The organism is Pseudomonas sp. F1_0610 (genome assembly GCF_047470865.1).
Lineage (GTDB): Bacteria > Pseudomonadota > Gammaproteobacteria > Pseudomonadales > Pseudomonadaceae > JAZDRH01.
The window spans coordinates 1-57,671 of record NZ_JAZDRH010000018.1 but is presented as its reverse complement, the minus strand read 5'-3'; the positions used below and the strand labels follow the sequence as shown (position 1 = coordinate 57,671).

At 43.8% G+C, this 57,671-nt stretch carries 53 protein-coding genes and 6 pseudogenes (1 of these 59 running past the window's edge); 43 read left to right on the top strand and 16 right to left on the bottom strand.

The genetic code is table 11. The features are described 5' to 3' along the window. Nucleotides 1-357: the 5' end (the start) of an adenosylmethionine decarboxylase gene (gene speD, locus VQ643_RS11005; RefSeq protein ID WP_414199834.1), read on the bottom strand. 438 nt of this gene lie to the left of the window's left edge; 357 of the gene's 795 nt are visible here — the first part of the coding sequence; its start codon is at nt 355-357; its stop codon lies off the left edge, out of view. 209 nt (nt 358-566) lie between these two features. Beyond that, the gene (locus tag VQ643_RS11000) at nt 567-995 is read right to left on the bottom strand and encodes an OsmC family protein (protein WP_414199822.1); all 429 of its coding nucleotides are present in this window, start codon (nt 993-995) and stop codon (nt 567-569) included. Between the two features lie 191 nt (nt 996-1,186). Here VQ643_RS11000 and crp point away from each other — a divergent pair, with 191 nt between their 5' ends. Next, complete coding sequence (gene crp, locus VQ643_RS10995; protein WP_414199821.1) at nt 1,187-1,831, top strand: cAMP-activated global transcriptional regulator CRP; 645 nt, start codon at nt 1,187-1,189, stop codon at nt 1,829-1,831. A gap of 20 nt (nt 1,832-1,851) precedes the next feature. Here the strand turns inward: crp and VQ643_RS10990 are convergent, their stop codons facing one another. Together VQ643_RS10990 and VQ643_RS10985 are read right to left on the bottom strand one after the other, a co-directional pair. Beyond that, a complete protein-coding gene (locus tag VQ643_RS10990) occupies nt 1,852-2,412 on the bottom strand; it encodes a response regulator transcription factor (RefSeq protein ID WP_414199820.1) in 561 nt (186 codons plus the stop codon). A gap of 10 nt (nt 2,413-2,422) precedes the next feature. Continuing rightward, a complete protein-coding gene (locus VQ643_RS10985) occupies nt 2,423-3,694 on the bottom strand; it encodes an ATP-binding protein (RefSeq protein ID WP_414199819.1) in 1,272 nt (423 codons plus the stop codon). A 153-nt stretch (nt 3,695-3,847) separates the two neighbouring features. Here VQ643_RS10985 and VQ643_RS10980 point away from each other — a divergent pair, with 153 nt between their 5' ends. The 15 genes and pseudogenes from VQ643_RS10980 to VQ643_RS10910 all read left to right on the top strand — a co-directional run bounded on the left by VQ643_RS10980 (nt 3,848) and on the right by VQ643_RS10910 (nt 21,586). Next, a complete protein-coding gene (locus VQ643_RS10980; protein ID WP_414199818.1) occupies nt 3,848-4,561 on the top strand; it encodes an SIMPL domain-containing protein in 714 nt (237 codons plus the stop codon). Nucleotides 4,562-4,648: 87 nt separating this feature from the next. Beyond that, on the top strand, nt 4,649-6,778 hold the full coding sequence (locus VQ643_RS10975; protein WP_414199817.1) for a TonB-dependent receptor domain-containing protein: 2,130 nt from the start codon (nt 4,649-4,651) through the stop codon (nt 6,776-6,778). A gap of 159 nt (nt 6,779-6,937) precedes the next feature. Beyond that, nucleotides 6,938-7,525: a PepSY-associated TM helix domain-containing protein gene (locus VQ643_RS10970; protein WP_414199816.1), complete on the top strand. Its 588-nt coding sequence runs from the start codon at nt 6,938-6,940 to the stop codon at nt 7,523-7,525. Between the two features lie 13 nt (nt 7,526-7,538). Then, nucleotides 7,539-8,054, top strand: a complete 516-nt coding sequence (locus VQ643_RS10965) for a DUF2271 domain-containing protein (RefSeq protein WP_414199815.1) — start codon at nt 7,539-7,541, stop codon at nt 8,052-8,054. Between the two features lie 8 nt (nt 8,055-8,062). Next, nucleotides 8,063-8,956, top strand: a complete 894-nt coding sequence (locus tag VQ643_RS10960; RefSeq protein ID WP_414199814.1) for a DUF4198 domain-containing protein — start codon at nt 8,063-8,065, stop codon at nt 8,954-8,956. A 1-nt stretch (nt 8,957) separates the two neighbouring features. Next, complete coding sequence (locus VQ643_RS10955) at nt 8,958-10,274, top strand: NADPH cytochrome P450 oxidoreductase family protein (RefSeq protein ID WP_414199812.1); 1,317 nt, start codon at nt 8,958-8,960, stop codon at nt 10,272-10,274. A gap of 663 nt (nt 10,275-10,937) precedes the next feature. Then, nucleotides 10,938-11,249, top strand: a complete 312-nt coding sequence (locus VQ643_RS10950) for a helix-turn-helix domain-containing protein (RefSeq protein WP_414199810.1) — start codon at nt 10,938-10,940, stop codon at nt 11,247-11,249. Beyond that, nucleotides 11,242-12,456, top strand: coding sequence for a type II toxin-antitoxin system HipA family toxin (locus VQ643_RS10945; RefSeq protein WP_414199809.1), 1,215 nt, complete (start codon nt 11,242-11,244; stop codon nt 12,454-12,456). Before VQ643_RS10950 ends, VQ643_RS10945 begins: the two co-directional genes overlap by 8 nt. A gap of 88 nt (nt 12,457-12,544) precedes the next feature. Continuing rightward, a pseudogene (locus VQ643_RS10940) lies at nt 12,545-12,715 on the top strand (DNA polymerase III subunit epsilon); the annotation flags it as partial. Nucleotides 12,716-12,914: 199 nt separating this feature from the next. Beyond that, nucleotides 12,915-13,214, top strand: a complete 300-nt coding sequence (locus tag VQ643_RS10935; protein ID WP_414199808.1) for a hypothetical protein — start codon at nt 12,915-12,917, stop codon at nt 13,212-13,214. 317 nt (nt 13,215-13,531) lie between these two features. Continuing rightward, nucleotides 13,532-14,455 (top strand): WYL domain-containing protein, encoded by a 924-nt coding sequence (locus VQ643_RS10930; protein WP_414199807.1) that lies wholly within the window; start codon nt 13,532-13,534, stop codon nt 14,453-14,455. A 71-nt stretch (nt 14,456-14,526) separates the two neighbouring features. Further along, on the top strand, nt 14,527-16,086 hold the full coding sequence (locus VQ643_RS10925) for a type I restriction-modification system subunit M (protein ID WP_414199806.1): 1,560 nt from the start codon (nt 14,527-14,529) through the stop codon (nt 16,084-16,086). Next, nucleotides 16,083-17,315: a restriction endonuclease subunit S gene (locus tag VQ643_RS10920; protein ID WP_414199805.1), complete on the top strand. Its 1,233-nt coding sequence runs from the start codon at nt 16,083-16,085 to the stop codon at nt 17,313-17,315. The genes VQ643_RS10925 and VQ643_RS10920 overlap by 4 nt, the downstream gene beginning before the upstream one ends. 118 nt (nt 17,316-17,433) lie before the next feature. Continuing rightward, entirely contained in the window at nt 17,434-18,465 is a 1,032-nt protein-coding gene (locus VQ643_RS10915; RefSeq protein WP_414199804.1) for a virulence RhuM family protein, read from the top strand. 4 nt (nt 18,466-18,469) lie between these two features. Beyond that, nucleotides 18,470-21,586 (top strand): HsdR family type I site-specific deoxyribonuclease, encoded by a 3,117-nt coding sequence (locus tag VQ643_RS10910; protein ID WP_414199803.1) that lies wholly within the window; start codon nt 18,470-18,472, stop codon nt 21,584-21,586. 597 nt (nt 21,587-22,183) lie between these two features. Here VQ643_RS10910 and VQ643_RS10905 read toward each other — a convergent pair. Then, a pseudogene (locus VQ643_RS10905) lies at nt 22,184-23,337 on the bottom strand (IS3 family transposase). A gap of 62 nt (nt 23,338-23,399) precedes the next feature. On the opposite strand from VQ643_RS10905, the pseudogene VQ643_RS10900 reads away from it, so the two are divergent. Then, nucleotides 23,400-23,816 (top strand): annotated as a pseudogene (locus tag VQ643_RS10900) (DUF4400 domain-containing protein); the annotation flags it as partial. Nucleotides 23,817-23,841: 25 nt separating this feature from the next. Here the strand turns inward: VQ643_RS10900 and VQ643_RS10895 are convergent. Then, nucleotides 23,842-24,120 carry a helix-turn-helix domain-containing protein gene (locus VQ643_RS10895; protein WP_000058216.1) on the bottom strand — a complete coding sequence of 93 codons (279 nt, stop codon included), beginning with the start codon at nt 24,118-24,120 and terminating at the stop codon, nt 23,842-23,844. Then, nucleotides 24,117-24,440 (bottom strand): type II toxin-antitoxin system RelE/ParE family toxin, encoded by a 324-nt coding sequence (locus tag VQ643_RS10890; protein WP_414199802.1) that lies wholly within the window; start codon nt 24,438-24,440, stop codon nt 24,117-24,119. The genes VQ643_RS10895 and VQ643_RS10890 overlap by 4 nt, the downstream gene beginning before the upstream one ends. A 174-nt stretch (nt 24,441-24,614) precedes the next feature. Between VQ643_RS10890 and VQ643_RS10885 the strand changes: the two genes are divergently transcribed. From VQ643_RS10885 to VQ643_RS10845, 9 genes and pseudogenes are all read left to right on the top strand, one after another. Further along, nucleotides 24,615-24,845: a type IV conjugative transfer system protein TraL gene (locus tag VQ643_RS10885; RefSeq protein WP_414199801.1), complete on the top strand. Its 231-nt coding sequence runs from the start codon at nt 24,615-24,617 to the stop codon at nt 24,843-24,845. Continuing rightward, on the top strand, nt 24,842-25,468 hold the full coding sequence (locus VQ643_RS10880) for a TraE/TraK family type IV conjugative transfer system protein (RefSeq protein WP_414199800.1): 627 nt from the start codon (nt 24,842-24,844) through the stop codon (nt 25,466-25,468). Before VQ643_RS10885 ends, VQ643_RS10880 begins: the two co-directional genes overlap by 4 nt. Then, nucleotides 25,449-26,348: pseudogene (locus VQ643_RS10875) on the top strand (type-F conjugative transfer system secretin TraK). The gene VQ643_RS10880 and the pseudogene VQ643_RS10875 overlap by 20 nt, the downstream one beginning before the upstream one ends. A 2-nt stretch (nt 26,349-26,350) precedes the next feature. Then, a pseudogene (locus tag VQ643_RS10870) lies at nt 26,351-27,656 on the top strand (TraB/VirB10 family protein). A gap of 74 nt (nt 27,657-27,730) precedes the next feature. Next, nucleotides 27,731-28,303, top strand: a complete 573-nt coding sequence (locus tag VQ643_RS10865; RefSeq protein WP_414199798.1) for a TraV family lipoprotein — start codon at nt 27,731-27,733, stop codon at nt 28,301-28,303. After that, nucleotides 28,300-28,686, top strand: coding sequence for a TraA family conjugative transfer protein (gene traA, locus VQ643_RS10860; protein WP_414199797.1), 387 nt, complete (start codon nt 28,300-28,302; stop codon nt 28,684-28,686). Before VQ643_RS10865 ends, traA begins: the two co-directional genes overlap by 4 nt. A gap of 219 nt (nt 28,687-28,905) precedes the next feature. Next, complete coding sequence (locus tag VQ643_RS10855; RefSeq protein ID WP_414199796.1) at nt 28,906-29,697, top strand: type IV toxin-antitoxin system AbiEi family antitoxin; 792 nt, start codon at nt 28,906-28,908, stop codon at nt 29,695-29,697. Next, complete coding sequence (locus VQ643_RS10850) at nt 29,690-30,628, top strand: nucleotidyl transferase AbiEii/AbiGii toxin family protein (RefSeq protein ID WP_414199795.1); 939 nt, start codon at nt 29,690-29,692, stop codon at nt 30,626-30,628. Before VQ643_RS10855 ends, VQ643_RS10850 begins: the two co-directional genes overlap by 8 nt. Nucleotides 30,629-30,744: 116 nt before the next feature. Continuing rightward, nucleotides 30,745-31,437, top strand: a complete 693-nt coding sequence (locus VQ643_RS10845; protein WP_414199794.1) for a DsbC family protein — start codon at nt 30,745-30,747, stop codon at nt 31,435-31,437. A 434-nt stretch (nt 31,438-31,871) separates the two neighbouring features. On the opposite strand, the pseudogene VQ643_RS10840 reads toward VQ643_RS10845, so the two are convergent. Beyond that, nucleotides 31,872-32,474, bottom strand: a pseudogene (locus VQ643_RS10840) (hypothetical protein). A gap of 517 nt (nt 32,475-32,991) precedes the next feature. On the opposite strand from VQ643_RS10840, the gene VQ643_RS10835 reads away from it, so the two are divergent. The 4 genes from VQ643_RS10835 to VQ643_RS10820 all read left to right on the top strand — a co-directional run bounded on the left by VQ643_RS10835 (nt 32,992) and on the right by VQ643_RS10820 (nt 40,150). Then, a complete protein-coding gene (locus tag VQ643_RS10835) occupies nt 32,992-34,581 on the top strand; it encodes a peptide chain release factor 3 (RefSeq protein WP_414199793.1) in 1,590 nt (529 codons plus the stop codon). 61 nt (nt 34,582-34,642) lie between these two features. Then, a complete protein-coding gene (locus VQ643_RS10830; RefSeq protein ID WP_414199792.1) occupies nt 34,643-35,431 on the top strand; it encodes a TatD family hydrolase in 789 nt (262 codons plus the stop codon). A 63-nt stretch (nt 35,432-35,494) separates the two neighbouring features. Beyond that, on the top strand, nt 35,495-37,855 hold the full coding sequence (locus VQ643_RS10825) for a penicillin acylase family protein (RefSeq protein ID WP_414199791.1): 2,361 nt from the start codon (nt 35,495-35,497) through the stop codon (nt 37,853-37,855). Nucleotides 37,856-38,104: 249 nt separating this feature from the next. After that, nucleotides 38,105-40,150, top strand: a complete 2,046-nt coding sequence (locus VQ643_RS10820) for an LTA synthase family protein (RefSeq protein WP_414199790.1) — start codon at nt 38,105-38,107, stop codon at nt 40,148-40,150. 42 nt (nt 40,151-40,192) lie between these two features. Here VQ643_RS10820 and praA read toward each other — a convergent pair whose 3' ends face one another. After that, nucleotides 40,193-40,681 carry an alkane oxidation protein activator PraA gene (gene praA, locus VQ643_RS10815; protein WP_414199788.1) on the bottom strand — a complete coding sequence of 163 codons (489 nt, stop codon included), beginning with the start codon at nt 40,679-40,681 and terminating at the stop codon, nt 40,193-40,195. A gap of 283 nt (nt 40,682-40,964) precedes the next feature. Between praA and moaA the strand changes: the two genes are divergently transcribed. The 4 genes from moaA to VQ643_RS10795 all read left to right on the top strand — a co-directional run bounded on the left by moaA (nt 40,965) and on the right by VQ643_RS10795 (nt 44,120). Next, nucleotides 40,965-41,954, top strand: a complete 990-nt coding sequence (gene moaA / locus VQ643_RS10810) for a GTP 3',8-cyclase MoaA (protein WP_414199787.1) — start codon at nt 40,965-40,967, stop codon at nt 41,952-41,954. 69 nt (nt 41,955-42,023) lie between these two features. Next, on the top strand, nt 42,024-42,776 hold the full coding sequence (gene modA / locus VQ643_RS10805) for a molybdate ABC transporter substrate-binding protein (protein ID WP_414199786.1): 753 nt from the start codon (nt 42,024-42,026) through the stop codon (nt 42,774-42,776). Beyond that, nucleotides 42,776-43,450: a molybdate ABC transporter permease subunit gene (gene modB, locus VQ643_RS10800; RefSeq protein ID WP_414199785.1), complete on the top strand. Its 675-nt coding sequence runs from the start codon at nt 42,776-42,778 to the stop codon at nt 43,448-43,450. The genes modA and modB overlap by 1 nt, the downstream gene beginning before the upstream one ends. A gap of 4 nt (nt 43,451-43,454) precedes the next feature. Continuing rightward, a complete protein-coding gene (locus VQ643_RS10795) occupies nt 43,455-44,120 on the top strand; it encodes a sulfate/molybdate ABC transporter ATP-binding protein (protein ID WP_414199784.1) in 666 nt (221 codons plus the stop codon). Here the strand turns inward: VQ643_RS10795 and glp (VQ643_RS10790) are convergent. After that, nucleotides 44,113-45,309, bottom strand: coding sequence for a gephyrin-like molybdotransferase Glp (gene glp / locus VQ643_RS10790; RefSeq protein ID WP_414199783.1), 1,197 nt, complete (start codon nt 45,307-45,309; stop codon nt 44,113-44,115). The genes VQ643_RS10795 and glp (VQ643_RS10790) overlap by 8 nt on opposite strands. Before the next feature lies 1 nt (nt 45,310). Then, complete coding sequence (gene moaB, locus VQ643_RS10785) at nt 45,311-45,844, bottom strand: molybdenum cofactor biosynthesis protein B (RefSeq protein ID WP_414199782.1); 534 nt, start codon at nt 45,842-45,844, stop codon at nt 45,311-45,313. 58 nt (nt 45,845-45,902) lie between these two features. Here moaB and mobA point away from each other — a divergent pair, with 58 nt between their 5' ends. From mobA to glp (VQ643_RS10760), 5 genes are read left to right on the top strand one after another with little or no spacing between them, the layout of a single operon-like run. Beyond that, nucleotides 45,903-46,484, top strand: a complete 582-nt coding sequence (gene mobA, locus VQ643_RS10780) for a molybdenum cofactor guanylyltransferase MobA (RefSeq protein ID WP_414199781.1) — start codon at nt 45,903-45,905, stop codon at nt 46,482-46,484. A 9-nt stretch (nt 46,485-46,493) separates the two neighbouring features. Continuing rightward, the gene (moaC, locus tag VQ643_RS10775) at nt 46,494-46,976 is read left to right on the top strand and encodes a cyclic pyranopterin monophosphate synthase MoaC (RefSeq protein WP_414199780.1); all 483 of its coding nucleotides are present in this window, start codon (nt 46,494-46,496) and stop codon (nt 46,974-46,976) included. Further along, a complete protein-coding gene (locus tag VQ643_RS10770; RefSeq protein ID WP_414199779.1) occupies nt 46,976-47,224 on the top strand; it encodes a MoaD/ThiS family protein in 249 nt (82 codons plus the stop codon). Before moaC ends, VQ643_RS10770 begins: the two co-directional genes overlap by 1 nt. After that, nucleotides 47,225-47,686, top strand: a complete 462-nt coding sequence (moaE, locus tag VQ643_RS10765) for a molybdopterin synthase catalytic subunit MoaE (protein ID WP_414199778.1) — start codon at nt 47,225-47,227, stop codon at nt 47,684-47,686. Nucleotides 47,687-47,689: 3 nt separating this feature from the next. Further along, complete coding sequence (gene glp / locus VQ643_RS10760) at nt 47,690-48,922, top strand: gephyrin-like molybdotransferase Glp (protein ID WP_414199777.1); 1,233 nt, start codon at nt 47,690-47,692, stop codon at nt 48,920-48,922. Here glp (VQ643_RS10760) and VQ643_RS10755 read toward each other — a convergent pair. Next, entirely contained in the window at nt 48,919-49,728 is an 810-nt protein-coding gene (locus VQ643_RS10755; protein WP_414199776.1) for a TOBE domain-containing protein, read from the bottom strand. The two genes, glp (VQ643_RS10760) and VQ643_RS10755, sit on opposite strands and share 4 nt — an antisense overlap. A 169-nt stretch (nt 49,729-49,897) precedes the next feature. On the opposite strand from VQ643_RS10755, the gene VQ643_RS10750 reads away from it, so the two are divergent. Further along, the gene (locus tag VQ643_RS10750) at nt 49,898-50,515 is read left to right on the top strand and encodes a CHAP domain-containing protein (protein WP_414199775.1); all 618 of its coding nucleotides are present in this window, start codon (nt 49,898-49,900) and stop codon (nt 50,513-50,515) included. 28 nt (nt 50,516-50,543) lie between these two features. On the opposite strand, the gene VQ643_RS10745 is transcribed toward VQ643_RS10750, so the two are convergent. From VQ643_RS10745 to VQ643_RS10735, 3 genes are all read right to left on the bottom strand, one after another. Beyond that, nucleotides 50,544-52,037: a tripartite tricarboxylate transporter permease gene (locus VQ643_RS10745; RefSeq protein ID WP_414199774.1), complete on the bottom strand. Its 1,494-nt coding sequence runs from the start codon at nt 52,035-52,037 to the stop codon at nt 50,544-50,546. Nucleotides 52,038-52,049: 12 nt separating this feature from the next. Beyond that, on the bottom strand, nt 52,050-52,484 hold the full coding sequence (locus VQ643_RS10740) for a tripartite tricarboxylate transporter TctB family protein (protein WP_414199773.1): 435 nt from the start codon (nt 52,482-52,484) through the stop codon (nt 52,050-52,052). 65 nt (nt 52,485-52,549) lie between these two features. Then, nucleotides 52,550-53,521, bottom strand: a complete 972-nt coding sequence (locus VQ643_RS10735) for a tripartite tricarboxylate transporter substrate binding protein (RefSeq protein ID WP_414199772.1) — start codon at nt 53,519-53,521, stop codon at nt 52,550-52,552. 149 nt (nt 53,522-53,670) lie between these two features. Here VQ643_RS10735 and VQ643_RS10730 point away from each other — a divergent pair, with 149 nt between their 5' ends. Both VQ643_RS10730 and VQ643_RS10725 read left to right on the top strand, forming a co-directional pair. Next, nucleotides 53,671-54,348 carry a response regulator gene (locus VQ643_RS10730; RefSeq protein WP_414199771.1) on the top strand — a complete coding sequence of 226 codons (678 nt, stop codon included), beginning with the start codon at nt 53,671-53,673 and terminating at the stop codon, nt 54,346-54,348. After that, a complete protein-coding gene (locus tag VQ643_RS10725; protein ID WP_414199770.1) occupies nt 54,335-55,741 on the top strand; it encodes a sensor histidine kinase in 1,407 nt (468 codons plus the stop codon). The genes VQ643_RS10730 and VQ643_RS10725 overlap by 14 nt, the downstream gene beginning before the upstream one ends. On the opposite strand, the gene VQ643_RS10720 is transcribed toward VQ643_RS10725, so the two are convergent. Continuing rightward, entirely contained in the window at nt 55,683-56,708 is a 1,026-nt protein-coding gene (locus VQ643_RS10720) for an AbrB family transcriptional regulator (protein WP_414199769.1), read from the bottom strand. The two genes, VQ643_RS10725 and VQ643_RS10720, sit on opposite strands and share 59 nt — an antisense overlap. Before the next feature lie 156 nt (nt 56,709-56,864). On the opposite strand from VQ643_RS10720, the gene trxA reads away from it, so the two are divergent. After that, a complete protein-coding gene (trxA, locus tag VQ643_RS10715) occupies nt 56,865-57,176 on the top strand; it encodes a thioredoxin (RefSeq protein ID WP_414199768.1) in 312 nt (103 codons plus the stop codon). Nucleotides 57,177-57,671 lie beyond the last annotated feature (495 nt).

Below are 57,671 nucleotides of genomic sequence, written 5' to 3'. Positions count from 1 at the left end.
AGTATGAACAGTGATATGGCTTTTATCTAAGTGCGCCAACACGGTTTCAGGTAAAGGGCCTGGCGATTCCTCTATCTGGCTAGCCGTAGGTTCGACTGGTTGCTCAGAAATTAAAATAGTGACACTGGCGCCTTGGGGCTCATAGTCTTGGCGAGCAATATTTAAAATATTAGCACCAATGATATCAACAACGTCGGTTAAGATTTGCGTTAAGCGCTCTGCATCATACTCACGGTTGATGTATTCAATATAGGCTTGCTGATCTGCATTAGATTGAGCATAACAAATATCATAGATATTGAAACTTAACGTCTTAGTTAGGTTATTAAAACCATGTAGCTTGAGTTTGCTTGGCACGGCTACAATCTCTTCATTAATGCGGATATACCGCGTGTTTATTGTGCACGCCTGTCGATTAAGCAAATTAGACTTAATCGCGTAGGGCATTATTCACCTCTGCGCTATGCGACTGTGGCTATAAAGTATGTGAAACATACGCCTAAAAGGCTGCGCCATTATGCAGATGAGCAGCCTTCTAAGCTAGAGTTACAAGCCGTTTTTTAGTCTTAGTTAGTATTAAGCTCAACTATTTCAAAACTGTGACGAATTTCAACTCCTGCTCGACCCAGCATAATTGAAGCAGAACAGTACTTCTCCATTGATAAATCGATGGCTCGCTGCACCACAGATTCTTTTAAATTACGACCGGTCACGGTAAATCTTAGGTGAATCTTAGTGAATACCTTTGGTTCGGTCTCAGCGCGCTCTGACTCAATCGCCACATCACAACCAAAAATGTCTTGCCGTGATTTTTTCAAAATGCTAACCACGTCAAAATTACTGCAACTTCCTAATCCCATTAGAATCATTTCCATTGGGCGTGGTCCAATGTTTCGTCCGCCATGTTCGGGCGGTCCGTCAACAACTAGTGCATGACCTGAACCAGATTCTGCGACAAACTTCACATTTTCAACCCATTGCACGCGAGCTTTCATTGCTTTTCCTCTTTAATATCCAGATGGAGCGACTTATAAAAACTTTTAACCTATACTTTAGTATCAAGTAATTATCTATTCATTTATAAGATGCATTATTTCTAAATATAAATTATATATACATATAAACCATTTTAATATTCGGTCAGCGCCTTTGCCTGAAAGGCAATCATTAACACACGGAGTGAATCATGCTGCCACTAGTCACCTCACCTCAAGCAAAATTATTAGACATTTTACTGCCGCACTCGCGTCGCAAACATTACTCTAATAAGAGTACTATCATTTTTGCAGGCGATCCTAGTGATTCGCTGCTTTATATCATTCGCGGGACTGTCACAATTCTAATTGAGGATGATGATGGCCGTGAAATGATTATTGCCTATTTAAACAAAGGTGACTTTATTGGGGAGCTCGCATTATTCAATGAGAATAACGAGTTTGATGAGCGCAGCGCTTGGGTGCGCGCACGTTCAGACTGTGAAATTGCGGAAATTAGCTATGCTAAGTTCAAAGAACTCAGCCAACAGCACCCTGAGCTTATGCACACCATTGGCCGTCAAATGGCTCAGCGCATTAAAGACACAACACGTAAAGTTGGGGACTTAGCCTTTTTAGACGTAACTGGCCGCGTGGCGCATACATTGCTTGAGCTTTGCAAGCAGCCAGATGCTATGACGCACCCTGATGGCATGCAAATTAAAATTACTCGCCAAGAAATTAGCCGTATTGTTGGCTGCTCACGTGAGATGGTCGGACGTGTGTTAAAAAACTTGGAAGACCAACATCTTGTCCAAGTGAAAGGAAAAACCATGGTTGTTTATGGCACCCGCTAAGGTGCCATTTTTACTCATTTTTAGCGATGCACAGGGCGTTTTTGTAGCTTACGCTGCAGCGTCCTGCGATGCATACCTAGCGCCCTAGCCGTGGCTGATATATTACCATCATGCTCTGATAATACCCGCTGAATATGCTCCCACTGTAAGCGATCAACTGACATGGGATTATCTGGGACTAGGCTGTCTAAATCAGCATGCTCGGACAACAATGCCGCTAGCACGTCATCCGCATCTGCTGGCTTACATAAATAATTACAAGCACCGCGTTTAATAGCTTCTACAGCAGTTGCAATACTCGAGTAGCCTGTCAAGATTAAAACCCGCATATCAGCGTCAATCTCAAGTAATTTAGGCAATAACACCAAGCCTGAATCACCTTCCATTTTCAAATCAAGTACAGCCAAATTTGGAATATTTTTTTTCGCTAACGCTAATCCTTCGTCCGCTGAACTCGCCACGTCAACCGTCAAGCCTCGGCGTGTCATTGCTCGAGCCATCACTCTTGTAAAGGTTGGATCATCATCTACAAGCAGTAAATGTGGACATTCTTCTCCTTCAAACAATGTTTCTTCACTCATTTTTAACTCCTTAACTTAAGACAGCATTTTGGCGAGGCAGCCGTAATTCCGTAAGCGTTCCACCGCCTTCATCGTTATATAGCTTTACGGTGCCGCCTGCTCGCGTAACGCTAGCTTGACTTAGAAAAAGCCCTAACCCAAAGCCTTTACCTTTAGTGGTAAAAAAAGGTTTTCCTAGCTGTTCTGCAATAGCTAGTGGCACGCCTGCTCCTTGATCATGTATGCGCACACTGATCCACTGTACATCCCAATTTAGAGCAATACGTAAATCATCAGCACAAGCATCGGCTGCATTGTTTAACAAATTTAAGACCGATTGCGTAAGATCCGCTGGTGGCATAATCATAGGAGTATCTCCCTTTCCACCATAGCTATACTGAAAGGTAACTTCAGGGCGCATCAAATGCCAACGATCAACAGCAGCTTGCATCCAAACAGTAATAGGCTGCTCAACCGCGGCTAATTGTCGATCAGCTTCAGATGCACGTACCAACTGCTGCAAAGTACTTTTGCATAATGACACTTGATCACGTAACAGCGCTAAATCCTCAAGCAGATCTGGGTTTTGTCTATATTCATTGGTAAGTTCACTTAACAAGACACTCATGGTCGATAAGGGCGTACCTAGCTCATGAGCTGCCCCCGCTGCTTGAGTGGCTACAGCTAGCAACTGTTCATCCCGCATGCTTTCTTCTCGACGTAAGGCTTGCAATTGATCTTGTAAACGGACAGCTCCTGACATTTTCACCACAAAAAACGTTATAAAGGCAGCTGATAGCGCAAAGTTTAACCACATGCCAAAAAGATGCAGTTTAATTAATAAGGCATCTTGCGCGCTGCTAGTAAAGTGCAACGGCTGGTACCAAATTAATAAAACCGTATATCCCGTTAAAGCAAAGCCAGTCAAACTTAGCGAATACACCCAAGATAGCGTTGCAGCAGCAATGGTTAGTGGTACCAAATAGTAAGCAACAAAGGGGTTGGTTGAACCGCCTAAGTAATACAACAAGCCACTATGAATTAATAAATCAAAGCCCAGCTGCACAGCAAACTCTAACTCAGTGACTGGCCAATCCTTACGTAAACGCAATAAGGTAAAAATACAGCCATTAAAGGCAAGTGCCAATAAAACAAGAATGGGTGGCCAGTCTAATGGCAGCATTTCAGTAACATAGACGAAAGCCAAGGTGCCAACCTGCGCCATCAGCACTAACATGCGAATAATAACTAAACGGCCTAAATTCTGGCGACTAGCTGATAATAAGTGGGCAGGTGCAAGCATGAATCTCTCCTGAATAGCTATTGAGTATAGCAAGTGATTTTTCAGAAAACCTTTGTGCGTCATCACACCGCAGTCTGTAAATACTTGTCATATTGATGAACTAACCGCAAAACCGCTAATCTCATCTAAATAAACCTTATTAAGGATAGAACTATGTCCGATAGTCATTCTCCAAAAATTCTAGCGGCTGCCCTAGCAGCTGCTTTAGCTACCGTTATGCCAGCCCATGCTTCTGAAAAAAGCTATAACCAAGTTTCTTTACGTGCTGAAGCTAGTCAAGAAGTGAACAATGATTTAATGCGTGTGACTTTCTATATTGAAGCGCGTGATAACGATCCAGCTAAGCTCGCTAACCAAATAACCCAAACGCTCAATAAAGCCTTAGATACTGCCAAGAAAGTAGCCAATGTTAAAGTGAGCATGGGATCACGTTCAAGCTACCCACTTACTTCTGAAAGCAGCCTAAAGCAAAGTGCTACAGAAATTACAGCTTGGAATGAGCGCGGTGAAATTATTGTGGAAAGCCAAGATTTTTCAGCACTCTCCCAATTAACTGGTGAGTTATTAAAAAGCTTACAAATGGGTTCTATGCAATTTAGCATTGCGCCAGCGACTCGTGAAAAGACAGAAGATCAGCTGATTTCCGAAGCCATTACAGCATTTAAAAAGCGTGCTGAAATTGCGACCAAAGCTATGGGCGGGAAAGAATATAAAATTGTTAACCTAAACCTTAACAGTAACGGTTTTGGTGGCGGTGTACCTATTATGTATCGCGCTAAATCGGCTAGCTTTGACAGCGCACCTAATGTTGCTGGTGGTACAGGCACCGTTACCATGTCAGCCGATGGCGTTATCGAAATTAATTAATATTTAACTCATATTTAATTTAATTAGATTTCTTAAATTTAACGATAATCATTAGCATTCGTACTCTTATTCAAAAGGAGATTACGAATGCTTACCTTTTTCCAACGTTCAGTGTTAGCTACTGCAGTATTAGGACTCAGTGCTGCATCTCAGGCCAATACTGGCTCTAAAGACCCGCTTCAGTTAAATAATGTTGTTGTTAGCGCGGCAGGCTTTGAACAAAAAATAACCGATGCGCCTGCTAGCATTTCCGTTATTAGCCAAGAACAACTTCAACGCAAACGTGTTACCAGCATTGCTGATGCGCTTTCAGATATTGAAGGGGTAGATGTTAATGATAACGCTGGAAAAACAGGCGGTCTTAACATCAGCATTCGTGGCATGGATCCAAAATACACACTTATCCTAATTGATGGCCGACGCCAAAACGTAGCAGGTAATGTGACGCCTAACGGCTTTGGTGAAACATCCACGAGCTTTATTCCTCCTGTTTCCCAAATTGAGCGTATCGAAGTTATCCGTGGTCCTATGTCAACCCTTTATGGTTCTGACGCCATGGGTGGTGTGGTTAATATCATCACAAAGAAAATCAATAATGAATGGGGCGGTGCCGTTACGGCCGAAACCACATTACAGGAAAAAAGAGAGTTTGGTGATAGTCGCCAAATTAATGCGTATTTATCAGGCCCACTTATTGAAGACAAATTAGGGCTAACATTGTCTGGTAATTACTTTGAGCGCGATAAATCTGAAATTGAATATCGTAAGGTCAATGGCGAAATAGTACAGCCTGCCATGGGGCGTAATCCCGTTAAGTCCGATAAATACAATATTGGTTCAAAATTAGTATTTACACCTTCCGATGATCAGATGCTTGGCTTGGAGATAAGGCAAGATCGCCAGACCTACGATAACCATAAAGGTCAGCTCGGTACCTTAGGCGATGGTGGCTATACAAAAGAACAACGCTATGAACGTGATCAGTATACAGTGTTTTATGAAGGCAACTTTAACATTGGCCTTCTAGAAGCCAGTTTAATGCAAAACAACACAGAAACCTTTGGTCGTACTAACCCAGCATTAATTAAAACCCCAGGCATTATACCTTTAGGCAAACGTAAACTAAGGGAAGAAGATACTATTTTTAATATCAAGCTTCTCAGCCAGCTTGGTGATCATAACTTAACGCATGGAGCTCAAATTCATAAAGCGAAGATGGAAGATGGTGTGGTCTCCTCACCTTTCCGCCACAGAATTTACTCGGCCTTTATTGAAGATGAATGGCGCTTTATACCTAGCATGGCTTTAACGCTTGGAGGACGCGTTGACCATCATGACAAATTCGGTACTGAAATTAGCCCACGCGCTTATCTAGTGTGGAACCTTAACGATCAGTGGACCTTAAAAGGCGGTGCGAGTAAAGGTTTTAAAGCACCTGAACTACAGCAGCTATCTGATGGTATTAACGGCTTTGGACGTCAAGGTAGACTACCTTTGGTGGGAAATCCTGACTTAAAACCAGAAACCACAATAAGCTCTGAAATAGGCGTCTATTTTGATAACCTATCTAACTTTAATGCAAATGCCACTGTATTCCATAATTCATTTGAAGACAAAATTGGCGAAACTATTGTAAATAACTGCCGCGTTATTAATAGTGCCAATTGTATTGATATTGGCCCAGGTTATAACAAAGTTGCGCCAACATTTTTCAAAGAAGTTAATATAGATAAAGCAACAACAAAGGGTATTGAGCTAGCTGGTCGTTACCAATTTGCCCCTAACTGGAGCTTATTAGCAAACTATACCTACACTAAAACTGAACAGAAAAGTGGCGCTGACAAAGGGTGGCCTCTCTCAAGAACACCTAAACATATGCTAAACACTTCTTTAAACTGGCAAACTACAGATAAGCTAGCCACATGGTTAAAAGCAGAATATCGTAGTAAGCGCTTCCGTCGCACAGCCGCCTCGCATAACTATGCTTATGAGGCCCTTGGCGATTATAAAGCCTATACCCTATTCCATTTAGGAGGCAGCTACCAAGCTACCGATAATCTGGCTATCAATGCAACTATCTACAACCTTTTAGATAAAAACTTTATTAAATACAAGTCATACACTTCAAATGCAGATGGAGCTATTGCTTACGACAATCAGTACAACAATAGCCAAGAGCGCCGTCGTTTATGGTTATCTGCTACTTATACGTTTTAAGCCCTAACAAACAGAGGGAATATCTTCCCTCTGTTTATCTTTTTGCATAATACTCTGTAAATCTTGAGTAAATTAGTCAAATAGACTTTACTTAATATTTGATAATAATTAGCATTTGCAACACTTTAGAGTGCTATCAAATATTACATAAGGCCTTTCATGTCTTTTGCTTCTCTTCGTCAATGGCATTGGATTAGCTCAGCACTATGCCTAGCTGGCATGCTGCTATTTGCCATTACAGGCATCACCTTAAACCATGCCACCGATATTAAAACGCAAGCCCGTGTGGTCAGTATAGAAGCTGTATTCCCTCCAGATTTATTAAAGAACCTACAACAAGCTCCACCTAAGCATGGCTTACCTACAGACTTAAATCAGTGGATTCAAACTGAAATAGGTATTACTGCCAATTCAAGTTCTGCTCAATGGACAGAAGATGAACTTTATATCGCCATGCCCAAACCAGGTGGCGATGCCTGGTTAAGTTTGGACCTACAAACAGGCGATGTCTTATACGAATCGACAGATCGTGGCTGGATTGCTTATTTTAATGACCTGCATAAAGGCCGTAACACAGGCATTTGGTGGTTTTGGTTTATTGATGTCTTTGCTGCTATTTGTGTGATTTTTAGCATTACTGGCTTTTGGTTATTAGTTCGTCAAGCTAATACGCGCCTAAGTACATGGCCTCTCACCCTACTGGGTTTTCTGCTTCCCCTCTTAATTATGTTGTTATTTATTCACTAAATTGGACATTACCATGTTAAAGAAATCCTTTGCTTTATGTTTCGCCAGTTTGTGTTTACCTATGGTTGCCCAAGCGGCTCAACTTAATGTGGAAATTGAAATTCCACGTTTAGATGTAGCCGAATATCATCGCCCTTATGTGGCGCTTTGGATTGAGCAAGGCAACCAGCATGTGGCTGATTTAGCCGTTTGGTATGACCTAAAAATGAAGAATAATGAAGGCGAGAAGTGGCTTAAAGACATGCGCCAATGGTGGCGCCGTAGTGGGCGCACGCTCAGCTTTCCTATTGACGGTGTCAGCAGTGCCACTCGAGCAGTAGGCAAACATCAACTGAGCTTTGATTCGCAAAACCCTGTATTAAGCAAGTTGCCCGCAGGCGACTACCAGCTACTTGTGGAAGCCGCTCGCGAAGTGGGCGGCCGTGAGCTGATCAAAATTCCATTTACTTGGCCGCCTCAGGCTGAGCATACCGAAACGGCGCAAGGTTCAACTGAACTCGGTGCCATTGTCCTGCAAGTTAAACCATAAGGATGTTTATGAAAGCTAAATCATTAAAATGGGCAGCACTTGCCTTAGCAATGACGCTCCCCTTAAGCGCACAAGCACACCGCGTTTGGATGCTACCTTCAGCCACTGTACTATCGGGCGATGATGCTTGGGTAACAGTAGATGCTGCCGTTGCCAATGAGCTTTTCTATTTCGACCACTTCCCGCTACAGCTTGAAGGTATTGGTGAGCCATTAGTTATTCCTAATAAAGATGGCAAATTACCAGAGGCCAAAGCACCAGCCCGCAAACGTGCCGAACTGCAAATTTTCACGCCAGATAACCAAACAGCCAAAGCTTGGTATGGCAATACAGGGCGCTATCGCACCACCTTTGATGTGCAGTTAAATCAAAAAGGCACCTGGAAAATTGGCATTTCCGGCAACAGCCTATTCGCTAGTTTTGAAGAAAACGGCGAAAAAAAACGCTGGAGTGGCAGCTTAGAAGAATTTAAAACCGCTATTCCAAAAGGTGTCTCTAAGCTACAAGTAACCCAGTACAACGGCCGTACAGAAACCTATGTTACTGCTGGCAACCCGACTGACAAGGTATTTACGCCAAGCAAACAAGGACTAGAGCTAGTACCTGTTACCCACCCTAATGATCTAGTAGCCAACGAAGCTAGCACCTTTGGTTTTCTGCTGGATGGGAAACCCGCTAAAAATGTAAAAGTAACTATTATTCCTGATGGTAACCGTTACCGTGATCAGCCTGAAGAAATCGAGCTGACCACTGATGCTAAAGGACAAATAACGGTTAATTGGCCTCATGCTGGCATGTATTGGTTAGGCGCTAATTACAGTAGCGATTTTAAAGCAGCTGGCAACCCTGCAACTAAGCGCAGCGCTAGTTATAGCCTGACCTTAGAAGTCCAGGCACCTTAACATGGACCTCGTGCAAGACCCTAGCCGCCTACTCATAGCTACCACACTCGTCCTCATCTATGGGTGGGTTTGCTGGTGGTATTTCGCACGCTATAAGCGACAAGCTAAGCCAGTGGTCAGCCAAGTGGATTGGCTTGTGGCTTATGCTAGTCAAAGTGGCAATGCTCAGCGACTGGCTGAGCAAAGCTGCTCTTACTTACAGAGCTCAGGGCTCAACGCACAGTGCTGTACCTTAAACCAATTAAGGGTAAGCCAACTGCAACAGCAATCTATAATTTTTATTGTTAGCACGTATGGCGATGGCGAAGCTCCTGATCATGCTCGCAGCTTCTTCAAGCAACTGCAAAAACACACTGCTCCACTGGATACTCAATACGTTATTTTGGCCTTAGGGGATTCCACTTATCCACACTTTTGTGCTTTCGGCAAACAGCTAGCCATACAGTTAGAGCGGCTACAAGCTCAGCCCTTATTCCCTTTACACTGCCTAGATAGGCTAAATCACAATGAACTAACCCAATGGCATAAGCACCTCGGCCAAGCTTTATCACTTGCACCACCTGCTATAGAAACTACAAAACAGACTCACAAGATTCGCTTGATGCAACGAGAATCACTCAACCCCAACAGCGCCAGCCCACAACTCTACTTATTGACTTTTGAGTCTGAGCTCAACTGGCAAGCAGGCGATATACTGCAAATAACGCCATTTAATGATAGTCAATATAAAATGCGCGACTACTCCATTGCCAGTGCAGCTCATCAGCCTTTACAGATTATTGTGCGACTAGAACGGCATCCAGATTACGGTAACGGGCTTTGTTCCTCTTGGCTAACCCAAGCACTAACCATTAACAGCGAACTTCAGGTGCAACTGCGTAGCAACAATAACTTCCATGCAACTGAACAGCATAACCCCGCCATTTTTATTGGCGCTGGCAGTGGTATTGCTGGGTTACGTGGGCACTTACAGGAACGTGCCAGCACTGGCAAAAGCTGGCTGCTATTTGGTGAACGTAGCGCTATTCATGATTGCATATTGCAAGATGAACTAAACACTTGGCAGCAGCACAATCCTTTATTCCAAGTTGACCTTGCCTATTCACGCGATGGCCAATCAGCACAATATGTACAAGATTTACTCTATAACAAGGCCGCACAAGTTAAACAATGGGCGGCTGAGAACGCCAGCATCTATGTCTGCGGCCGCCTCAATGGAATGGGCGAAGGCGTACATACCGCACTTATCGATATTCTTGGCAGCCATTACCTTGAACAACTCTTAGAACAAGGACGTTACAAACGCGATTTATATTAAAGCTGGAGTAAATACCCATGTTACTGGGCTGGTTAATAACGAATAAACAGCATAAATCATGAAAATTACTGAGTTTCCGACTTTAAACATTTAGCCTTGAGTAATCAGCCGCTATAATCAGCGCCAAATTTTTAAAGTCATTATCTTGAGGCGCAATCAGCATGAGCAAACTAGCTGCTGAAGTCGCGAAACACCGCACCTTCGCTATTATTTCTCACCCTGACGCCGCCCAGCCCTTCAACGCTTAAAACCACCTTTCATTGCACACCACAATTACTTTTCTACATACTGAATTTAGCGTTTTTGTCTTTTTCTCGTTTTTTTGCTTTTCAATGATATCCAAGCGTAACACTCAAAAAGTGTGTACAAACCTCTTCTTTATTACGCTTATCCTTCGGCTATTTGACGCGAGCTCTTCTGTAGCCCTTACTTTATAAGGCCTGAGCGACAAAAGCACCTAATGGGCGGAATGCCTCTGTTCGCGATTATCAGCTAGCGTATCGCTCTTTTTTCGATGACCAATATCTCTGTCTACTAATCTGTAATTATGTATCAAATCATAGATTTTGATATATAATAACTAATCATATTTGTGTTCTTTTAGTTGAAGTGATATGTTTTAATATATAATTCTTCTTTGGTGATGCATCAAGGTATATCAACATGAGCTATGTAACAGAGCAGATACTAGAAAGCCTTCGAAAAGCTCGGCTACGTAAAGGTTTTAGTCAAAGAGAGCTCAGCGCGCGTTCGGGTGTGCCTCAAAGCCATATATCAAAAATTGAGTCTGGCGGCGTTGATTTAAGAATGTCCAGTTTAATTGCACTTGCCCGTGTACTCGACCTAGAGTTATTTGTCGCACCCAAAAAATCTGTACCAGCTATTACGTCGATCATTCGAAGCTGCCAAGGGAGCATCGACGAAGCTGAGGCAATGTCGCCTGCATATCAGTTAGAGGAAGACGACAATGACTAATCATGTTTCTACGCTCAACGTGTTGCTCTATGGCGAACCCATAGCAACGATCACCAATGTGGGCAATGACAGAACACTTTTTGCCTTTGTGGATTCCTATATTCATGATGAGTCGCGCCCTGTGTTAGGGCTTGGTTTTAAAGATGCACTGGGTGGCTTACTGACTAACTTTAAACCGACCCAAACCAAATTAACTCCGTTTTTCTCTAACCTTTTGCCGGAAGAAACTATGCGAAATTATCTGGCAGAGCGTGCTGGCGTTAATCCAGCACGGGAGTTTTTTCTATTGTGGGTACTAGGCCAGGATTTAGCAGGTGCGATCAGGGTTGAACCAGCAGATGGTGAAGCCTTACCACCTAATGTGCATCACGACATTGATGATAAAACGAACGTTGAAGCAGCAATGCGTTTTTCATTGGCTGGGGTGCAATTGAAGTTTTCAGCTGTGCAGCAGGCAAATGGCGGTTTGACGATTCCTGCAACCGGTCAAGGTGGTTCTTGGATTGTAAAATTGCCGTCGTCTCAATTTGAAGCTGTGCCAGAAAATGAATATTCGATGATGGAGCTGGCTCGAATGCTGGGCATGGACGTGCCAGAAACGCAGCTCCTCCCTATTACTCAGATTGCTAATATCCCAAATGGCATTGGCAAATTTGGTGACAGTGCGTTTGTGATCAAGCGTTTTGACCGTGCAGATGGTCAAGCTGTGCACATTGAGGACTTTGCGCAAGTGTTTGGCGTTTATCCTCAAGATAAATACAAAAAAGCCAGTATGCGGAATATTGCTCAGGTTATCGGCATTGAAGGCCAAGACGAGGATATCGCAGAATTTACTCGTCGATTGGTGTTCAATACGCTAATTGGAAATGCAGATATGCATTTGAAGAATTGGTCTGTGATCTATAAAGATAAGCGTACAGCGTCTATTGCACCTGCTTATGACTTTGTTTCAACCATTCCTTATATCCCAGATGACAGTGCCTCGCTAAAGGTTAGCCGTAGCAAGAAATTCAGCGATTTCACGCTGGATGAGCTATCACACTTAGCCGCTAAAGCCATGTTGCCAGAAAAATTGGTGTTAGATACCGCAAAGCACACTGTAGCTGGCTTCCATGAAGTATGGACGAAAGAAAAAGCACACTTACCCCTTACAAAATCAGTGATTGAAGCCATAGAAACGCACTTACAAAGCATACCATTACGTTAAATTCCCAGTAGGTAGAAGCGTACAATCAAGATGGTTTAATTCCACGCTATTTTATGGCGCTTTGCGCCGCAAATTGGACGTTTAGTATTACCGTTGGCATGACGGTGTTAAAGGTGCCAACAAACATTGGTGGCGCGACATCAGCGAAGACGAGTTGCCGCAGGAACAAACTTACCTGGATGATTTGTACCATCGTGGCTCAGAACATGCCCACTATGACTACAAAGATGCCCGCAATCGATTTAAAGCTTTGTCATAGCCTCTTGCATATTTGAAAACCTCTGGAAAATGGAAAGTGAACTTACGTTATACCCAAACTACTTGGTGTTGCAGCTAGGCGGCAAGTGAGCGAATCCCCATGAGCATAGGTCTTCTATGTGATTGGGGTGAGCGAATGCAGGTAACACCGCTGCGGCTGCAAGTAGGCAGGGTATAAAACCAACAAGAGGAATCTTTCCATGTACCAAGACACCTACATTGAATACTGGGGCGAAATATTCGTCTCTGCCCGCATCATTGAATTTGGCATCACGTTCGAGCGCTTTCTTAAAGATCCATGGAAGCACTTGATGTCCTGTGGCCAAGAGTCTGCTCCAGACGCGATTGCTGAAGTGATGCTGCCATTGCTACCAGCCCAGGCAGAAGTTGCTAGGCGCATTCGGGAGAGTGAGCAACGAGTCCTGATGTCTACAGAGACGGACAAAGGGGTATCTCATCGCGGTAACATCGTGGTGCCATTGGTTCGGGTAGCGCATTGATAGCGGCTATCAGCATTGGCACAAAACAAGGTCTTCAAGTCTATACCTGAGCGGCAATTGCAATCCAGATCAAAAAGTTGCCGCTTAGCCTTCCCTACAAAATAATTTGTGATAGGATGTTACCTAATAAAATTAATTAGGTTGAAGCCTATTCAGTGTTTTATGTACATCTGTCCAGCTTCAACCGGTAGAGATTGCTAAGTCATTGCGGATAAAGAGTAGCATTGAGTGACACTATTCAATGTGATTACGCGATGTCTGACCGTACTTTATAAACAGAGTTTTAAGAAACTGGTTGAATTGGATGAACAAGACGCATGACAAATGATGGCCTGAAACAAAGGCTAGTAACTAAGCCAGCTAGGCTTTCGCAGATCACGCATTTGCCACAAGCAACAAGGGATCGCATTGCCCACATTGATTTCACCTTATTGTTTAAGGGGGAAGCGGTGCGGGCGGATTTAGTCGATCGTTTCAGCATAGCCGCTGCACAGGCCACCAAGGACTTCTCAATGTACCGCGAGCTTGCGCCAGATAATATTGAGTATGACCAAAAGCTCAAATTACATAAGCGTGGTGAAGCTTTTGAACCCTTGTTCGACTATGACGTTGTGAGAACGCTGGCAACCATTAGCCAAGGGTACGGCGATGGCTTTACTGGCAAGGTAAAGCCACCACTAGCTTGTGAAGCACCTTACCACCTCAACAAACCGAGTCTATCTATAGTGGCCAAGATCACCGAGGCCATACATAAAGAAAAAGCCTTGCGTATCACCTATGTGTCGTTATCGAGCGGTGAAACCACGCGTGAAATTGTGCCGCATACACTGGTGGATAATGGCCTGCGTTGGCATGTTCGTGGTTTTGACCGCAAGCATAGCGAGTTCCGTGACTTTGTGCTGACCCGCATTAAAGCAGCGGTTGTGATTGAGGATTCGACTTTGTCTGAAACGGAGCTCGAAACCAAAGACCGCCAATGGAATCGGTTTGTAGAACTTGAGTTAGTACCGCACCCAAGCATAGAGCACAGCGAAGCCATTGAACTGGATTATGGCATGACGGGTGGCGTTCTAAAGGTAGAAATTAGAGCGGCAACGGCAGGCTATTTACTTCGGCTTTGGAATGTTGATTGCTCCAAAGCACACAGCCTTCAAGGCCCTGAATATCAGCTTTGGTTAAAGAATACCCCGACACTTTACGGGGTAGCCAATTTGAATTTAGCCCCTGGGGTTGACGAGTGATGTTCAACGACAGTGGAACAACCGCGCACCCCATAAACGAATTATGACGAATTAAAAGCAGGAATTAGCAGATGACAAGTTTACAACAACGAGCCGAACTTCAACGCCAAATATGGGCGATTGCCAACGATGTGCGTGGCTCAGTGGATGGCTGGGACTTTAAGCAATATGTACTAGGTACGCTGTTTTACCGCTTTATCAGTGAGAACTTTGTCAATTACATTACAGGCGGTGATAAGAGCGTTAATTATGCGGCCATGTCTAACGATGATGAAAATATCAAGTCTGCTAAAGAAAATGCTATTAAAGAGAAAGGCTATTTTCTTTACCCTAGCCAGTTGTTCAGCAATGTGGCAGCCAATGCACATAAAAACGAAAATTTAAATACGGATTTGGCCGCTATTTTTGCGGCCATTGAAGATTCTGCCAATGGCTATGATTCAGAAAAAGACATTAAAGGTTTGTTTGCCGATTTTGATACCACCAGCAATCGTCTGGGTAATACAGTAGAGGCAAAAAACAAGCGTTTGGCAGCTGTGTTAAAAGGCGTGGCAGGTTTAACCTTCGGCAATTTTGAAGACAACCAAATTGATTTATTTGGTGACGCTTACGAGTTCCTGATTTCTAACTATGCCGCCAATGCGGGTAAATCCGGTGGCGAATTTTTCACCCCTCAACACGTTTCAAAACTCATCGCACAGCTCGCCCTGCACGGCCAGACCAGTGTTAATAAAATCTATGACCCTGCGGCCGGTTCGGGCTCTTTGCTGTTACAAGCCAAAAAGCACTTTGATGCGCATATCATTGAAGATGGTTTCTTTGGCCAAGAGCTTAATCACACCACTTACAACTTGGCGCGTATGAACATGTTTTTGCATAACATTAACTACGACAAGTTTAATATTCAGCTGGGTGATACCTTAATCGAACCGCACTTTTTAGACGACAAACCCTTTGATGCGATTGTCTCTAATCCGCCTTATTCGGTGAAGTGGATTGGCAGTGATGACCCTACCTTAATCAACGACGACCGCTTTGCACCCGCAGGCGTGCTTGCGCCTAAATCTAAAGCCGACTTTGCCTTTGTGCTTCATGCGCTGAGTTACTTATCAAGCAAAGGCCGTGCAGCCATTGTTTGTTTTCCCGGTATTTTTTACCGTGGCGGTGCTGAGCAAAAAATTCGCCAATACCTAGTTGATAACAACTATGTTGAAACCGTGATTTCATTAGCACCTAACCTGTTCTTTGGTACCACCATTGCCGTCAATATTTTAGTGTTATCTAAGCACAAAACCGACACCACCACCCAGTTTATTGATGCCAGCGGTCTATTTAAAAAAGAAACCAATAACAACGTGCTGACTGAGCAACACATTGAAGACATCATGCAGGTGTTTGCTAGCAAAGAGAATGTAGAGCATTTTGCTAAATCCGTTGATTTGGATGTTATCGCAGACAACAGCTATAACCTTTCGGTAAGTAGTTATGTGGAAGCGAAAGACAACCGCGAGTTAGTGGACATTACCGAGCTTAATGCCGAACTTAAAACGACCGTTGCTAAAATCGACCAGCTTCGCAGTGATATTGACGCCATTGTAGCGGAAATTGAAGGTGAGGAGATGGAAGAATGAGTCAGTTGAACTATTTAGAGAAACTGCTGGATGGGGTTGAGGTTGAGTGGAAGGATTTAGGGGATGTAACACAATACGAACAACCTACAAAATATCTTGTAAAAACGAAAAACTATGATGATTCGTTTGAGACTCCTGTATTAACTGCGGGCAAGACTTTTATTCTAGGTTATACGGACGAAATAGGCGGGATAAATCGAGCTTCAGAAGATCCTGTAATAATTTTTGATGACTTCACTACTGCTAATAAATGGGTTGATTTCGACTTTAAAGCTAAATCCTCAGCAATGAAAATGATTAAATCTAGTGATGAGTCTAAATTCATGCTGAAGTACGTATATTATTGGATGAATACGCTACCGAGTGACTTGATTGACGGTGATCATAAACGGCAATGGATTAGTAATTACTGCGCTAAAAAAATCCCCATCCCTTGTCCAAATAACCCAGAAAAGTCGCTGGCAATACAAGCTGAAATTGTGCGCATTCTGGACGCATTTACCGCCATGACCGCCGAGCTGACCGCCGAGCTGACCGCCGAGCTTAACATGCGGAAAAAACAATACAACTACTACCGCGACCAGTTGCTAAGTTTTGAAGAAGGTGATTTTGAATGGATGACCCTAGGTGATGTCACAAAAAAATGGTACTCAGGTGGTACACCTACTGCTGGAAAGCCTGAATTCTACGAAGGGGGCAATATTCCTTGGTTGAGAACTCAGGAAGTAAAATTTTCTGACGTATCTGAGACTGAGGTATTTATAACGCCTGCTGCATTGAAAAATTCATCAGCCAAATGGATTCCAGAAAATTGCGTGATTATTGCCATTTCTGGAGCAACTGCCGGAAGAACAGCAATTAATAAGATTCCTCTAACTACAAATCAGCACTGTGGATGTTTGGAAATCGACGATAAAAAAGCCCTATACCGATACGTATTTCATTGGGTTAGCTTCAATTACGAAAACATAAAAGCTCTAGGACAAGGTGCAAGAGGCGATCTTAATTCAACAATCATCAAGAACTTTAGGTTACCTGTTCCTTACGCAAACGATCCTGAGAAATCATTGGCTGAGCAGGCGCGAATTGTAGCGATATTGGATAAATTCGACACGTTAACAACTTCGCTGCAAGAAGGTCTGCCCCGCGAAATAGAACTCCGCCAAAAGCAATACGAGTATTATCGTGACCTGTTGTTAAGCTTTCCGAAATCAGATGAGGCGGCTTAATGAGTAAAACGCTAACAGAAATAGCAGCGCTGTTGCAAGCGTCCGACAAAAAAGTGCCGTTGATTTTTAGTTGTGCATTTTTTAAGAAACGACGGCTTTAAACTGTAAGGAGAAGCGAATGCCTAACCTCAGCCCACAAGACCAAACCTCAGAGTTCTTACTTTATACCGCGCCTAATGGTGATGTGAAAGTCGAAGTATTACTCAGTGGTGAAACCATTTGGCTAACGCAAAAACGCATTGCACAGCTGTTTGGTGTGGGGGTGCCTGCCATTTCAAAGCACTTGGATAATATTTACGATTCGGGTGAACTACAACGTGAGGCAACTATTTCCATTTTGGAAACAGTTCAACCAGAAGGCAAACGCGAAGTTAAACGCAAGCTGGAGTACTACAACCTAGATGCGGTGATTTCAGTAGGCTACCGAGTGAATTCAGCACAGGCGACGCAGTTTCGTATTTGGGCGACTCAGTTGATTAAGGACTACATCATCAAAGGCTTTGCCATGGATGATGAACGCCTAAAAAACGGCCGCTTCTTTGGTAAAGATTACTTTAAAGAGCTGCTGGAACGCGTCCGTTCGATACGTGCTAGCGAGCGACGTATTTATCAGCAAATCACCGATATCTTTGCTGAATGCAGTATTGATTACGATCCTAAATCAGAAACCACGCGCCTGTTTTATGCTCATGTGCAAGACAAATTTCACTTTGCTATTACAGGCTACACCGCAGCGGAAATCATCGCATTGAAAGCTGACGCCAACCAGCCATTAATGGGTATGACGACGTACAAAAACGCCCCTTCAGGTCGTGTATTAAAATCGGATACCACTGTTGCCAAAAACTACCTCAGTGAAGACGAGATTAAAAAACTTGAACGTGCCGTTTCGGCCTTTTTTGATTACATTGAAGGCATTATTGAACGCAGAAACACCTTTACCATGGAGGCGTTCGCCGAAAGCGTCAATAAGTTTTTGGCCTTTAATGAGTATCAGGTACTTGAAGGTTATGGCAGTGTTTCACGCAAGGTTGCTGAGCAAAAAGCTCATGCCGAATATGAGCAATTTAACAAACAGCAAAAGATCGAGTCTGACTTTGATCGTGAAATAAAAAAGTTGCTCAATGATGGTAGAAAGAAAAAGGACTAGATAAATGACCACCTCCTACAAAAGTATTGCAGAATCCAATAATTTTATTGTTTTAGACAGATATACACGGCAAGACCAAATTGCTGAGGGCTATCAAAGTGAAGGTGATTTAGAACGCGAGCTGATTCAGGATCTAAGCAACCAAGGTTATGAGTATCTACCTGCGCTAACCACGCCAGACGCCATGTTGGTGAATGTGCGCAAACAGCTACAAGCCCTCAATAAGATTGAGTTTAGCGATGCCGAGTGGGTTCGTTTTTGCGAGCAATACCTGAATACACCAAGCGACAATCTTCTCGACAAAACCCGTAAGGTGCACAGTGATTATATCTTCGATTTTGTTTTTGATGATGGTCATATCGAAAATGTTTACCTATTCGACAAGAAGATCATTGCGCGCAACAAAGTGCAGGTCATTAAGCAGTTTGAACAAAGTGGAAGCCATGCCAACCGTTACGATGTGACGACTTTGGTCAATGGTTTGCCTTTGGTGCAAATTGAACTGAAAAAACGTGGTGTGGCGATCCGCGAGGCATTTAACCAAATACATCGTTACAGCAAAGAGAGCTTTAATGCAGAGAACTCGTTGTACAAGTTCTTACAGCTGTTTGTGATCTCTAATGGCACCGACACGCGCTATTTTGCCAATACCACTAAGCGCGACAAGAACAGTTTTGACTTCACGATGAACTGGGCGAAATCAGACAATACGCTGATTAAGGATTTAAAAGACTTTACCGCCACTTTTTTTAAAAAAGAGACATTGCTTGAAGTGATCTTGCGGTACTCGGTATTTGATGTCAGCAATACCTTGCTCGTGATGCGCCCTTACCAGATTGCTGCCACCGAGCGCATTCTATGGAAGATAAAGAGTGCCTTTAACGCTAAGAATTGGAGTAACGCCGAAAGCGGTGGGTTCATTTGGCACACCACAGGTTCAGGTAAAACACTCACCAGCTTTAAAGCGGCACGGTTAGCCACGGAATTAGAATTTATAGATAAAGTCTTTTTTGTGGTGGACAGAAAAGACCTCGACTATCAAACCATGAAAGAGTATCAGCGTTTCTCGCCTGATAGTGTGAACGGTTCAGACAGTACCGCAGGGCTTAAGAGTAACCTAGATAAAGACGATAACAAGATTATCGTTACCACAATTCAAAAGCTCAATAACTTAATAAAAAGCGAAAGCGATTTAGCTATATACAACAAGCAAGTTGTCTTTATTTTTGATGAGTGCCATCGAAGCCAGTTCGGTGAAGCGCAGAAAAATCTGAAGAACAAATTCAAAAAGTACTACCAGTTTGGCTTTACTGGTACGCCAATTTTCCCAGAAAACGCCTTGGGTGCTGAAACCACGGGCAGCGTATTCGGTCAGCAGTTGCATACTTATGTAATAACCGATGCCATTCGTGATGAAAAAGTACTTAAATTCAAAGTGGACTATAACGATGTTCGCCCACAATTTAAGAGCATTGAAACTGAGCAAGATGATAAGAAACTCAGCGCCTTTGAAACCAAACAAGCGTTTTTACATCCGATGCGGATCCGTGAAATTTCACAGTACATTCTGAGCCATTTTAACCAGAAAACGCATCGAGCCTATTCTGGTGCCAAAGGGTTTAATGCGATGTTTGCGGTAAGTAGTGTTGATGCTGCTAAAGCGTATTATGAAACCTTTAAAACATTGCAGGCTGAGACTGAAAAGGGTCCTACAAGTAAACCTTTGCGCATTGCGACTATCTTTTCATTTGCTGCCAACGAAGAGCAGGATGCCATCGGTGATATTTTAGATGAGAGCTTTGAAGTCAGTGCCATGAACAGCAGCGCGAAAGAATTTTTAAGCGCCGCAATTACTGATTACAACGCCATGTTTAAATCTAACTACGGTGTGGATAGTAATGGCTTTCAAAATTACTATCGTGACCTTGCCCAGCGTGTTAAGAAACAAGAAGTAGATCTGCTCATTGTGGTGGGTATGTTTTTAACCGGCTTTGATGCGCCTACGCTCAATACCTTGTTTGTTGATAAGAATTTGCGCTATCACGGTTTAATGCAGGCGTTTTCTCGCACTAACCGCATTTATGATGCAACGAAGACCTTTGGCAATATTGTTACCTTCCGTGATTTGGAACAGGCAACCATTGATGCTATAACCCTGTTTGGTGACAAAAACACCAAAAATGTGGTGTTGGAGAAGAGCTACAAAGAATACATGGAAGGTTTTAACGATATTGTTACTGGCCAAGCGCGTCGAGGTTTTGTTGATATCGTTAAAGAGCTGCAAGAACGCTTTCCGAACCCAGAAAACATTGAAAAAGAACAAGATAAAAAAGAATTTGCTAAGCTTTTTGGTGAATACCTAAAAGCAGAAAATATTTTACAAAACTATGATGAGTTTGCTGGTTTAAAAGCGTTGCAAAGCTTGGATACCAGTGATGAACAAGCTGTCGAGGCGTTCAAGTTAAAGTACTATCTGAACGATGCTGATATCGAGGCAATGCAAACCATCGACATGCCTAGCGAGCGTGCTATCCAAGATTATCGCTCTACCTACAACGATACCCGCGACTGGTTACGACGCAATAAAGAAGGCCAGGATAAAGATAAATCAACGGTAGACTGGGACGATGTGGTCTTTGAAATTGATTTGCTTAAATCTCAAGAAATCAACCTCGATTACATTCTTGAACTAATTTTTGATCACAATAAGAAGAACAAGAGTAAAGAAGGTTTGATTGAAGAAGTTCGCCGTATGATCCGCAGTAGTCTTGGTAATAGAGCGAAAGAGAGCTTAGTGGTTGATTTTATTAACCAGACAAACCTTGATGAGATCAGTGATAAAGCCAGCATTATCGATGCTTTCTTCAAGTTCGCTCAGGCCGAACAGAAGCGTGAAGCCGATGCTATTATTGCCTCTGAAAAGCTAAACGAAGAAGCTGCCAAACGCTATATTGCCTCATCACTTAAGCGAGAGTATGCCTCTGAAAATGGTACTGCGCTTAATGAAGCATTACCGAAGCTCAGCCCATTGAATCCACAGTACCGTACCCAGAAACAAACGGTTTTTCAGAAAATTGCCGCTTTTGTTGAAAAATACAAAGGTGTAGGCGGGCAGATATAGGTGTCATTCCGTGGTGAGCAGGCGTAAAGCTATATAGTGCAAGCATGAACGTTTTATTGAAGGCTAGGTTAGTTGTCTGCTACGTGGAAGGTAAATTAAAGAGATGGAAGTAGATGCTGCTACGCACTTAGGCATCAGTGATAAGAGGCTGTACAACTGGATTAAAAGCTCTTCTAAGCGGGTTAAACGCTTGGAAGAGCATATTGATAAACTGCAATCGCCCGTTTAAAGCGCGAACTTAAGCGTGTTGAACAAGAGCGCAACATCTTAAAGAAAAGGTCAGAGGCAGCGATGTTCTTCGCCAGCACTTCGTAAAACGTAGAAAAGGAGTTACTCGATGGGCTACTGCTGTCATCTGTATTCTCCTGAAAATCAATGTAAAGCTATCATCGCCTGATTCATCACTTGTTAATGCTCAGAAAGATGCCTGATATGTTCAGAAAATCAGCCTTATCAAAACACTGGTATCATTATTTAGTTTACAAAACGTCCAATTTTCGGCGCAAAGCGCCATAAAATAGCGTGGAATTAAACCATCTTGATTGTATACGCTCTACCTACTGGGAATTTAACGTAATGTGATAAGGCCTGACTTTCTCAGACACTTTTTTGATTCATAAAATACTGTTTTTCATAGTTCATTGGTGACACCCGCTGATTATGCGTGTGCCTGCGTTTTGGATTGTAAAACATCTCAATGTAATGAAGTATAGCCCGCCTTGCTTCTTCCCGTGTTTTGTATTGATGGCGGCGTATTGTTTCTTTTTTAAGGTTGCCAAAGAAACTTTCAGCAACTGCATTATCCCAACAATTGCCTCTGCGGCTCATGCTAGCTTCCATATCAAGTGAGCGGAGCAACTTCCTAAAATCACGGCTGCTGTATTGAGAGCCTTGATCCGAATGCAGCCGCACAGTGCCTCCGGGCTTACGACGCCAGTAAGCAGCCATTAAAGCATCTTGAACCAGAGTGTCAGTCATCCGCTCAGACATCGACCAGCCAACAATGCTGCGTGCGAACAAGTCCATGACTACAGCCAAGAACAAGAAGCCTTCCTGGGTATGAATATAGGTGATATCGCTGACCTACCACTGGTTAGGTGCAGACACATTAAAAGCACGGTCGAGCGTGTTTGGTGCTGTGATATCAGGCTTACCACTATAGTAACCTTTAGGTCTTTTATAGCCGCGTTGCGCACAAACCTGCGCCAATCTCATTAATCTGAGTATTCGATCGCGCCCACATTTGACACCAGCCTCAGCAAGATCAAGATGGATATTGCGATAGCCATAGTGTCCACCACTTGCCAGCCAATAGTGTTTAACCAAAGGCAGTAAGCGTTGATCATCCTTGTAACGCTTGCTCTCTGGCGTTTTAACCCAAGCGTAATAGCTGCTGTGATGAACACGCATCACCTTGCAAAGTAGGCGCACAGGATAACGGTGGCAACGAGATTTTATGAACGCGTACCGTTCTTTGACTCGCTGGCAAAGAACACGGCGGCCTCCTTTAAGATGTTGCGCTCTTGCTCAACACGCTTCAGTTCGCGCTTTAAACGGGCGATCTCAGCCTGTAAATCATTATCTTCCAGTCGTTTTTTAACCGGTTTGGAAAAGATCTTAATCCAGTTGTACAGCGTCTTATCACTGATGCCTAAGCGCTTAGCAACGTCTACAACAGCATAACCATGGAGGGGCACTTGGTTGACTGCTTCTTGCTTAAACTCATCTGAATAACGGTAGCCTTTGCTCATGTTTAACCCCTTATGGTTGTTCATCTTTTTACCATAAAAAGTGTCGGGGTTAGTCAGGCCTTATCAGTGATTTTCTAATCCCCACTGAAGAACAGCGACTTCGTTCTAAAGGGATGGAGAACATGGGAGGCTTTTGGTTTGTCTGGGTAGAAGACCGTATTCAGGCATTTTTTGATGTGTTGTACCAGGTGTTCACTCGATTTGCGTTGCTGATGGTCTGGTTGTCCTTTGCGCTTATTCTCATGTTACCGGCGCTGTGGGACGGCTTGATGACCTGGAAAATTAAGAAGACAACCTTTGATTTTTCGAGCCCTATCATTCACCGCTACAGCATGATTATCCTGGGCTCAGGCGTCATTTTGCTGTTTATGGGATTGTTCGCCCCGCTGGCTATTCCACCGGTGGTACTACCGTCGATGATCATCGGCTTGGCGTTGATGGCGGGGTTGGCGTTAAGTCACTTGCAGAAGAAGATATGAGGCCAGTTAGGCCTCATAAATGTCGTTAACTCATTTTTTGTGGCTTGAGTGTTAGTTCAAAGCCACATGCGTGAGCATATTTTAGTAGAGTTGACCAACTTGGATTGGCATTACCTTTTTCTAAACGACTGACGTTACTTTTTTGGGTATGCATTCTTTCAGCAACCTGTTCTTGAGTAAGCCCCGCCTTTGTTCTCATGGTAAGCAATTGGTCAATAAAGCTGAACTCACTCTCGAGCTTATCGTACTCATTCTTAACTTCAGCATTGGCTAAAGCACGTTGTTTCAGTTTTTGCAGACTCATGATTTTTGAACCTCTTTTTGTCTATCTCTGGCAAGATTAAGCTCATTTTTGGGCGTCTTTTGAGATTTTTTTACAAAAGCGTGTAACACATAAATGTGCTTCCCATTTAAGTAGCAAAATAAGCCTCTACCAATACCTTCTTGAGCTTTGGCGCGGATTTCAAATAACCCATCGCCCATAGACTCAGTATGAGGAGGCCCCAAGTTTGCACCATGCTTTTCCATCAGCTCTAAAAGCTTAATCATGCGAGCTTGTATTTTGGGTGGCATATCGAGGATCTGATCCTCAACGCCATCGTAAAAGTCGATCTTCCAGCTCATGGGTATCCTTAACCTAGGTTATCATAAATGATAACTCTGGTTGCGCGGTTTGTCTAGAACTTAACCGTCTTGTCTGAGTAGAACCCTCAAAACCTTCAAGAATTCGATATCTACCTGACCACAGCCCTGATCGGGGCATTCTTCACTTCTCAATTCAAACAACGAGGAGTGACTATGGAACCTGTGAGTATTCCATCCTATATCGATGCCCCGCCGCACTTCCTGCTTTGGAGTGCCGATGAGATGGCTCCCATTCTGTTGGGGTTGGTGACAACCAAGCTCTATCGGCGTTTTCGTGATGGCCGCCCAGATGGTTTTATTCTTCACGCCATCTACTGGGCCGGACTGTTGCCAACCAAAGCCAAGACGATCCCTAACCCATTTATCAGGAGCTATCTGCCGTGAATTTCGACGTGTTTTTAAAATCATGGCAAGGCACGCAATTAGAGAACCGATGGCAACGGTTCCTGATTGCGGTGCTGGTGCTATCTAACTTGCTGCTTGCGGTTGCGGCATTTTATCGCAATACCGTGGTAGCCATTCAACCGCCAACCTTGTCTGAAACGGCTGAAGTGTCACGAAACCAGGCTACTCAGCCTTATCTGGAATCCTGGGGGCTCTACTTGGCTGAGCTTATGGGCAACGTGACGCCGGGTAATGTGTCTTTCATCCAGGTTGCCATTGAGCCGCTACTTTCTCCAGCGGTGTATCAGCAAGTGGTCGATGCACTGGAGATTCAGGCAAGACAAATCCGCGAAGACCGAGTCACGCTCAAATTCCAACCCAGACAAGTGGAATATGAGTATGAAACCGGCCATGTCTTTGTGACCGGTTATTCCTTGGTTTCTGGGCCATCTGGCGATGAGCAGCGCCAAACTCGCACCTATGAGTTTGACATCGATATTGAGCAATACCGTCCAAAGCTCAGTTGGATGGATACGTACGAGGGGCAAGCTAGAACGAAGCGCGTTCGTGAAAAGTTGACCCAAGAGCAAAACCGGAGGGTGAATGATGCGAACCAAAATTAGTCGATGGATGACACCAAGCTTAATCGCAATCAGCTTGAGTGGCGTCCTGTTATCTCAAGCGTCGTATGCAGACGTGGAATTGCCGATTGTGCCAGCCAGTGTGATGAAGCAGTCTGCTACAGCAAATCCACCTGTTCAAAGCAATACGGTTTCAACGGATGTGCCAACAACGTTACTGATGACACCGGGGGTTAATGAACTGATCCCTGTAGCGCTTGAGCATCTGAATCGGATTGTGACGCCGTTTGAATCGCCTCAGGTGAGAACAACCAGTGATGCTCAGACGCAAATCAAGGGGAATGTTGTATATGTGGCCACGGACAAAGAATCACCGGTTTCACTTTACATCACTCCGCCTGGTCAGGAAGCGCCCGCGTTATCTGTCACCTTAGTACCTCGTCGTATTCCACAGCGTGAAGTCACCTTAGCTATTGATGGTCAGCAGTAGCCTATTAAGGGCGTCGTGAACCGAAAAGCCGCCACTTGGGAAACAGCTCAGCCATACGTCGATAGCTTACGAGACTTACTCAGACGCCTTGCACTAAATGAGTTACCACAAGGCTATGACATCCGTTTAGCTGGCCAAACTGACACAAGCCCGAAATGTTTTCAGCCTGGCTTAAAGTTTGGTTTTAAACAGGGGCAAATTGTGACAGGACATTACTTCACCGTCTATGTAGGACTGGTTGAAAGCTTTGCCGATGAGCCTATAGAAGCCAGTGAAATAGCCTGCAATGCACCAGATATAGTGGCAAGCGCCTACTGGTCTCGCAATATCTTGTTGCCGGGCGAAAAGACTGAGTTGTATGTGGTTGTTCGCAATCATCGTGAAGAAGCGGTGGAAAGTCAGCGACCTTCGCTTCTTGTAGGAGGTGAATAACGATGAAAGCACAATGGGAGCAAATGAGCCCGAACATGAAGCGGGGCCTATCGGTTGCCGGTATTGCGGGTGGTCTCATCCTTATGGTGATGGTGTTTTCACCTAATCCTGACGATGGCGCGAACAGTCGGAACCGGCAGGAAACGATCCGGCACATTCTTACGGATACCAATACTCGTGATGTTGGGGTCGATAGTTTGGCTGCGAACGTAAAACTACTCAGTGAGCGCAATGAACAGTTACGTCGTGAAGTTGAGCGCTTGCGTCGTGACGTCGATTCAGGACGGCTAAGCCCAGGTTCGCCTTCTATACCAAGTGAGGTCAATGCGGAGTTGGTTCGCCTTCGAGCGGAACTTAATGATGTTCGCGCTGGAGGTGATGCAGCAGTTGAAGGCACAAATAGCCGTTTTGAAGTGCCTTTATCTGCCATGGAATTGCCTAAAGACGAAAAGCCACTGCCGTCTAACCCAGACGACTATTTTGCCAATGCGCCGCTGCCAGATCCGCTCTATCAGCAGCCAGCCAGTGGCCAAGGTTCACGAGCACGGGATGTTCCATTGCCGCCAATCACGATTCGTATGATTGAGCCTGAAGTGGTTGCTGAACCAGAGGTTGCTGAACCAGAGGTTGTTGTGCAAGAAGCGTCGCCTTTGTATTTACCGGCAGGCAGCATCATCTCAGGTACTTTGATCACAGGTTTGGATGCACCTACTCACGAGTCCGCAAGACGCGAACCTTTTCCTGCATTGCTGAGGATTCAAAAGGAAGCCATCTTACCCAACCGATTTAGAGCGGATATCAAAGAGTGTTTCTTGATCGCCGCAGGTTACGGTGATTTGAGCTCTGAGCGTGCTTATTTGCGAGGCGAGACCATTTCATGTGTGAGAGAAGATGGTGGCATCATTGAAACGCGACTGGATTCTTATGCCGTGGGTGAAGACGGCAAAGCCGGTATTCGTGGCCGATTAGTGTCGAAACAAGGCCAGCTGGTGGCCAAATCGATGATGGCCGGATTCCTTCAGGGCTTGGCTGGCGCATTTGATGTGAATCCTGTACCAACGATTCAGACGGGTAATGCCGGTGATACTCAGCTGTACCAGCAAGTCATGAGCCAAGAAGCATTACAAGGCGCTGCGATTAAAGGCACAGGTAAAGCATTGGATCGCGTGGCCAAGTTCTATTTGGACATGGCTGAAAATATGTTCCCAGTCATAGGCGGTAGACGCTGCAAGGAAAATTGAAGTCATAGTCACTCTTGGGGCCTCGTTGTCATTGGCCACTTCACAAGGGGTAGGTGCAAGAAGATGAAAAAATCCTGCATGTTGCTAACCGATCGAAGTCCGTTTCAGACAATAAGATGTGTATCCAGAGGAGAGTTAACCATGACGACATCAATGCAGAACAACCCAAAGCACCAGTCAAAACAGTGGTCTAAAGCTGGATTACTTTTATTGGCAGTCGGCTCAACCTTATTGTCTGGCTGTAGTTCATTGGGTCTTGGGAGAAGTGAATATGGATGCCCAGGTATGCCTGACGGTGTGCGCTGTTTATCCGCTTGTGAAGTCTATGAGCTTACCAGTAATGGCGCTACACCCAAGACGATTGATGCTGTGGCGACTCGAATTGGTTCTCCCTCTGGGTATTCACAATCTGATTTAGAGACAGGACTGCTGAGCCATCCAGCCTTACCCGAGACGCAGCAATCTGCACCTATTCGCATTCCCTCAAGGGTGATGAGAATTTGGATTGCGCCTTGGGAGGATGACCGTGGGGATCTGAATTTATCCAGCTACGTGTTTACCGAAATTGAACCGCGCCGGTGGGATATAGGGGTGTCAGCACCTCGAATGGTTTCGCCAGTGCTACGTCCACTTCAGACTCAAAGCGATTCAACCTCAGCGGGAGCTGATGTTAAGCGCGATAACTTGAGTATCTACGGAGAAACTAACGAATGACAAATGCAGTTCGCAGCATTCAAACTCAGCGCCTAATGACCATTGGTGCGCTTGGTTTGATGGCGTTAATAATTTCGGAGCCCTCATTTGCGGGCACCGGTGGTGATGCTTTCACCGATGTGTGGGATACCCTAAAAGATTGGACCCAAGGTACTTTGGGACGGATCGTAGCGGGAGCCATGGTTCTGGTGGGTATTGTGGACGGTATCGCTCGCCAAAGCTTGATGGCTTTTGCCTTGGGCATTGGTGGCGGTATGGGTCTCTACAATACACCAACCGTCGTTGAAAGTGTTATGTCTGCAACCTTACCTGTTGTTGCTAGCACTCAAGAAGTCATTGGCACAACAGTTCCAGCAATCAGCGCCGTTTTACTGGGCACCTGAATGTGAGCCATAGTAGGCAGTTCACTTAGGGTAATCAAACTAGGTCTATACAGCATCGGGTTATTGGTGATGTTGTGTAGACCTTTTCATTTCAACAACGCCGCATTAGCGGGTTTGGTTTACAGTATTTGGTATATTAACACCTAAAGTGTTAAAATCACTGTCACAATAAACTATATGGTTTATACTGTTCGTGATATTCATACTTTGGATGTTAAAATGTCATCTAAGATAAACTGGCTTGTTGCTCATACCTCTCCTGGTGCGCTAGTACTTCAGCAATGGCTGACTGAAAACGGTGTGAGCTATTCCTTGGCTCAAAAGTACGCGCAGAACGGTTGGCTAAAGAAGCTATGTTCTGGCGTGTATTATCGTCCAGATGCGCAGGGCGATATAAAGCCAACTTGGGTTGATGCCATTCAAGCATTAGATGTGCAATTGGGCGTTTCAGTTCATTTGGCTGGATTGAGCAGCTTAACTCACCAGGGACTGAGTCACTATTTACAGCTGAACAAAGAGCAAGTTTGGATTTGCGTTAAAAACAAGTCGTCCTTACCAAAATGGTTTCGTGAATTCCCTTATCAGAATTGGTTTTACTGTGGAAACCATAAGCTTGAAGTGAATCCCGAGAAAGATTTGAAAAGGATCACGGTTAAAGAGAAAGAAATCACTGTCAGCTGTGCAGAACTTGCTGCCTATGAAGTGGTAGACGGGATTGGGAAGCTGATTTCATTTGAGCATGTCGCAGAATTATTTCAGGGTTTAGTCAATCTTAGCCCTAGAAAAGTACAAGATATTCTTGAACGAAGCAGCTCTGTTCAGGCAAACCGAATATTTCTATTTCTGGGTCGATACTACGATCACCAGTGGGTCAATCGCATAGATGAAACAAGAATTAAATTGGGTGCAGGAAAGCGGCAGGTTGTCGAAAAAGGACGTTTTGATGAGCGATATCAAATCACAGTGCCAGAGATATTAAGCGTCAAAAAAGGTGAACAACATAATGGATAAAGATAGCCCATATTACAAACAGGTTTCCTTGCTCATAAGAATGCTTCCTGTGGTAGCAACAGAGACGGTTTTTGCACTTAAAGGTGGCACCGCCATTAATTTATTTGTGAGAGATTTTCCTCGGTTATCTGTAGATATTGATCTTGCTTATCTTCCACTTGAACCAAGAGATGAGGCTTTGGTTAATGTCAGGGCTGCATTGCAGCGGATTACAGATAGAATAAATACTCAACCAGAAATCCGAGCGGCATTTCAGGATAATAAAGCTGATGAACTGAGAATCGTTGTATCAAGTCCGGTTGCGACAATCAAAATTGAAGTGTCGCCCGTCGCCAGAGGTACACTGCATAGTGCAGAGATAATGCCAGTTAAAGAGTCTGTTGAAGACGAGTTTGGTTATGCTGAGATTCAGGTAGTCAGTCTTCCCGATCTGTATGGTGGGAAATTGTGTGCTGCAATGGATCGCCAACATCCTCGCGACTTATTTGATGTGCGTATGTTACTTGGCAGTGAAGGGATTTCGAGAGAGATTTTAGTGGGCTTTTTAACCTATACACTAAGTCATCCTCGGCCTATTAATGAAGTCATGTCGCCAAACTGGCAGCCTCTGAATGAGAAATTTCAGGCAGAATTTGACGGAATGACTTTTGAAAAAGTTGAATGCAAAGACTTAGCCTCTGTTAGGCCTATCATGTTAATTGAACTGCAAAAACATTTCACAGAAAGGGATCATGCCTTCCTCATGTCATTCAAAAGAGGGCAGCCTGACTGGGCATTGTTTGATTATCCTAATGTAGCAGACTTGCCAGCGATTCGTTGGAAGTTGCAGAACATTAACAAATTGGCAAAGAATCAAGCAAAACATCAAGAGCAATTAGATAAATTGAAGCAAGTGCTTGATGATTGGCTTATTAACGCAAACGCCAAGTAATTCGTTTATAACAAACCTCACCTAGTTAGATTGCGATTTCTTCAATCTATCTAACCGAGTCCACATGGGACAACTGCATAGACTGGAGCCTCGATTTACATTAACGAGGACTCCTCATGCGAAAACTATCTCCAATTATTCTGGCGCTTGCGCTGTCTCCATTGGTTCAAGCTGAACCTGTGTCTGAAGTGTCGCCCGTTGGCAAAATTGACGGCATGGTTTCTTTACCTGTCACGGGTATGAAAGCGGTCGAAAGCAATGGCCGTATTGTTTTCATGTCAGACAGTGGCCGATTCGTCATTGATGGCACGCTCTATGATGCCTGGTCCAAAAAGCTGCTTACCAGCCTTGAAGAAACTCGTGAAGCGGGGAACACGCTGGACTTAAGTCGTCTTGGCTTAAAAATGGATGATTTGAATCCACTGACGCTGGGCGAAGGCAAAAAGAAAGTGGTGGTCTTTGCTGCCCCCCGGTGCCCGCATTGCCATGAGCTTTTGAAACAAGCCTTACCACTAACCAAAGAATGCACCTTCCAAATACTCCCTATACCAGTGCTTGGTCCTGATTCAGAGCGTCAGGTTCGCCAGCTTGGCTGTGCGCGTGACAAGAAAGCGGCCACCGATGCATTGCTCAATGGCCGGATTGGTAACCTAGAACAGGATGATGCCTGCAACTTAGAACCAATGCAGAGTACCTTGGTGACGGCTCAAATCCTGGGCATTCAAGGTGTGCCTTTCATTGTCGCCAATGATGGTCGCATCAGCCGAGGTCGTCCTTATGACCTTTCTGCTTGGTTGGAGGGGCGTTAATGAAAGCCTCTCTGTATTCAGGGCAACGCGCTTCTGATCTGTTGCCAGTATTGGCGTTGATGGCCAATTTCCCATGCTGAGACAACATGCTCCCACTCTAAGCGTTCACCTCGTTTCGGTTGCCTCCTTGGTTCATATCCGCAAGATGCAGCATCAATCGCACCATCATTGCTATAGCTACATCCACAGTAAAACGTACTTTGGTTGTCTTGGTAAATTTCTCGGGCAAATCGTTTTGCCTGACTGAACGATGTTGGGTGTTCTGCAAATGTAGGTAGCGCGAACAACGCTATCAAGAAAGTAACGAGAAAATTAGTTCTATTCATGTAAATTAGCCAAAAATGACAGTTAAATTCATTTTAATGATTTTGATAGAAAATACAGCAAGATGAAGAGCCCCTTCGAGAGGGGCTGGTTGATGGGAGCCCAGTTGGCTAGTTGGCGGGGGTATCTGTTTCCTCTTCAGTGATATCGTCATCGGTTGAAGGCACCGCTTGTTCAACTTCTGCTTCTTTACCCTTAGCTTGGGCTGATTTTCGTGCGCGAATTTCGATATCAATAATACGTCGAGCCAGTTTGATAATGCGCTGTTGCCATGCGTAGTTACCATCAGCACGTTGTTTGTTGCTAAGCACGCTAGATAACCAAAGTGTGTCCATTGAGATCATCAATGCATCGAGTTTGCGAACTAAGCCGACAAACTAGCCAACCTGGGGCGAGCTTATTTTGGCGTTGAAGGTAATCGGGTCGGTGTAGTCAGGTACTTCATCGATGCCGTTGGACTCCATCAGTTTGTCTAAACGAGCTTGTTCGTTGTCTACCGCTTTAGCGCAATCCTCGATCAACTGGCTAATGATCTGTTCCACTTCATCAATTTCGTTCTCATCGCCAATGATGCGCAGGATGACATCGATTCCGTAAAGCGCACTGACCATCCGTCTAAAAACACGGTCAACGACACGTTGTGCCTGTAAGCTGTTAATTGTGAATGATTGTTCAAAGATGGGTTTTGAGTAATTGGGTTTTGCTTGGGCCATAAGTTTGCTCCTGATATGACAATAATCAGTCCCTAGCCTAATCCTCTGTGAGGTAATGGCCTTTCAGCTAGGTGGAAGAATTGAGCATCTTTCTAACTATCCTGTCTGGATAAGACGGTTACACTGACTATCAAATATTGCTGATCTGTTTCAGTGATATCTGCGCCTGAGAGCATGAGCTCAAAGGAAGCCCTCCGCTGAGTTTTCTCAGTGATACTAAGAGGTAGCTAGCCTCCTTAAACAAATAGCCTGCATGTTTTTACATGCTCAACCATACGTTCCTTGCGGTTCGCCTTTTCACCACCCAATTAGGGGAGTTCTCCCCAGTTGGGGGGACTCCTTCACAACCAAATTAAGGAGTCACCAATGGAATATATCTATTGATTGTTTATAAAGTCAAGATCAGCGAAAATATAGGCCAATTACGATTAACACTACGGACTTAACGGTTGACGAACTGAAAAGTGTATTTGTGAAACCCTCTGCTAATCCGTGTACCAACTAAAAGAATTTACTCATGGCAAACCAAGATTTTCTTAATGAAGTCGCGAAACGCCGCACCTTCGCTATTATTTCTCACCCTGACGCTGGTAAAACAACCATTACTGAGCGTTTACTGTTAATGGGACAAGCTATTTCGGTGGCGGGTACTGTTAAGTCGCGTAAGTCTGATCGCCATGCTACGTCTGACTGGATGGAGATGGAGAAGCAACGGGGTATTTCTATTACCACCTCGGTTATGCAGTTTCCTTATCGTGAGCATATGATCAACCTGCTGGATACCCCAGGCCACGAAGACTTCTCAGAAGATACCTATCGCACACTGACGGCGGTAGACAGTGCCTTGATGATGCTCGATGGCGGTAAAGGGGTTGAGCCACGTACTATTGCTTTAATGGATGTTTGTCGTTTACGCGATACGCCAATTATCAGTTTTATCAATAAACTCGACCGTGATATTCGTGATCCTATTGAGCTGCTGGATGAAATTGAAGACGTACTCAAAATTAAAGCAGCGCCTATCACTTGGCCAATAGGCTCTTACCGTGAGTTCAAAGGTGTTTATCACCTTTCTGATGACTGCATTTTTGTTTACACCGCCGGTCATGGTCATGAGCGCACTGAAGTGAAAAAAATTCAAGGCTTAGACAGTGATGAGGCTCGTGCACTGATTGGTGATAATTACGATAACTTCATTGAAGAACTGGAGTTAGTGCAAGGTGCTTGCCATGAGTTTAACCATGACGAATTTTTAAAAGGGCAAATGACGCCTGTGTTCTTTGGTACGGCTCTAGGTAACTTTGGTGTTGATCATGTGCTAAATGCCTTTGTAGACTGGTCGCCAGCACCGCAGCCACGTATGACACAAGAGCGCGAAGTGCTGCCAACAGAAGAAGCTTTCACAGGTTTTGTGTTTAAAATTCAAGCCAATATGGATCCGCGCCATCGCGACCGTATTGCGTTTATGCGTGTTTGTTCAGGTAAGTATGAGCAAGGCATGAAAATGCAGCATGCACGCATTAATAAAGACATTAAAATTGCCGATGCGCTAACCTTTTTCTCCAGTGACCGTGAGCGTTTAGAAGAAGCCTATGCGGGCGATATTATTGGTTTGCATAATCATGGCACCATTCAAATTGGTGATACCTTTACTTCGGGCGAGAAGCTGTCATTTACAGGTATTCCACACTTTGCGCCAGAATTATTCCGCCGTGTGCGCCTGAAAGATCCGCTAAAATCTAAGCAACTGCGTCAAGGTTTGCAGGAATTAGCCGAAGAAGGCGCTACTCAAGTATTCTTCCCAGAACGCAATAACGACATTATTTTGGGCGCAGTTGGTGTGTTGCAGTTTGATGTGGTGGCAAGCCGCTTAAAAGAAGAATACAAGGTAGAATGTATCTATGAATCGGTCAACGTGTGGTCTGCGCGTTGGATTGAATGCAGCGATAAGAAAAAGCTTGAAGAATTCAGCAATAAAGCCTTAGAAAACCTTGCGATTGATGGCGGTGGTCATTTAACTTATTTGGCACCAACGCGAGTCAACCTAAGCTTAATGGAAGAACGTTGGCCAGATATTAAATTCCGTGCCACGCGCGAGCATCATTAATCACTACGCAGGCTTTATGCCTGCGTTTTTATATCTGCGCCGCTGGAGCTTTAGCTAAAGTATGCAGCTGATTGATAGCCACACACATTTAGATTTTGCCGTGTTTGAGCATGACCGCTTGCAAGTGCTGGCAGGCTGCCAAGCGCTTGGCGTAAAGCGTGCTTTAGTAATGGGAATTAGCTTAGCAAACTGGGACAAACTATGGCAGCTCTGCCAACAGCACTCAATGCTTTATGCTGCTTTTGGCTTGCATCCTATGTTTTTAGCACAGCATACACAGCAGGATTTAATACAACTGGAAACCTATCTACAACGCTTCTCTCAGCACAATAAGTGTGTGGCTGTAGGTGAAATTGGTTTGGATTACTACCTTGCAGAATTAGATAAAACCAAGCAGCAAAAGCTATTTCAAGCACAACTTGAAATAGCTAAACAATTTTATTTACCCGTTTGCTTGCATGTGCGCCGTGCCCATGCTGACACGGTGAAATACTTAAAACAGGTAAAACTAGAACGTGGCGGTATTGTGCATGCCTTTTCAGGCAGTCTTGAAGAAGCTAAAGAATATCTTAAATTAGGTTTTTACTTAGGTATTGGCGGGGCGGCTACGTGGGAGCAAGCCAAACGCTTGCACCTTGTCTTTAGAAAAATACCTACACAGCACTGGGTATTAGAAACAGATGCACCCGATATGCCACCTAGTTTCCATGCCAAGCAGCGCAACAGCCCTGAATTTTTGCCGCAAATTTGCCAACAACTGGCGCAGCTTAAACAGATCAGCCCTGAGCAGTTGGCTCAAATCACCACAAATAATGTGCAACAGTTATTCCATTGGTCGACTATCGAATAAAGCATAAATACTAGCTAGCCGCTATAGTTAGCCAAGCCCTATATCAATAATCAAAGGACTGCTATGAAGCGCTTATTTTATGTATTCACTGCATTAGTGCTAATTATTGCTGCCGCGGTTACCTTTCATCTGCGCAGTAAATTTCCCCAGCGTGAAGGCAGTCTCGTATTAGCTGGGCTATCTGCTCTCGTTACAGTCAACTACGATCAGCGAGGTATTCCACATATTCAGGCACAGAATGAGCTGGATATGTACCGCGCTTTAGGCTATGTACAAGCACAAGATCGTTTATTTCAAATGGAAATGTTGCGCCGTTTATCGCGTGGACAATTAGCGGAAATTTTAGGGCCTGATCTAGTGCCCATTGACCGCGTGTTTCGCACATTACGGGTTAACCAATTTGCTCAGCAATACAGTAGAAAACTAGACCTTAACAGCCCCGAAGTAAAAGCGTTACAAGCTTATCTAGACGGCATTAATAGTTTCCAAGATAACAATAGCCGCCCACTCGAATTTGAAATTTTAGGCATTGAGCCACGTCCTTTCACCATTGAAGATACTATTGCGGCGGCTGGCTATTTAGCCTTTAGCTTTGCCAATGCATTTAAGACAGAGCCTAGTCTTACTTATATTCGTGATGAGCTAGGCCCTGAGTATTTAGCTATTTTTGACTTTAACTTTGAACAAGCCGATGTTGACTTACAGGCGACAAATCGCATTGATTGGGCCGCGTTTAACCAACTCGCCTACTTAACCAATCAACGCATTATGGAGTTAGGCTTACCTCAATTTGAAGGCAGTAATGCATGGGTAATTGCAGGCAATAAAACAGCAAGCGGCAAACCTTTATTAGCTGGTGATCCTCATATTTCTTTTTCGACTCCAGCTGTTTGGTACGAAGCCAGTTTGAAAACACCTGATTTTGAGCTTTATGGTTTTCATGCGGCACTTATTCCTTTCGCTTTGTTAGGCCATAACCAAGAATTTGGTTGGAGCTTAACCATGTTCCAAAATGACGATATTGATTTTATTGCCCAAACTCGCAATCCCGATAACCCTGATCAAGTACGTGTTAATCAGCAATGGGTTAACATTGAGCATGCGCGTGATGAAATCAACGTTAAAGGCCAAGCCCCGGTTATTCTAGACTTAGCTAGCACGCCTTATGGCCCTATCATCAACCCTGCAATCAAAGGCTGGGAAGATAAAACGCCTATCAGCATGTGGTGGGCGCTAACTGAAACAGACAATCCATTGTTAAGCGCCATTTATCAATTAAACCGAGCCAATACTGTCGACAAAGCTGAACAAGCAGTACAACAGATTCACTCACCAGGGTTGAATGTTGTTTGGGCTAATGCACAAGGTGATATTGCTTGGTGGGCAGCTGGTGCTTTGCCAATTCGTCCAGAAGGAGTAAATTCGTTATTTATTTTAAATGCAGATAAGGGCGAGGCAGAGAAATTTGGTATTTATGATTTTTCTTATAACCCTAAAGCTATCAATCCTGCACAGGGCTATATTGTTTCAGCAAACTACCAGACGGCATCACCTAAAGGCATTGAGATTCCTGGCTATTACAATGTTAAAGAGCGCGGACTAGCTTTAGACAAAGCCCTACGCCAACCTAATAAACAGTGGACAAACGAAGATTCTAAAGCGTTGCAGTTAATGGTTAAGACTGACCATGCAGCTCGCACATTACAGCCACTATTACAAGAGCTTGCCGATGCAGCCCAGTCTACACAGGAGCAACAACTCATTGCTTCACTCAGCCAATGGCAAGGTGAGTTTCAATTGGACTCAGTAAATGCAACGCTCTACTACAGCTTTTTACACCAACTATTAGAAAACACATTAAAGCCAGCTTTAGGTGCTGAGGTTTTTAACAGCCTAATGCACTCGCACAACATAGATAATGCTATTCCTAACTTAACCGCCAATAAAGATTCTATTTGGTGGCAAAGCCAAGGTTCGCGCGCTAACGCTGTAAAACTGGCATGGCAACAAAGCATAGTCCATCTCACGCAGCTATATGGTTCAGACCCACAACAGTGGGCATGGTCTAAGGTCAATAGCGTTAGTCACAAACACCCTTTAGGGCATAAAGCGCCTTTAGATAAAATATTTGATGTCGGTCCATTTCCAACCGCAGGCTCTCGTGAACTGCCAAATAATCAAGCACAAACGCCAAGCTTAGCGCCTTGGAAAGTAGTGTATGGACCTTCTACTCGACGTGTGATCGACTTTGCTCAAGCAGATCAGGCTCAGGCCGTTATTCCTGTTGGTCAAAGCGGTGTGCTGTTTGATAAACATTACAACGACCAAGCACAAGACTACTTACAAGGCAAGTACCGTGCTATGTGGCTTAAAGACAGTGATATTGCCAGTAATACACAATCAACCTTAACGCTCATACCTTAAACAGTTAACCGCCATGAAGTATTTCTGGCGGTTAATTTATCCTTAATAATGTAAAAACAGGATGTGTTCAGTAGAAATATCTGAACAAATGCTTAACATGGAACAAATTAAGCTGGACAAATGTCATATCGGCCTAAATCCAGTGAAAAAAACCATCACTACCTTGCTGATATGCATCTACAACTGAATATAACTCTCTATTTTAACCTGCACGCTCAACCACTAGCGTTTTAACTGGCTATTCTAATCATGGCAAAAAGCAAACCACCTATTGTTTACTCTCTCCCCTCTCATCTAAGTTTTGTTAGCCTAAGTATTATTATTTGGCTATTACTCTTTGCCGGATTGCGTGCATTGTTATTGGTCTACAATAGCGACTTATTAAATCAAACCAGCAGCAGTGATATTGTAGAAGCCTTTGCCAATGGCCTACGCTTTGACTTACGCATTGCCATTTATTTTAGTATTCCCTTATTACTTATTTTATTGGCGCCAAAGCTTATGCAATGCCGCCGCGCTATGGTGATCTGGCTAACCATTATGGCAAGCTTTTCTAGTTTACTTGGCATTGTGGAGCTTGATTTTTACCGTGAATACCATCAGCGCTTAAACAATCTCCTATTTCAATATTTGCAAGAAGATCCTGCCACTGTTTTAAGCATGCTTTGGTATGGCTTTCCAGTCGTCAAGCTATTGCTAGCTTGGCTGGCGTTAAGCTTATTAAGCTATTTTATATTTAGCCGTCTTGAACGCTTTACCCGTAGCCGACGCACAGCCAGTAAAACCACCTACCCTATTCAGCTAGCTACCTTTGTTGTATGCCTATTAGTTGCCGTTGTAGCCGCACGCGGCACTTTACGCCAAGGCCCGCCTTTGCGTTGGGGGGATGTATTTACTACAGAATCCTTATTTGCTAACCATTTGGGCTTAAACCCTGTGATGCAATTTTATGATGCGGCTTCAACGGTATTTTCGCCACGCCGTGATTATATTTGGAAATCACCCTTAGCCTTATCACATGCCATTGATGTAACACGCAAAATGATCACTACAGAGTATGATCAGCTGATTGATACCAACACTGCTGCTATTCGCCGCATTAGTACGGCGCCAGCCAATACCGATCTACCTGAAGTTAAACATGTTGTGGTTATTCTCATGGAAAGCTTTGCTGGCCGTTATGTTGGTGCTTTAGGCTCGCAAGACAATATCACGCCAAACTTCGACCGCCTAAGCAAAGAAGGCTTATTGTTTACGCGCTTCTTCTCTAATGGCACTCGTACGCACCAAGGTATGTTTGCCACCATGGCCTGCTTTCCTAACCTGCCATCCTTCGAATATTTAATGCAAAGCCCTGAAGGTTCTAATAAGTTCTCTGGTTTACCGCAGCAACTTAGTTCACGTGGTTTTGACGATATCTATGTCTACAATGGCGACTTTGCTTGGGACAACCAGTTAGGTTTCTTTGGCAACCAAGGTATGCGCAACTTTATTGGCCGTAAAGACTATGTAAATCCTGTGTATTCTGACCCGACTTGGGGTGTTTCAGACCAAGATATGTTTGATAAAGCCATTGTTGAGCTAGGCAAAAAAGATCCTCACAAACCTTTTTATGCTTTATTGCAAACACTATCTAACCACACGCCTTATGCTATACCGCCTAAATTAGAAATTGAGCCGGTAACAGATCAAGGCCGTTTAAATGAGCAGCTCACTGCCATGCGTTATGCCGACTGGGCATTAGGCCGCTTTATGGAAGAAGCCAAACAACAGCCTTGGTACAAAGATAGCTTGATTGTTATTGTGGGCGACCACGGCTTTGGTGCTCCAGTTCAGTTAACCGAAATGGATTTATTCCGCCATTATGTACCTATGTTAATGATTGCACCTGGCATACAAGAAAAATTTGGCACTACTAATGATGTAGTCGCCTCTCAAGTTGACCTTGTTCCTACGATTATGGGACGCCTTGATAGCAAAATTCAGAACCAATGCTGGGGGCGTGACCTATTAAGTCTAAAGGCATCTGATCGTGGTTTTGCCTTAATCAAACCCTCTGGGAATGACCAAACTGTTGGTTATATCAAAGATAATCAAATTATGATCAAGCCTAAGGATCAAGAAGCACGGATCTGGCAATTTGAACTAGGCAGCCAACCTAATGCACGCAAAATCACCGATATTGCTGCAGAAAAAGTGTTTTTAGAGCAACTCAATGCCTATATTCAAACCGCAACAGATAGCTTGTTAAATAACACTACAGGTATGACGCCAAGCGTCAACGAAGCACAATAAGAAACAAAGCCGCCAGTTTTTACTGGCGGCTTAATAGACAAGCTAATTAGCAGTTACTGTCATATTAGGCGAAATATTAATATTCACCTTATTAATCTTACAGCCGCCAGTAAATTCTGCATTTTCAGCACTCATTTTACTGTTGTTATTATCCCAACGGCCGACTATTTCGTTAGGGCCGCAGTCTCCCCCAAACATAGGGGCACTAACTGTCACTTCTACGCCAGTCATTTTGCCACTGGTTTCAGAATCAGCTAATAACGTCCAAGGTAACTTTTTAGCTTCAACGCGACGGCATTTAAACCCGCCATCAAACTTCACTTTATCAATATAAGAAACTTTGCCATCTGCTGAAACGCGCCCTTCCATACTGATAACACAGTTGGCGCTAATCATGCCCTTTTCAAAGGCAATATCGCCTTTAGCTGTAAAAGGCGCTCCAGCAGGCGAAATAGTGGTCTGTGCCAGCGCATTTAAAGTAACCGCTAAGCTAGCGAATATCCAAAGTCCTAACTTCAATAATGAATTCATTATGTCGTTCCTTTAATAGTTAATTGTTGTTATTCCTATCAATATGCTTTGATCACTATCTAGCTCAAGCATGGTGCAATCTAAGCAATAGTATTTAGTAAAAATGGCTTTCGCTTTTTGTAAAATAAAAAAACAAAAATAATCTCGCTCAATAGTCGCATCCCTAGCATTGAGCCACCCTATTCTCATTTTGAACATCTCATACGCTTATATCAGCACGCATAAAATCAAAGCGGCTTCGTGCGTGATACACTAGCCCTGCTGTTTTCTATGGAGCCTCTGTATGAGCACTCGCTGGCTAGATAGCTATGCTCGACAGCATGACTATTTACGAATATCTATTACTGACCGCTGTGACCTGCGCTGCGTTTATTGCATGGCAGAAGACATGACCTTTGTCCCGCGGGCACAGATTTTAAGTTTTGAGGAAATTGAACGTATTGCGCGTATTTTTGTTAGTAATGGCGTGCGAAAAATACGTTTAACAGGAGGCGAGCCACTCATTCGTCCTGACATTATTAGTTTATGTAAAAAACTCAAGGCTATTGCTGGTTTAGAAGAGCTGGTGATTACGACCAATGGTACACATTTAGCTAAACTGGCAGCGCCTTTATACGCTGCTGGTGTTCAACGCATTAATATCAGCCTTGATACATTAAAACCTGAGCGTTTTGCGCAAATCACCCGCGTCGGCAAGCTAGAGAAAACCTTAGAAGGCATTGAGGCAGCACGTCACGTAGGCTTTTCCAGATTAAAACTGAATACCGTTGTTATGCGTGGTTATAACCACGATGAAGTGCTAGAAATTACCCAATTTGCCTTAGCGCGTGGTTTAGATATTAGCTTTATTGAGGAAATGCCATTAGGTGATGTTGGTAGAGATCGTGGCCTTGGTTTTTTTAGCAGTGATGAAATACAAGCCTTATTAGCCAATAACTATACGCTTATCCAAAGTACCGCCTCTACTGGCGGCCCTTCACGCTATTTACAAACTGCTGAGTTTCCCAATAGTCGTATTGGTTTTATTTCGCCACATAGCCACAATTTTTGCAGCACCTGTAATCGCCTGCGTTTAACTGCAGAAGGCCGTTTATTATTGTGTCTTGGCAATGAGCACTCGTTAGATTTACGCGCACTAGTACGCAGCACCCTTGATGATCAAGCTATTAGCCAACATATTGCTCGGGCTTTAATCAATAAACCGCAGCAACATCAATTTACTACAGACGGCGAGGTGCAAGTAGTACGTTTTATGAATGCCACAGGGGGTTGATCTAAGTTTATTTATCTTTTCTTTTAGTATCGCTATAGTTGTCTGTATATAACGACTTGGAGAATTTTCATGGCCTCTGTTTTCAATACATTAGCATCTGCTGTAATACTGATTATTAGCACACAAGCTATGGCTGAAGAAATTACAGTTTCTGCCGCTGCCAGTTTAACTAATGCCTTTACAGATATTGCCAGTAAATTTGAACAAGCCTACCCCGAACATAAGGTACAGCTTAACTTCGCGGCTTCTGGCGCACTGCTGCAGCAAATGGCACAAGGCGCTCCGGTAGATATTTTTGCCTCAGCCGATCAAAAAACCATGGATGATGCCCAGCAAAAACAGCTGATCGCAAACCATACCCGTCAAGACTTTGTACGCAACAGCCTAGTGGTTATTACGCCTACTGATAGCCAGCTAAACTTAAAATCATTACAAGAACTTAACCAGCCGGCTATCAAGCATCTTGCTATTAGTAATCCTGAAAGTGTGCCTGTAGGTCGTTACAGTCAACAAGCACTTGAAAAAGCCCAGCTTTGGACACTGCTTAATGATAAAAAAATCAATACAGAAAGCGTGCGCCAATCATTAGACTATGTTGCTCGTGGTGAGGTAGATGCTGGCTTTGTTTACTCCACAGACGCGGCCATTATGCCTGATAAAGTTAAAGTGCAATTTACTGTGCCTTTAGATGTTGTTATCAGTTATCCCATTGCCATTACCCAAGATGGCACGAAAAAAGCTGCCAGTAGCGCTTTCGTTGAGTTTTTATTCAAAGAAGAAAACCAAGCACTGCTCAGCCAATACGGCTTTAGCAAACCTTAATGGATGCCGCTGTTTGGCAAGCACTGGGCCTGTCCTTAAAAGTGGCAGGCTGGGCAACAGCCATTAATTTAGTACTTGGTATTGCTGTTGGTTATTTACTTGCACGTAAAAAGTTTTGGGGCAGAAACCTTCTAGATACCCTATTGACCTTGCCTATGGTGATGCCGCCTACAGTATTGGGTTATTACTTATTGGTTTTAGTCGGCCGCAAAAGTACGTTGGGCGCTTGGCTGCATGATTACTTGGGTATTAATCTTATTTTTACTTGGCAAGGAGCTGTTATTGCCGCTAGCGTTGTGGCGTTTCCCTTAGTTTTTAAACCTGCACGAGCCGCCTTTGAAGCCGTTGATACACAATTAGAGCAAGCCGCTAGGGTGCTAGGGGTTGCTGAATGGGCTATTTTCTTTCGTGTGACTTTACCCTTAGCTTGGCGTGGCATTTTAGCTGGGCTGCTACTGGCTTTCGCTCGGGCTTTAGGTGAGTTTGGTGCAACCATGATGATTGCAGGTAGCATTCCAGGCAAAACACAAACCTTATCTACTGCGGTCTATGCTGCGGTACAAGCAGGTAATGACCATACAGCTAATTTATTAGTAGCCATTACCTCTATTGTTTGTGTTTGTATTTTACTGAGCGCTAACTATATGTCGTCCACTAAGCTCAAAGGTTATTAGTCACATGCTGCTTGATCTCGCCATCACTAAAACCATGCGCTCAGCACAGCGCAACTTTGAGCTGTCCTTATCTTTTACTTCCAATAGCCAACGCTTGGTAATTTTTGGCAGCTCAGGGTCGGGCAAGAGTTTAACCTTATCCATGATTGCAGGACTTATAAAGCCTGATCAGGGGCGTATAAAACTGGCAGGACGCACCTTATTTGATAGCACACAGAATATTAACCTTTCAGCACAACAACGTAATGTTGCTTATCTATTTCAAGATTACGCTTTATTTCCGCATCTCACTGTTCGCCAAAATATTGCCTTTGCTGCGTGCAAAGGATTACTCAACCCGCGCCAACAGCTACAAAATGCTGCCGTTGATGAATGGATAACAACCTTTGCTTTAAATGGCTTAGAACATCAATATCCGAGGGAAATTTCTGGCGGGCAGCGCCAGCGCACAGCCTTGGCAAGAGCCTTAGTCAGTAACCCTACAGCGCTATTATTAGATGAACCTTTTTCAGCCTTGGATCCTAGTTTGCGCCAGCACATGCGCCAAGAACTGGATGAGCTACAGCAGCGCCTGCAAGTACCTATGATTCTCATTACCCACGACCAGCAAGATGTTGATTGCTTTGGTGAACAAGTACTACAAATTGAACAGGGCCGCCAAGTTAGTTAAACAGCTCGCTAAACGGGATAAAAGCTAACTGGTCTCCTTGTTTAAAGCATTGATTTTCCCGCACTACTAATAGCCCGTCGGCCCAAGCTGCACTGCGTAAAACACCAGAGCACTGGTTATCATATTGCTGTGCAACACCCTGAATAACACGCACACGCAAATATTCACGGCGAACGCTCGCTTGTGAAATATCAAAACCTATTGTCACTGAAAAGCTTAAAGGCGCTATGTTCTTAGCCTGCAAGCACGCCAAAATATAAGGTCTGGCCAATATCGCAAAGGTGACTAAGCTAGAAGCAGGGTTACCCGGCAAACCTAAAAAAGCCGTATTTTTATAATAACCAAAGGTTAAGGGTTTGCCTGGCTTTAAAGCCAACTTCCAGAAACTTAGCTGCCCTTCTTCACGCAAAATTTGCCCTAAATAGTCCGCCTCACCAACAGATACACCGCCGGTGCTTAATATTAAGTCGACATTATTAATTTCGCGAAGAACATGCCGAATTTTATCAGGATCATCTGGCAAAATCCCAATATCTTGCACCTCACAACCCAGTTGAGTTAAAGCCGTTAAGAGTAAGGTACGATTACTGTTATAAATCTGCCCTGCTTGCAGCGCCTGCCCGGCTTCTACTAATTCATCACCTGTTGATAACAAGGCAACACGGTACTTTCGATAAACACCAACCTTAGTCACGCCTACCGATGTTGCTAAAGCTAAATCAATAGCCGAAAGCCTTGTACCTTGGCTTAATAACGGCTGTCCTTGCTGGCATTCTTGGCCTTGAGGCCGAACATATTGTCCTAGCGTTACAGGCTGTAAAAAACGCACCCCTTGCTGGGTAACCTCAGTATGCTCCTGCATTTCAACGCTATCTGCTCCAGCTGGCAAGGGCGCACCCGTAAAAATACGCGCACAAGTACCTGCCTGCAAAGGCTGTGGCGCATGCCCCGCAAAGATTTTTTGACTTACGACTAATGTTTGCGTGGTATGCAGATCAGACTGACGCAAGGCATAACCATCCATGGCGCTATTTGCCCATGGTGGTAAATCGGTAGTGGCAATCAGTGGCTCAGCAAGCACACGACCTAACGCAGCACATACAGGCACCTGCTCTACTTCTTTGATGGGCTGCAACCTTGCCTTTTCTTGCAGCGCAATGAGTGCTTGGTCAAGGCTTAACAAACTCATATTAACGTCCTGAGCACACAGGTTTTAAACCTAAATGAGGAACAAAATTACAAGGTTTATGGCGTGAATCGAGCTGTTCTTGCAAAATACCTTCCCAAGCTGTGCGGCAAGCCCCAGTAGAACCTGGCAAGCAGCACACCAAGGTATTGTTGGACAAGCCAGCTAAAGCGCGTGACTGCACAGTAGAGGTGCCAATTTCTTGATATGACAATTGGCGAAATAACTCACCAAAACCATCTACCTGTTTGTCTAACAAACAAGCCACAGCTTCAGGCGTGCTATCGCGCCCAGTAAACCCTGTGCCACCTGTAATAAGTACTACCTGCACGCTGCCTTGTGCGATCCAATTCGCCACCTTGGCACGAATTTGATATAAGTTATCTTGCAGTAGCGCACGCTCAACCAGCTGATGCCCAGCCTCGGTCAAACGATCAACTAAAAGCTGCCCTGAAGTGTCTGTTTCTACAGTGCGTGTATCACTTACTGTTAAAACAGCAATATTTAAAGGAATAAAGCTTGTACTAGCGTGGCTCATAACAATACCCTGCGACTTTGTGCTGATAACACATCATATACTATAGATATCAAAGCCTATGCCTAATGCTCCTATTTTTACAAATTGTTCTATTGTTGTTTTGGCTGGTGGCCAAGGCCAGCGCATGGGCGGCCAGGATAAAGGCTGGATGCTTTGGAAAAATCGCGCCTTAATTGAGCATATTTATGCTGTAGTACGACCTTTAACTGATGATTTAATTATTTCTTGTAATAGAAATTTTGAGCGTTACGCGCAACTTGCTGATCGTATTGTGACAGACCCTGATAACAGCTTCTCTGGCCCTCTTACTGGTATCATTAGTGGGCTATCCGCCGCCCGCCATGACTATGTTATTTTCTTACCCTGTGATGCACCTTGTATTGACTCTGCTTTACTTGAGCAGTTGTATCAGCAAGTACAATCTTCAGCCGTTATGCTGCGCCAACAGGGTTTCTACCAACCGCTATTTAGTGCAGTGCAACGCAGCTCATTAGCCGACTTACAGGCACAATGGGTAGCGGGAGAACGTCGCCCACGTATTGCACTGCAACAGATTGGTGCTAATGCCTTAGAATGTGCTGACGACGATCCTCGTTTAGCCAACTTTAATGAACCTGCTGTACTAGAACAGTTTTCTTGAGGACGATGCATGCTTACTCACCTTGATGCCCAAGGCAACGCCAACATGGTAGATGTTAGTGATAAAGCTAACACCGCACGTGAAGCCACAGCCCAGGCATGGATTCGTATGCAACCAGCAACACTTACCCTGATTGAACAAGGTGGACATCCCAAAGGTGATGTTTTTGCGGTTGCACGTATTGCTGGCATTCAAGCGGCAAAACGCACCCATGAGCTAATCCCACTCTGCCACCCTTTACTCTTAACCAGCATAAAAGTGCATTTAACCGTTCAGGCTCCAGACCGCGTACATATTCAGGCAACCTGCAAACTCTGTGGGCAAACGGGTGTTGAGATGGAAGCACTAACCGCTGCCAGTGTTGCAGCACTGACCCTGTATGATATGTGTAAGGCTGTCGATCGCAGCATGACCATTGAGAATTTACAGCTTGTAGAAAAACGCGGTGGTAAGTCAGGTCATTATCAACTCAACCCAAATGAGGCGAACTAATGCTCAATCTTCTACTTTTTGCACGCTATCGTGAAGAAATAGGTACAGAGCAACTTAGTCTGCAATGGCAGCCTCATTGGCAAACGGTAGCTGATGTCATAGCTAGCCTAGTTGAACGTGGTGAGGCTTGGACTGTACTCAATGATGCTGGTTTGATGTGCGCCATTAACCAACAACTATGTAAAGTGCATACCACCATTAAAGCAGGTGATGAGCTTGCTTTGTTTCCCACTGTTACAGGTGGCTAGATGATAATTCAAGTACAAACTACAGCCTTTGATCCTGGCGCACAGCTTAACGCCTTACACGCGGGCGAACTAGGCGTTGGCGCTATTGCGAGTTTTACTGGCTTTGTGCGCGATTTTAACCAAGGTGATACGGTTAGCACTTTGTTTCTTGAGCACTATCCTGGCATGACCGAAAAAGCACTCTCTGATATTGCCAAGCAAGCTATGCAGCGCTGGAAACTAAATAATGTGCAAATTCTACACCGAGTAGGCCTGCTACAAGCAGGAGAAGCTATTGTCTTTGTTGCCGCTTGTAGTGCCCACAGAAGCGATGCTTTTGCGGCGTGTGAGTTTATGATGGATTACTTAAAAACTCGTGCCCCGTTTTGGAAAAAAGAAACTACATTAGAGAATGAGCGTTGGGTTGATGCACGTGAAACAGACCAGTTAGCCGCAGCACGCTGGCAAACCACCGAGGACTGAACCATGTTAGATGTATGTGATAGAGATAGCCTTCACCCTGTTGATGACGTTATTGAAACGCTACTAAGTCTGATCAAAATTGCGCCTCGCAGCGAAATCCTTCCCCTTCCTCAAGCTCTTGCGCATATTTTACGTGAACCTGTAAATGCCGCCTTTGATGTTCCACCATGGGACAATAGCGCCATGGATGGTTACGCACTGAATAGCCAAGACCTAGTTAATAATAGCGCGAGCTTACCTATAGCCGGCCGCATTGCCGCAGGCGACAGCCCTGATCAAACTTTGCCCAGCGGCTGCTGCATGCGTATTTTTACTGGTGCGCCTTTACCTCAAGGGGCAGATACCGTTGTAGCTCAAGAAGAGGTGCAACTGGAAGATGATCTAGCCATTTTTTCACAGGTTAAAGTAGGGCAACATGTACGCAAAAAAGCCGAGTCCACTGTAGCAGGAGCCCCATTACTTGACACAGGCACACGTTTAAGACCTCAAGAACTAGGCATGCTGGCCAGCCAAGGCTATGACGAAGTACAGGTTTACCGTCCCTTGCGGATTGGTTTGCTTAGTAGCGGTGATGAGTTGACCAGTCCAGGCGAAACCCTAAATGCTGGGCAGATTTATGATGTTAATCGTTATAGCCTTGGTGCACTCTTTCGTAACTGGGGTTTTGAAGTTACGGACTACGGCATTATGCCTGACAACCTACTCGCCACGCGCGATATTTTAGCCAAAGCCAGTCAAGTACAAGATATCTTAATCAGCAGTGGTGGCGTTTCCGTTGGCGAAGAAGATCACCTCAAACAAGCGGTTGAAGATCTTGGTGAGTTGAATTTATGGCGTGTTGCTATGCAACCTGGTAAGCCAATCGCTTTTGGCACCATCCAGCAAACACCTTGGTTTGGTTTGCCGGGCAATCCTGCCGCAGCGTTGATCACTGCATTAATTATTGCACGCCCTGTTTTGCTACGCGCCCAAGGTATGTTAGATGTACTGCCTCAGTCAGTCACCTTACCTGCTGACTTTAATTGGCATAAAGCCAAACCACGCCAGCAATATCTAAGAGCACGCGTTAAAACCTTAGACAACGGCACTACAGCGGTAGAGGTTAACGCTCAACAAGGCTCAGCTATTTTACAGGCTAGCTGTTGGGCTGATGGCTTAGCTGTGATCAAACCCAATACCACTTTAAATAAAGGCGACTTAGTAACCTTTATTCCGATGTCCATCTTAACCAGTTAAAGTGGTGTTGCTAAAATAACGCTGGAGGCTTTAAATACGGCTGTTGCCTGTTTGCCTTCAGCTAAACCTAGGGCAGTAACACTGTCATTAGTAACAATAGCCGCCACTGTCTGCTCACCTGCTAGAGTTATAACCACTTCACTATTCACAGCACCTTTTTGTAAGCGACTAATAGTACCTGTTAGTTGATTACGTGCTGACAAACGTAAGTTATCGCCATCAGCCGCCAAAATAATGGAAGATGCTTTAATCAGTGCAAATGTTTCAACACCACTAGCCAAGCCTAATGCTTGTGTACTTTCACAAGTCACAGTGGCCCAAATACGATAGCCGCCTGTAACTTCAAGCTCCACAGCATCATTAACAGCACCCTTTTCAACCTGCAGCACTTTGCCATAAAACTGATTACGTGCACTTGTTTTCATCGAAAGCCTCCTTAGCATAAGTAAATCATCTGCCATACCTCCTGCTTGCTCGCTGAGCTGGGCAAGAAAGGCTTGATGTGCTTGTTCAATACGCATGAAGTTATCAATGAGTTGGCGACCACGTGCGGTTAGCTTGGTAGAACCACCGCCCTTGCCTCCCGTAGTACGCGAAACAAGGGATTCACCCGCTAAGTTGTTCATATGATCAACAGCATCCCATGCGGCTTTGTAGCTCATTTTCATATTTTTTGCTGCTTTGGAAATTGAACCTAGCTCGTCAATTAACGCCAGCAACTGCATACGACCATGACCACCTATACTACGCTCACCTGCTGTTATCCAGATTTGCCCTTGCAAACCTAATGCGGCATGCTCTGTCATGAGGTCAAACTCCTCTAAAAACTATAGGGTTATTCTAATCAGGAAAATTAACGAAAGGTAATTTGTAGCTTGATTACTTGATCTGGCAAGCTGTTATTGTTTTATGCAGCTTACTTTTTCATCATTCTCCGCTAAATTACATAGGCTCACTTATAAAAGATTAGCTGCCATGCGCCATAACGTTTTTCTACTCACATTAAGTTGTTCCGCTGTGCTTCTACTACTGGCGGCCCTACTGCTATGGGCTGGCACCCGTTATAACTTGAATCCTTGGCATAACGTGGGCGATGTAATCGATGAGTACAAACAAGTACCTATTTATTTTAATGGTGGCATAAAGCATACCCAAGGGCGTCAACGCGCCAGCGATGGCTATAATTTTGGCTTGAAGTACCAATGTGTTGAATTCGTAAAACGCTTTTATTACACCCAATACCAGCATCGTATGCCTGATACCTTCGGCAATGCGCATGATTTTTTTCAAGCGCAGTTAAAATCTGGGGAATACAACCGCCAACGCAACATGTACCAATTTCGAAACGACGGCCAGTTTGCCATACAAACTGATGATCTTATTGTGTTTCGTCCTTGGCTGCTCAACCCTTTTGGTCATGTTGCCATTGTTAGTGAAGTAACAGCCCAAGATATTGAGATTGTTCAACAAAATCCTGGCCTATTTGCCAGCTCTCGTGAACGTATCCGTCTTAGTCTAACCGAGTCAAATAAGCTAGCTGATACGAATGTGCTAGGCTGGCTACGTTTACCGAGCAATATGAAAAAACCTTAGTGACGCCTGTGCACTAAGGTTTTCTAGGCTAGCTCTTAATTTTTTTACGCAACCAGCGCAGCGCAGGTAGTAGGACCATTGCAACCGCCAGTGCCCATAAGGTCATAGAAATAGGACTTTGCCACAAAATACCTAATTCACCATTGGATATAGATAACGCTCTACGTAAGTTTTCTTCCATCAGCTCCCCTAATACAAAGCCTAGTATTAACGCAGATAGTGGAAAATCAAGTTTGCGCAAAATATAACCAAAAACGCCTAGTGCTACAGCTAACAATAAATCAAATGTTGAGCCATAAATTGCATACACGCCAAGCAAGCTAATCACTGCGATAAAAGGTACTAGCATCCAACTAGGTACACTTAAAAGCCGTGCAAACACACCAACTAAAGGAATATTAAGCAATAATAAAATAATATTCCCTATAAATAATGAGGCGATTAATCCCCAAACAACATCAGGTTGCTGCTCAAATAACATAGGGCCTGGTGTGATATTATACAGTGTCAACGCTCCCATCATGACCGCTGTTGTACCAGAGCCTGGAACACCTAAAGTAAGCATAGGTATAAAGGAGCCGCATGCCGATGCATTATTAGCCGCTTCTGGTGCTGCAACGCCACGTAAATCGCCTTCGCCAAACTTTCCTTCATCACCTGCAATACGTTTTTCTGCAGCATAAGTCATGGCGCTAGCGATAGTAGCTCCAGCACCTGGTAAAGTACCTACAACAAAGCCTGTTGTGCCACTACGTAAAATCGCACCTAAACTATGCAATAACTCTCGTAGATTAAACAGCATACGCCCACCAGCTTTCACTGCTTTTTGGCCTGAGCGAGTATTTTCCAACATTAACAGCACTTCGCTGATGCTAAAAAAACCAATTACAATAATAATGAATGAAATACCGTCTGATAAACCAACACTACCAAAAGTAAAACGATAAACTCCTGTAGTAGAATCAACACCTACAGTTGCAAGTAGTAATCCTATTAAGGCGCAAATAAATGTTTTTATAGGTTTATCTCCAATCATTCCACCCAAACAGGTAATGGCGAAGATCATTAATACAAAATACTCTGCAGGACCAAAAGAGACTGCCCACTGAGCAAGTAATGGAGCAAATATCACCACACCAATAGTGGCTATAGTGCTTCCCATAAAGGAGCTAAATGCTGACAGTGATAATGCAATTCCAGCCTTCCCCTGTTTAGCTAAAGGGTATCCATCTAAAGTTGTCATGACCGCAGCGGCATCACCAGGTACATTTAATAAAATAGCTGAAATACGCCCCCCATACTCACAACCTAAGTAAACTGCTGCCAATAGAATAAGGGCCGTTTCTGGAGGCAGATTCATCGCATAAGCAATAGGTAATAAGATAGCTACGCCATTAATAGGCCCTAAACCTGGTAAGAGACCAACCACAGTGCCGATAAATGCACCTAGTAAAGCAACTATTAAGTTTTGTGGCTCTAGTGCGACAGCAAAACCTTGCGCTAAGTAAGCTAAAGTATCCATATTTATAGTCCTTTAATTAAATAATGGTTCCAATAAGCCAAGAGGCAAAGAAACATCTAAAAAGCGATCAAACAATATGTACAGCGCAATACTGGCTAAGGCTGAAAAAATAAAACTATGCCACCAAGCACTTTTAAATAAATAACTCATAAAGAGCATTAAACTAAAAGTGCTTAATAAAAACCCTAGTAGCTGAAAAATGTAGGTGTACACTACTAATGCAATAATACAAGCAGCTACACTCCATAGATGCGACCAGTCTGATTTTACTGTTTCTGGTTTAATTACAACCCACAATGAACACAGGCATAGTAAGCATAGTATTAGTAATGGATAAGCCCTAGGGCCTACTGGATCATATGTAAAAGGTGCAGAAAATTGCCAAGCTACAGCTAAAAGCCCTAGCCAAAGCAAAAGCAATACTCCTGCAAAGATTCTTATTGTCATGTTTGACCCCCTCATTATAGGCGCTCCTTAACACCTCTAAGGAGCACCACATAAATGGCTCTGTATTATTTAATGAGATCAAATTCAGTGGCTAACGCTCTAAATGTTTCTACCTGCTGGTAGATGGACTGCTCCAACTCTTTTCCCGTAAGATTCATAGGGAATAGCCCACGTTGGGTACGTAACTGATCAAACTCAGGCATTGCCAGCATTTTTTCAAAACGTTGTTGCCACCAAGTAAAGTCTTCATCAGAGACTTTAGGGCCCATGTAGAAGCCGCGGATAACAGGCCAACTAATGTTGTACCCCTGTTCCTTAGCGGTAGGTATATAGTTGTAAGCCCCCGCTAAACGCTCATCTGAAAGAACAGCTAGCACTCGAATTTTTCCCGCTTCCACCTGAGGTAAAACCTCACCTAAACCACTACTCGAAGCTCCAATATGCCCGCCCAACATAGCAGTTAATGTTTCTCCACCCCCTTCAAAGGCAACATAGCGTAGTTTGCGCGGGTCAACTTGAGCCGCTCTTGCTAAAAGAGCAACCTGCATCCAATCTTGGCCACCTATAGTCCCGCCTGCACCAAACACCACTTTACTAGGATCCTTCTTTAACGCTTGGATCAGGTCATCTAAGGTGTTATAGGGTGAATTCGAAGATACGGTGATAGCACCGTAATCAGCGCCCACTACAGCCAACCAACGCACATCTTTTTCTGTATAACGACCAAACTTACCTTGCGCCAAGTTGAGTAATGAACCTGTTGAAAAAGCCACTATGGAGTTATTGTCTTTAGCTCGTTGACCAACCATTGCATTGTAAGCTACGGCTCCTATTCCTCCTGGCATAAATGTAACGCGTAGTGGTTTATCTAGAAGCTTTAAATCAACTAAGCCGCTTTGTGCCAGTTTGCAGGTTAAGTCAAAACCGCCACCGGGTTTCGCTGGAGCAACACACTCTGGCCGCTTTGGCTCAGCCACACTAGTCAAGCTTAGTGTTAATAAAGTTATCGCAAGTGCCACTTTTAATTTACTTTGCATTAGGTTTTCCTCTATAAGCTTATATTTATCAAATATCTGACCAACATAGCCTTTTTGTTTTTGTTAAAACCGATACTATTGCAGCTAGCTTTCAGCTGGCTTTCAATAAATCTAGAAAGGACTATGCATAAGTCGTAGAGGGAACTTTGATGCGTATACTCTTAGTGGAGGATCATCAAGATTTAGCAAAAAATATTTGCCAGTTTCTACAAACAAATGGCTTAAGTGTTGATTGCTTGGATAATGGGCGTAGTGCAGAAATGCTGCTACGTACGGAGCTATACGACGTCGTGATACTTGATATAGGCTTGCCTTACCTAGATGGCTTTAGCGTTTTGCGAGGGTTGCGTCAGCATAACAGCCATACAGCCGTACTAATACTGAGCGCACGTAATGATGTTCAAGACAGGGTTTTAGGGCTTGATTTAGGTGCAGACGACTACCTAGCTAAACCTTTTGATCTAACTGAGCTATTAGCCCGCATTAGAGCTCTTTTACGAAGAAATCTAGAAATAAGCGAGCACAGCTTATACTGCGGCGATTTAAGCTATAACCTATCAACGCAAGTGTTTTTATTAAAGAACCAACGTTTGATACTCACCTCTCACCAACATAACCTGCTGCGTACTCTAATATCACGTACAGGACGTATTCTGAATAAAGAACAGTTGGTTAATAGTGTCTTTGGGCTGGATAACGAAGCTTCACCTGAAGCTATTGAGCTGCATATTCACCGTTTGCGCAAAAAACTTGAACAAAGTAATGTGCAGATAGTCACCTTTCGTGGGATAGGCTATATGTTAGAAAGCAAGAATGAAAAAAACTAGCCTACGCCGTCGTCTGCTTGTCCACTTAAGCATTGCTTTATGCTCATTATTAGTTATTAGCAATATACTCAGCTTTTGGTTAGTACGTGAAAGCACCAATATTCCTTACGATAGAAACTTATTAGCTATTGCCCGTACCATTGGCCAGAATATTGAACTCAGTCTTGATAATAAGCTTCAGCTAAAAGTACCTTATCTGGCGTTAGATGCATTTAACTATGACAATTCAGGGCGGCTCTATTATCAGGTTTTAGATAGCCAGCAAAACACCATCGCTGGCTTTGATCAATTACCTGGCCCAGAGGCAAATACGCCGCGCACTGATATTTATCCTGCCTTAGCTAAGTTTTATGATGCAAGCTATAAAGATCAAGCCGTACGAGTAGCAAGTTTCTTACAACCTGTTGCAGATCAGATGGTCGAAATTAGAGTTGCTGAGACTGATGACGCACGTATTGTTTTTAGTACTACCCTTGTTTTTTATAATACATTACGTTTTTTACTGGTACTACTTTTAATACTTTTAGTGGTCTGGTTAGCTGTTAGCAAGGCTTTATTACCTCTTTATCGACTAAGTCTGTTTTTTCAGCAATCTAAAACTGCTCCTATACACAACATAGCTCCTAATATTACTGACAAAGAGCTGCTGCCTTTAGTTGAGGCACTAAATAGCTATACACGACGTTTACATAAACAAATGCGCCAACAAGCTAACTTTCTAAATGACACCGCCCACCAATTAAGAACGCCACTCGCTGTTTTACAAAGCCATCTACAACTTGGCTTACTCAGCCAAACTATAACTGAAAAACAGCAAAGTCTTGAACACGCACTCAAGCAAACAACACACCTTACCCAGCTGACCAATCAGTTACTGTCATTAGCGCGTTTGCAACATAACCAACAAAACGCCAAGCAACAACCTAAGCAAGCCTTCTTATTGAATACTATTGCACAAGAGGCCTGTCAACATTTTGCCTTACTAATGCACAATGCCAGTGTACAACTTAATTTTGAACCTTTAGCTACACTGCAGCTTAATGGCTATCCACATCTAATAAGGGAGCTACTGTATTGCTTGCTCGATAACACGCTACAGCACGCACAGGCTTCAACAGTAACCGTTCGTTTATTGCATAACGCCACCTTACAAATAGAAGACGATGGCATTGGTATTCACCACGACCTACACAAACGCGTATTTAAACGTTTTTATCGTCTCAATAATGCAGTTCAAGGTTCAGGTTTAGGGCTTTCCATTGCTTACAGTATTTGTCGGTTACATAACGCCAATATCCAACTAAGCCAGGGTGCAATGCAGGGGTTATGTATCACTATTGTTTTTCCTTGGTCAAATAACTCATCCACAAACGAAACAACGGCTCAGCCATAAACATCACTAAAAATAAACGTAGTACTTGTAATGCGGTAACCAAAGCCACTTCTAATTGCAAAGCTTCCGCTGTAATTGACATTTCACTGATGCCGCCTGGCATCATGCCTAAAATCAGGACATATGGGCTAATACCACTGATGGCACTTAAGGCAAAGGCAATAGCTGTAGTAATTGCAATCGCCAAGACTGTGTATAACACAACGATGGCGAGGAACTTAGGCGCTTTGCGAAAGAATGGACGGTCAAAATGGCAACCAAAAGCAGCACCTAAACAGAGTTGTCCTAGATGACTTAATGTACTAGGTAATGCAACATGCAAGTCAAAGCTAATACTTAGCACAGCGCAGGTTAGAATAGGGCCAAGCATCCAAGGGCTGGGTAAACCCAACTTTCGCCACAGCAAGGCAACGAGAGCACTGGAAGGTAAGGCGATGGACAGCCATTTCCAGTCAATTGCTGCTATTAGTATTTGAGGTTCAACCTTCATCCCCCAAGTAAACGCTAGAGGCACTGATACTACAATTAACATCATGCGCATACTATGTGCAGCAGTCACTCGATCTATTTCCGCCTTATGCTTAATGGCTAAGTTCACCATTTCGCTAGCACCGCCAGGCAAACTTGCAAAAAAGCTCGTAACTGGATTAAAGCGTGCTTTATGTAACAGGGCCAGACCTAGTGTGGTCAAACTAACAGTCGCCAGCGCACCTAACAGAATAACCCAGCTATGTGACACTACTTGTGCCCATACTTCTGGTGTAAAGTGTAAACCTATACCACAGGCAACTAGCCATTGGCCAACGGTGCGCATATGTGGCAACTCTTCTAGATAGATACCTGAGCAACGTACCGCTATTACGCTGAGCAGCGACCCAATCATCCATGGCAATGGAAGATGAATAAGGCTTGCAATATAGCCACCTAATACACCAACCAGCACTCCTGCCACAGCCATTCTATTCATGATGCCAACCTGCACTCTACCGTCATGACTTTAAAAGACAAATTATGCCCTCATTACTAAGCTAACCATCAAAACACAATGATGCTGAAAGTTTACTGATAATCTATCAGTATTTTATGTGAATGCATCTAGTCGATTAGCCTATATGAGGAAAGTATGAGCACTATTCAGAATATTATTAAGGGTGAACAGCCAGTTTTACTTGATTTTTATGCCACTTGGTGTGGCCCCTGCAAAATGCAAGCGCCTGTGTTAGATGAGGTAAAGCAGCAATTAGGGGATAGATTGCGTATCTTAAAAATTGATGTGGATAAAAACCCCGCTTTTAGTATGCAAATGAGCAGCCAATACCCTATGCGTGGTGTGCCAACACTTATGCTGTTTAAGCAAGGTAAATTGTTATGGATTCAATCAGGCTTTACAAATAAACAGCAGCTCATCGCACAGCTACAGCAGCATTTAGGCTAGCGGTCTTGTTACATTAACTAGATTCTATTTGAACTCTTGGCTCTTTTATGCTCATTTAAAAATAAGTAACAGCCAAAAGAGACAAAACACTGCCCCAACAGTCAACCCTCTGAGTAAATTCCTCTTAATACTAATACCACTGCCAATGGCTAAAAATATAAGCTCTGCATATTGCATAGAAATAAAGAAGAAAGTGTGATTACTTTTGTAGTAATAGTACTGTTGTTATTGCTTATTGAGTTCAATTTTTCTTTATTCCAAATTGCACCTAAAAATCAACAAAATAGGCCTGACATTATTAAGCTGAAGACTAAGGGAATATCAAATTCTACTCCATTATATTTTTCACCCAGCACACCGATGCAAGGAGCAGACCTAATATTAGAAAAATAAAAACCAAAATTCCTCTACCTCTCAAAATAATAATTTAATTTTCTCTTTAAATATAATTATAGCTCTAAAATAGCGACTCACATAAATATTATCCTGATACAT

Coding starts and splice junctions, on each gene's coding strand:
- VQ643_RS11000 (WP_414199822.1), bottom strand. CDS start 995: ATGAAAGCTCGCGTGCAATGGGTTGAAAATGTGAAGTTTGTCGCAGAA.
- crp (WP_414199821.1), top strand. CDS start 1,187: ATGCTGCCACTAGTCACCTCACCTCAAGCAAAATTATTAGACATTTTA.
- VQ643_RS10990 (WP_414199820.1), bottom strand. CDS start 2,412: ATGAGTGAAGAAACATTGTTTGAAGGAGAAGAATGTCCACATTTACTG.
- VQ643_RS10985 (WP_414199819.1), bottom strand. CDS start 3,694: ATGCTTGCACCTGCCCACTTATTATCAGCTAGTCGCCAGAATTTAGGC.
- VQ643_RS10980 (WP_414199818.1), top strand. CDS start 3,848: ATGTCCGATAGTCATTCTCCAAAAATTCTAGCGGCTGCCCTAGCAGCT.
- VQ643_RS10975 (WP_414199817.1), top strand. CDS start 4,649: ATGCTTACCTTTTTCCAACGTTCAGTGTTAGCTACTGCAGTATTAGGA.
- VQ643_RS10970 (WP_414199816.1), top strand. CDS start 6,938: ATGTCTTTTGCTTCTCTTCGTCAATGGCATTGGATTAGCTCAGCACTA.
- VQ643_RS10965 (WP_414199815.1), top strand. CDS start 7,539: ATGTTAAAGAAATCCTTTGCTTTATGTTTCGCCAGTTTGTGTTTACCT.
- VQ643_RS10960 (WP_414199814.1), top strand. CDS start 8,063: ATGAAAGCTAAATCATTAAAATGGGCAGCACTTGCCTTAGCAATGACG.
- VQ643_RS10955 (WP_414199812.1), top strand. CDS start 8,958: ATGGACCTCGTGCAAGACCCTAGCCGCCTACTCATAGCTACCACACTC.
- VQ643_RS10950 (WP_414199810.1), top strand. CDS start 10,938: ATGAGCTATGTAACAGAGCAGATACTAGAAAGCCTTCGAAAAGCTCGG.
- VQ643_RS10945 (WP_414199809.1), top strand. CDS start 11,242: ATGACTAATCATGTTTCTACGCTCAACGTGTTGCTCTATGGCGAACCC.
- VQ643_RS10935 (WP_414199808.1), top strand. CDS start 12,915: ATGTACCAAGACACCTACATTGAATACTGGGGCGAAATATTCGTCTCT.
- VQ643_RS10930 (WP_414199807.1), top strand. CDS start 13,532: ATGACAAATGATGGCCTGAAACAAAGGCTAGTAACTAAGCCAGCTAGG.
- VQ643_RS10925 (WP_414199806.1), top strand. CDS start 14,527: ATGACAAGTTTACAACAACGAGCCGAACTTCAACGCCAAATATGGGCG.
- VQ643_RS10920 (WP_414199805.1), top strand. CDS start 16,083: ATGAGTCAGTTGAACTATTTAGAGAAACTGCTGGATGGGGTTGAGGTT.
- VQ643_RS10915 (WP_414199804.1), top strand. CDS start 17,434: ATGCCTAACCTCAGCCCACAAGACCAAACCTCAGAGTTCTTACTTTAT.
- VQ643_RS10910 (WP_414199803.1), top strand. CDS start 18,470: ATGACCACCTCCTACAAAAGTATTGCAGAATCCAATAATTTTATTGTT.
- VQ643_RS10895 (WP_000058216.1), bottom strand. CDS start 24,120: ATGAGTCTGCAAAAACTGAAACAACGTGCTTTAGCCAATGCTGAAGTT.
- VQ643_RS10890 (WP_414199802.1), bottom strand. CDS start 24,440: ATGAGCTGGAAGATCGACTTTTACGATGGCGTTGAGGATCAGATCCTC.
- VQ643_RS10885 (WP_414199801.1), top strand. CDS start 24,615: ATGGAACCTGTGAGTATTCCATCCTATATCGATGCCCCGCCGCACTTC.
- VQ643_RS10865 (WP_414199798.1), top strand. CDS start 27,731: ATGACGACATCAATGCAGAACAACCCAAAGCACCAGTCAAAACAGTGG.
- traA (WP_414199797.1), top strand. CDS start 28,300: ATGACAAATGCAGTTCGCAGCATTCAAACTCAGCGCCTAATGACCATT.
- VQ643_RS10855 (WP_414199796.1), top strand. CDS start 28,906: ATGTCATCTAAGATAAACTGGCTTGTTGCTCATACCTCTCCTGGTGCG.
- VQ643_RS10850 (WP_414199795.1), top strand. CDS start 29,690: ATGGATAAAGATAGCCCATATTACAAACAGGTTTCCTTGCTCATAAGA.
- VQ643_RS10845 (WP_414199794.1), top strand. CDS start 30,745: ATGCGAAAACTATCTCCAATTATTCTGGCGCTTGCGCTGTCTCCATTG.
- VQ643_RS10835 (WP_414199793.1), top strand. CDS start 32,992: ATGGCAAACCAAGATTTTCTTAATGAAGTCGCGAAACGCCGCACCTTC.
- VQ643_RS10830 (WP_414199792.1), top strand. CDS start 34,643: ATGCAGCTGATTGATAGCCACACACATTTAGATTTTGCCGTGTTTGAG.
- VQ643_RS10825 (WP_414199791.1), top strand. CDS start 35,495: ATGAAGCGCTTATTTTATGTATTCACTGCATTAGTGCTAATTATTGCT.
- VQ643_RS10820 (WP_414199790.1), top strand. CDS start 38,105: ATGGCAAAAAGCAAACCACCTATTGTTTACTCTCTCCCCTCTCATCTA.
- praA (WP_414199788.1), bottom strand. CDS start 40,681: ATGAATTCATTATTGAAGTTAGGACTTTGGATATTCGCTAGCTTAGCG.
- moaA (WP_414199787.1), top strand. CDS start 40,965: ATGAGCACTCGCTGGCTAGATAGCTATGCTCGACAGCATGACTATTTA.
- modA (WP_414199786.1), top strand. CDS start 42,024: ATGGCCTCTGTTTTCAATACATTAGCATCTGCTGTAATACTGATTATT.
- modB (WP_414199785.1), top strand. CDS start 42,776: ATGGATGCCGCTGTTTGGCAAGCACTGGGCCTGTCCTTAAAAGTGGCA.
- VQ643_RS10795 (WP_414199784.1), top strand. CDS start 43,455: ATGCTGCTTGATCTCGCCATCACTAAAACCATGCGCTCAGCACAGCGC.
- glp (WP_414199783.1), bottom strand. CDS start 45,309: ATGAGTTTGTTAAGCCTTGACCAAGCACTCATTGCGCTGCAAGAAAAG.
- moaB (WP_414199782.1), bottom strand. CDS start 45,844: ATGAGCCACGCTAGTACAAGCTTTATTCCTTTAAATATTGCTGTTTTA.
- mobA (WP_414199781.1), top strand. CDS start 45,903: ATGCCTAATGCTCCTATTTTTACAAATTGTTCTATTGTTGTTTTGGCT.
- moaC (WP_414199780.1), top strand. CDS start 46,494: ATGCTTACTCACCTTGATGCCCAAGGCAACGCCAACATGGTAGATGTT.
- VQ643_RS10770 (WP_414199779.1), top strand. CDS start 46,976: ATGCTCAATCTTCTACTTTTTGCACGCTATCGTGAAGAAATAGGTACA.
- moaE (WP_414199778.1), top strand. CDS start 47,225: ATGATAATTCAAGTACAAACTACAGCCTTTGATCCTGGCGCACAGCTT.
- glp (WP_414199777.1), top strand. CDS start 47,690: ATGTTAGATGTATGTGATAGAGATAGCCTTCACCCTGTTGATGACGTT.
- VQ643_RS10755 (WP_414199776.1), bottom strand. CDS start 49,728: ATGACAGAGCATGCCGCATTAGGTTTGCAAGGGCAAATCTGGATAACA.
- VQ643_RS10750 (WP_414199775.1), top strand. CDS start 49,898: ATGCGCCATAACGTTTTTCTACTCACATTAAGTTGTTCCGCTGTGCTT.
- VQ643_RS10745 (WP_414199774.1), bottom strand. CDS start 52,037: ATGGATACTTTAGCTTACTTAGCGCAAGGTTTTGCTGTCGCACTAGAG.
- VQ643_RS10740 (WP_414199773.1), bottom strand. CDS start 52,484: ATGACAATAAGAATCTTTGCAGGAGTATTGCTTTTGCTTTGGCTAGGG.
- VQ643_RS10735 (WP_414199772.1), bottom strand. CDS start 53,521: ATGCAAAGTAAATTAAAAGTGGCACTTGCGATAACTTTATTAACACTA.
- VQ643_RS10730 (WP_414199771.1), top strand. CDS start 53,671: ATGCGTATACTCTTAGTGGAGGATCATCAAGATTTAGCAAAAAATATT.
- VQ643_RS10725 (WP_414199770.1), top strand. CDS start 54,335: ATGAAAAAAACTAGCCTACGCCGTCGTCTGCTTGTCCACTTAAGCATT.
- VQ643_RS10720 (WP_414199769.1), bottom strand. CDS start 56,708: ATGAATAGAATGGCTGTGGCAGGAGTGCTGGTTGGTGTATTAGGTGGC.
- trxA (WP_414199768.1), top strand. CDS start 56,865: ATGAGCACTATTCAGAATATTATTAAGGGTGAACAGCCAGTTTTACTT.